Origin of the sequence: Kitasatospora sp. NPDC059973 (assembly GCF_042737525.1) — a bacterium.
Taxonomy (GTDB): Bacteria; Actinomycetota; Actinomycetes; order Streptomycetales; family Streptomycetaceae; genus Kitasatospora.
Genome location: NZ_JBHWUI010000065.1, coordinates 1 through 43,250, shown reverse-complemented (window position 1 = coordinate 43,250; position 43,250 = coordinate 1). Strand labels below are relative to the sequence as shown.

The window sequence follows — 43,250 nt, the reverse complement described above, 5'->3', positions numbered from 1 at the left end:
GTCCGGAAGATCCCGGACGGCGGCGGGCCGCCGGAGCCGACCAACTGTGTTTGCCTACATCCTCCGCAGGACGCTCGCGGCCGTGGTGCTGCTGCTGGTGGTCAGCGCGGTCACCTTCGCGATCTTCTTCCTGCTGCCGCGCCTGGCCGGTGAGACGACCGACCAGCTGGCCACGCAGTACATCGGGAAGAACCCGTCCCCCGAGGCGGTCGCGGCGGTCAAGAAGAACCTCGGCTTCGACCAGCCGATCTACGTCCAGTACGGGCGCTTCCTGAAGGCGCTCGTCACCGGGGCCGAGTACAAGTTCGGCCCGGACGCCGCCACCTGCCACGTGCCCTGCTTCGGCTACTCCTTCAAGAACCACCTGGAGGTCTGGCCCGAGCTGACCAAGCGCATCCCGATCACGCTGTCGCTGGCCATCGGCGCCGCCGTGCTCTGGCTGGTCTCCGGCGTCACCACCGGTGTCATCTCCGCGCTCAAGCCGAAGTCGATCTTCGACCGGCTCTCCATGGGCGTCGCGCTGGCCGGTGTCTCGCTGCCGGTCTTCTTCACCGGTGCGCTGCTGCTCACGCTCTTCAGCTACGAGTGGCCGATCCTCGACAACCTCCAGTACGTCAACTTCACCGACGACCCGCTGATGTGGGCCCGCAACCTGATCCTCCCGTGGATCTCGCTGGCCTTCCTCTACTCCGCGCTCTACGCCCGGCTCACCCGCGCCGGCATGCTGGAGACGATGAGCGAGGACTACATCCGCACCGCCCGGGCCAAGGGCCTGGCCGAGCGCAAGGTGGTCGTGAAGCACGGGCTGCGCTCCGCGCTCACCCCGGTCGTCACCATCTTCGGCATGGACCTCGGTCTGCTGCTCGGCGGTGCGCTGATCACCGAACAGGTCTTCTCGCTCCAGGGCGTCGGCGCCTTCGCCGTCTCGGCGATCTCCGACAACGACCTGCCGAAGATCCTCGGCGTCACGCTGCTCGCCGCGTTCTTCATCGTCCTCTGCAACCTCGTGGTTGACCTCCTGTACGCCGCTGTCGACCCCCGGGTGAGGCTGTCGTGACCGAGCTCCAGAAGACCCCGGCGCCGGTGGCCGCCGCGACCGGGGACCCGTTCCTGTCGGTCCGGGACCTGCGGATCCACTTCGACACCGACGACGGCCTGGTCCGCTCGGTGGACGGGGTCAGCTTCGACCTGCACAAGGGGAAGACCCTCGGGATCGTCGGCGAGTCCGGCTCCGGCAAGTCGGTCACCTCGCTCGGCATCATGGGCCTGCACCGCTCCAAGCGGGCCCGGATCAGCGGCGAGATCCACCTGGACGGCGAGGAGCTGGTCGCGGCCGGCCCCGAGCGGGTCCGCCAGCTGCGCGGCCGCGAGATGGCGATGATCTTCCAGGACCCGCTGACCGCGATGCACCCCTACTACACCGTCGGGGCGCAGATCATCGAGGCCTACCGGGTGCACCACCCGCAGGCGACCAAGAAGCAGGCCCGGGCCCGCGCGGTCGAGATGCTCGACCGGGTCGGCATCCCGCAGCCCGACCGCCGGGTGGACGACTACCCGCACCAGTTCTCCGGCGGCATGCGCCAGCGCGCCATGATCGCGATGGCCCTGGTCAACGACCCCTCGCTGCTGATCGCCGACGAGCCCACCACCGCGCTGGACGTCACCGTCCAGGCGCAGATCCTGGACCTCATCCGGGACCTCCAGGAGGAGTTCGGCTCCGCCGTCATCGTCATCACCCACGACCTCGGGGTGGTCGCCGAACTCGCCGACGACATCCTGGTCATGTACGGCGGCAAGTGCGTCGAGCGCGGCCCCGCCGAGACCCTCTTCGACGCGCCCCAGCACCCCTACACCTGGGGCCTGCTGGGCTCGATGCCGCGTCTCGACCGTGAGCTCCAGGAGCGGCTCGTCCCGGTGAAGGGCACCCCGCCCAGCCTGATCAACGTGCCGTCCGGCTGCGCCTTCCACCCGCGCTGCCCGTACGCCGGGCTGACCGGCGGGCGCTCGGCCGACGAGGTCCCCGTCCTGACCGAGGCAGCGCCCGGGCACCACGCGGCCTGCCACCTCGCCGCCGCCGACCGGCGCCGCATCTTCACCGAAGAGATCGCGCCCCGGCTGTGAGCCCGGTTTCGTACCACCATTCTGGAGAGAACCGATGACGGACACTCAGGCGGCGGCCCCCGAGCCCATGAAGAAGGTGCCCGCGCCCGCGCCCGCCCCCGACCGCGAGCCGCTGCTCCGGGTGACCGGCCTGACCCGGCACTTCCCGATCAAGGGCGGCCTGCTGCGCCGCAACGCCGGGGCGGTCCGGGCCGTCGACGGCATCGACTTCACCGTCAACGCGGGGGAGACCCTGGGCGTCGTCGGCGAGTCCGGCTGCGGCAAGTCGACGATGGGCCGGCTGGTCACCCGTCTCGACGAGCCCACCGGCGGGAAGATCGAGTTCGAGGGCACCGACATCACCCACCTGGGCACGGGTGCGATGCGGCCGCTCCGGCGCGACATCCAGATGATCTTCCAGGACCCGTACTCCTCGCTGAACCCCCGGCACACCGTCGGCACCATCGTCGGCGCGCCGTTCCGGCTGCAGAAGGTGCAGACCGAGGGCGGCGTCAAGAAGGCCGTCCAGGAGCTGCTGGAGCTGTGCGGGCTCAGCCCCGAGCACTACAACCGCTACCCGCACGAGTTCTCCGGCGGCCAGCGCCAGCGCATCGGCATCGCCCGGGCGCTCGCCCTGCGGCCCAAGATGGTCATCGCGGACGAGCCCGTCTCCGCCCTCGACGTCTCCATCCAGGCGCAGGTGGTCAACCTGCTGGACGACCTCCAGCGCGAGCTGGGCCTGACCTACCTGATCATCGCGCACGACCTCTCGGTGGTCCGGCACGTCTCCGACCGGGTCGCGGTGATGTACCTCGGCAAGATCGTCGAGATCGCCGACCGGGACTCGCTCTACGCGTCCCCGATGCACCCGTACACCACCGCACTGATGTCCGCGGTGCCGGTGCCGGACCCGCGCCGCCGGCAGCGCCGGGAGCGGATCCTGCTCAAGGGCGACGTGCCCTCGCCGATCAACCCGCCGTCCGGCTGCCGGTTCCGCACCCGCTGCTGGAAGGCGCAGGAGGTCTGCGCGACCCAGGAGCCGCCGCTGGCCGCGCTGAAGACCGGGCACCAGGTGGCGTGTCACTTCCCCGAGCGGAGCGAGGGGAACGACTAGCGGGGTCCCGAGCGGAGCGAGGGGAACGACTAGCGGGGTCCCGAGAACAGTCCTGCCGGTGGCGAGAAGGTGCTCGCCACCGCGTGACGGTCCGGGGCGCGGTCGCCGGTTCGGACAGCGGCCGCGCCCCTCTGCGCACCATCGGCCGTCACGTGCTGTGACGGCCGGTGGCGCGACCGTGACGGTCGGCCGGGCGCGGTGCCCGGGGGGTCCATAGTTGTCCGGTGACATCGCAGATCTTCCCCTCCGACGTGCAGCAGAGCCTGGACCTGGTCGGCATCTTCGTCTTCGCCCTCTCCGGAGGGCTGCTGGCCGTGCGCAAGAACATGGACATCTTCGGGATCTGTGTGCTGGCGGAGGTGACCGCGCTGGGTGGCGGGGTCATGCGCGACCTCGTCATCGGGGCCACCCCGGTGGCGGCCTTCTCCAACCTCGGCTACTTCAGCACGCCGCTGGCGGCCGGCCTGGTGGTCTTCTTCCTGCACCCGGAGGTCGAGCGGATCAACCGCGCGGTGCAGACCCTGGACGCGCTCGGCCTCGGGCTGTTCTGCGTCACCGGTACGGCCAAGGCGCACGACTACGGCCTCGGCGCGGTGGCCGCGATGGCGCTCGGCATGGTGACGGCGGCCGGCGGCGGCGTGATGCGCGACATGCTCGCCGGGGAGATCCCCTCGCTGCTGCGCTGGGACCGCGAGATCTACGCCGTCCCGGCCCTGGTCGGCTCGGCCCTCGTGGTGATCCTGATCGGCCTCGACCGGCTCACCGCGCTCACCGGGACGGCGGCCGCGCTGACCGCCTTCGGTCTGCGGATGCTCGCCCTCAAGTACGGCTGGCGCGCACCGCGGGCCTGGCACCGCAACGGTTCTCGCACCAGCGAGGAGTAGGCGAGCCCCCGTACGCCAGCGAGATCGCCTCGGCGGTGCAGAGCAGCTCGGGCAGCAGCCGGACCAGTTCGGCCGGCGGGACCCGGTCGGTCGGGGCGCTGACCGCGCAGGCGGCGACCGGCCGCCCGGCGCTGCCGGCCACCGGGGCCGCCACGCAGGCCACCGCCTCCCGGTGCTCGGCCGACTCGGCCGCCCAGCCCTGGCGGCGGACGGCGGCCAGCTCGGGAGGCAGCTCGTCCTCGCCGGCCCCGTCGTCGGGCAGACCGGCCAGCAGGACCCGGCCGATCGCGGTGCCGGCCGCCGGGGCGCGCCGCCCGATCCGGGTCGGCCGGGCGGTGTCGCTCCCCGGCCAGCGGCCGGCCAGCTCGTCCAGGTAGAGGACCTCGCCGTCCTGGAGCACGGCCAGCTGGACGGTCAGTCCGCAGCGCCGGTGGAGGGCGGCCAGGTAGGGCGCGGCGATCTGGCGGACGTCGATCTCCTCCAGCGCCCGGTGGGCGAGCGAGAGGACGCGGCCGCCGAGCCGATAGCGCCGGTCGGACTGGCGGTGGACGAAGCCGTGCTCCTCCAGCGTGCGCAGCAGCCGCAGGGCCGTGGACTTGTGCACCCCGATGCTGGTGGCGGCCTGGTCGAGGGTGACCGGCCCGTCGCCGAGGGACCCGAGGAGGGTGAGGGCGCGGTCGACCGACTGCGACATGGCGCCCCCCAGTCCTGATCCGGTCCGGCCGATTTGCGGTGCCCGACAGGCTAACCGTTCGGTCCGGCGGGAGACCAACGAGCCCCCGGCCGTCCCGGCTTGGCCGTCGGGGGCCGGGCCGGTGCCCGGCACCGCGGGTGGCGGGGGAGCGGCGGCCGGATGGCGGGCGGGTGGCGGGCGGTTGGCGGGCGGTTGGCCGGATCGGGGCGTTTGCGCGCGCTGCGCGGCGGCCGGATCCGCCGGGTGGCCCGAGTGTCGCGCGGTGGCCCTCTACAATCGGATGGTTATGCCATACCTGGACCATGCGGCGACCACGCCGATGCTGCCCGAGGCGATCGCCGCGATGACCGCGCACCTGGGGGTCGTCGGCAACGCCTCCTCCCTGCACGCGTCCGGCCGCCGGGCCCGCCGCGTGGTCGAGGAGTCCCGCGAGTCGCTGGCGGAGTCGCTCGGCGCCCGCCCCAGCGAGATCGTCCTGACCGCCGGTGGCACCGAGTCCGACAACCTGGCCGTCAAGGGCCTGTACTGGGCCCGGCGGGGGGCCGACCCGGCCCGGACCCGGGTGCTGTGCAGCCCGGTCGAGCACCATGCGGTGCTCGACGCGGTGCACTGGCTCTCCGAGCACGAGGGCGCCCGGGTCGACTACCTCCCGGTGGACGGCTACGGCCGGGTCCACCCGGCGGCGTTGCGCGAGGCGATCGAGCGGGATCCGGCCTCCGTCGCGCTGGTCACCGTGATGTGGGCCAACAACGAGGTCGGCACCATCCAACCGGTCACCGAACTCGCCGCGGTGGCGGCCGAGTTCGGCATTCCGATGCACGCCGACGCGGTCCAGGCGCTCGGTCAGGTGCCGGTCTCCTTCGCGGAGTCCGGGCTGACCGCACTCACCGTCACCGGCCACAAGGTCGGCGGTCCGTACGGCGTCGGCGCCCTGCTGCTGTCGCGCGGGGCCACGCCCGTCCCGCTGCTGCACGGCGGCGGCCAGGAGCGGGACGTCCGCTCCGGCACGCTGGACGCGCCGGCCACCGCGGGCTTCGCGGCCGCCGCCGCGCTCGCCGTCGAGCGGCGGGACGAGCACGCGGCGGTGCTCGGCGCGCTGCGCGACGAACTGGTCGCCTCGGTGCTGGCCGGCGTCCCGGACGCGGTCCTCAACGGCGACCCGACGACGCAGGGGCGGCTGCCCGCCAACGCGCACTTCTCCTTCCCCGGCTGCGAGGGCGACGCGCTGCTGATGCTGCTCGACGCCCAGGGCATCGAGTGCTCGACCGGCTCGGCCTGCTCGGCGGGGGTGCCGCAGCCCAGCCACGTCCTGCTGGCGATGGGCGTGGACCCGCTGCTGGCCCGCGCCTCACTGCGGTTCTCGCTCGGCCACACCTCTACCCGGGAGGACGTCACCGCGCTCGCCGGAGCCATCGCCCCGGTCGTCCAGCGGGCCCGCAGCGCGGGGCTGGCGGCGGCCGCGCGCGCCCGGTAAACCCGGCCGGGCCTCCGCCGCGACCACGTACTCTTGTGGGCATCATGACTGACTTCCCCGGTGCCCCGACCGCCCCGTCCACTGGCCGCCTGCGTGTGCTCGCGGCGATGTCCGGCGGGGTGGACTCCGCCGTCGCCGCCGCCCGCGCGGCCGAAGCGGGGCACGAGGTGACCGGCGTGCACCTGGCGCTCTCCGCCAACCCGCAGTCCTTCCGCACCGGCGCCCGCGGCTGCTGCACCATCGAGGACTCCCGCGACGCCCGCCGGGCGGCCGACGTGATCGGCATCCCGTTCTACGTCTGGGACCTCGCCGAGCGGTTCCGCGAGGACGTCATCGACGACTTCGTCGCCGAGTACGCGGCCGGCCGCACCCCCAACCCCTGCCTGCGCTGCAATGAGAAGATCAAGTTCGCCGCGCTGCTGGACAAGGCGATCGCGCTCGGCTTCGACGCCGTCTGCACCGGCCACTACGCCCGGATCGTCGACCTCCCGGACGGCCGCCGGGAGCTGCACCGCGCCGTCGACGCCGCCAAGGACCAGTCCTACGTGCTGGGCGTGCTCGACGCCGACCAGCTCGCCCACTCGCTCTTCCCGCTGGGCGACACCACCAAGGACGTCATCCGCGAGGAGGCCGAGCGCCGCGGCCTGGCCGTCGCGAAGAAGCCGGACAGCCACGACATCTGCTTCATCGCGGACGGCGACACCCAGGGCTTCCTGGCCAAGCACCTCGGCCGGGCCCCCGGCGACATCGTCGACGCGGACGGCACCAAGCTCGGCGAGCACGACGGCGCCTACGGCTTCACCATCGGCCAGCGCAAGGGCCTGCGGATCGGCCGCCCGGCCGCCGACGGCAAGCCCCGCTACGTGCTCGACATCTCCCCGGTGAACAACACCGTCACCGTCGGCCCCGTCGAGGGCCTGGACGTGACGGCCCTGACCGCGATCCGCCCGCGCTGGTGCGGGGCCGAGGCCGCGGCCGACGGCCGCTACACCGCCCAGCTCCGCGCCCACGGCGAGGAGGTCCCGGTCACGACCGCCATGGTCGACGGCGAACTCCACGTCACCCTGGACACCCCCGCCCGCGGCATCGCCCCCGGCCAGGCCGTCGTCCTCTACGACACCACCCGCGTCGTCGGCTCCGCCACCATCGCCACCACCCACCGCCGCCCGGTCACGGCCTGAAACAGGTCCTCCCGGTCGGAGCGTGCCGGGTGTGCCGCTGTATCAGCGGCACACCCGGAAGACCCGTACGAGCGCGGCTGTGACGAGGTGCACCAGGGCACTCGCGGACACGGCGTAGGCGGTCCAGCGACGCAGTGACTCCGGCGCGGTGGCCCGGAGGCCGTCGCGGGGCCACGCCTCGGGAGGTGGGCCCACTGCGAGACGTCGGCGTGGACGACCTTGCCCGGGCGCGAGTGCACGACGGTCGGCGGCTGCTCGGCGGGTGAGGCGCTGACCGGAACCGGATACGACCAGCCCGGCGCCTTCCCGTTCCCGGTGGGAGCGTCGGCCGCGGGTCCCCGGGGTGCGTCATAGTGGACGGAGCCGCACGGGCGGTGCGGCCCGTCGGTGATTCGACGACCCGGGCTCCGGGGAGCGGCCGGCGATGCCCGTGGCGCCTTGCGGAGAGGACGGCATGACCTTCTACGAGCAGCACCGCGACTTCGTCGAGGAGCTGGAGCGGATCGCTCCCGAGGGCGTCCGGATCGAATGGTCCGGGGACACGCTGATCATGCAGGCGTCACCCTCGAACATCCACCAGCTCAACGTCGCGCAGGTGCGCAGGCAGTTCGAGCGGCACGCCCCCGACGGCTACCTCCCCAGTGAGCGGAGCGAGATCGTCAGCCCGGACGTCTCCAAGGGGCGCCAGCCGGACCTGACCTACCTGCCCGAGGAGGTTCTCTCCCAGCCGGGCAACAAGGCCCCCGCCGGGGAGGCCCTGATCGCCGTGGAGATCGTCGGGCCCACCAACCGGGGCAACGACTGGATGGACAAGCTGCACGACTACGCCGTGATGCGCATCCCGCTGTACCTGATCGTGGACCCGCGGCAGCAGACGGTGACGCTGTTCTCCGAGCCGGACCACGACCGGTACCACACGCGCAGTGACCGGAAGTTCGGTGACGAGATCGGCATCCCGGAGCCCTTCGGTTTCACGCTGGGCCTGTCCAAGCTCGTCCCGTACAAGGACTGACCGTGCGCGTCGGCGGGGCGTGATAGACCAGTCAGCATTATGAACATCACTGTCTTCTGCTCCGCGTACTCGCTCGACGAGCGGTACTCCGCGCCTGCCGCCGAATTCGCCCGTCTGCTCGGGGAGGGCGGGCACACCCTGGTGTGGGGCGGCTCCAACGCCGGGCTGATGGGGCTGCTGGCCGACGGGGTGAAGGCGGCCGGCGGCAAGCTGGTCGGGGTGCTGGTCGAGCTGCTCCGGCACAAGGGCTACGAGGGCGCCGACGAGCTGGTGATGACGCTGGACCTCGCCGAGCGCAAGGCGCAGCTGCTGATGCGCGCGGACGCCGTCGTCGTGCTGGTCGGCGGCCTCGGCACGCTGGACGAGGTGACCGAGGTGCTGGAGCTCAAGAAGCACGCGCTGCACGACAAGCCGGTGATCGTGCTGGACACCGAGGGCTTCTTCGCGGGACTGCGCACCCAGCTGGAGCGGATGGACACCGAGGGCTTCCTGCCGCGGCCGCTCGGCGAGCTGATCACCTTCGCCGACACCCCCGCCCAGGTCTTCGAGCAGCTCAAGGCCTGAGAGGATCGGGACCATGGCTGCACATCTGATCACGGGCGCGGGCTCCGGCATCGGCGCCGTCCTCGCCGAGCGCCTCGCCGAACGCGGGGACGACCTCTGGCTGCTGGCCCGCGACGCCCGCCGGGCCGCGGAGCTGCGCGAGCGCTTCCCCGGGGCGCAGACCCTGGTCGGCGACCTCGGTACGCCGGCCAAGCTCTCCTGGGCTTTCGGCCACCAGGCGCTGCCGGCGGAGCTCGACTCGCTGCTGCACGTGGCGGGCGTCGTCGAGCTGGGCCAGGTCGGTGAACTGCCGGTCAAGGCCTGGCAGGACACCCTGAACGTGAACCTGGTCGCGCCCGCCGAGCTGACCCGCCTGATGCTGCCCTCGCTGCGGCTGGTCAAGGGCCACGTGGTGTTCGTGAACTCCGGCGCGGGGCTCACCGCGCACGCCGACTGGTCGGCGTACGCGGCGAGCAAGCACGGCCTGAAGGCGCTCGCGGACTCGCTGCGCCACGAGGAGCACGCCGCCGGGGTCCGGGTCACCTCGGTCTACCCGGGCCGCACCGCGACCGCGATGCAGGTCAAGGTGCACCAGCAGGAGGGCCGGGAGTACGACGCCGACCGCTTCATCGCGCCCGAGTCGGTGGCGAAGGCGGTCCTGGCCGCGCTCGACGCCTCCCGCGACGCGGAGATCACCGAGATCACCGTCCGCCCCGGGAAGTGAGCCCCGGGAAGTGAGCCCCGGGAAGTGAGGCCGGGAAGTGAGCCCCGGGGACGTGGGTTCGCCGGCCCCAGCCCGGCCGTGGGAGGTCGGCCGGTCCGACTTCCCACGCCGGGCGCACTAGGCTCGAGCGGGTGAGCAACGGACACTCTTTCCCCGACCTGCACGGCGCCGCCACCGGCGTCGGATCGCTGCCCGGCACCGACGCGCGGGAGGCCGCCAGGACGGCCACCGGGGCGCTGGAGCAGCTGCCGTTCCTGCCCGAGCTGCCCGCCCGCGGGCCGGGCGCCGACATGATCGGGCGCAGCGCCGGCCTGCTGGTCGAGCTGTTCGCGCAGACCGAGCCCAGCGGCTGGCGCTTCACCGACCGCCCCGGCCGCGACACCCGGCGGGCCCGTGCCTGGCTGGGCGAGGACCTGGACGCCCTGGAGGAGTTCACCCAGGGCTACCAGGGTGCGCTCAAGGTGCAGGCCGTCGGCCCGTGGACGCTGGCCGCCTCGATCGAGCTGAAGCACGGCGAGAAGGCGCTCGCCGACCCCGGTGCCCGCCGGGACATCGCCGGTTCGCTCACCGAGGGGCTGCGCCGCCACCTCGACGAGGTCCGCCGCCGGATCCCCGGCGCGGCGGTGGTGCTCCAGCTCGACGAGCCCTCGCTGCCCGCGGTGCTGACCGGCGGGGTGAGGACCGCCAGCGGCTTCCAGCGGCTGCGCTCGGTGGACCGCCAGGTCGCCGAGGAGGCGCTGCGCGAGGTGATCCGCAGCGTCGACGTACCGGTGGTGGTGCACTGCTGCGCCCCGGACGTCCCGATCCCGCTGCTGCGCCGGGCCGGTGTGGCCGGAGTCTCCCTGGACTTCTCGCTGTTGACGGAACGTGAGGACGAGCAGCTCGGCGAGGCGATCGAGGCGGGCACCGTGATCCTCGCCGGCGTGGTGCCCCCCACCGACGGAGCCCCCGCTCAATCAACGGCACTGTCCGACCCGGCCGGTAGTGTCCAGGGTGTCAGGACGTTGTGGCGCAGGCTCGGGTTCGCCCCGGAGCTGCTGGGCCGCCGTGTGCTGGTGACGCCCACCTGCGGGCTGGCCGGGGCCTCTCCGGCCCACGCGCGCAAGGCGCTGTCACTCAGTGTGAGGGCGGCCCAGAGCCTGGTGGACAACCCGGAATGAGAACGTAGGAGGGCTTGCGGTGGTGGCTGTCGAGGGCTGGGAGGAGATCCCGGCGGAGGTCCGCGGGCGGCACGCCGAGCTGGCGGCCGAGATCGAGGACCACCGCGCCCGCTACTACGAGCAGGACGCGCCGGTCGTCACCGATGCCGAGTTCGACGCGCTGATGCGCGAGCTGGAGGCGCTGGAGGCCGGGCACCCGGCCCTGCGCACCCCCGACTCGCCGACCCAGAAGGTCGGCGGCGCCGTCACCGAGCAGTTCGCGGCCGTCGAGCACCGCGAGCGGCTGCTCAGCCTGGACAACGCGATGGACGACGACGAGCTGGCCGCCTGGGCCGAGCGGGTCGCCACCGAGCTGGCCGGCATCGAGTACCACTACCTCTGCGAGCTCAAGGTGGACGGCCTGGCCGTCAACCTCACCTACGAGAACGGCCAGTTGGTGCAGGCCGCGACCCGCGGCGACGGCCGGGTCGGCGAGGACATCACCGCCAACGTCCGCACCATCAAGGAGATCCCGCACCGGCTCAAGGGCGACGACGTCCCCGCGCTGGTGGAGATCCGCGGCGAGGTCTACTTCCCCACCGACGCCTTCGAGGCGCTCAACGCCTCCTTCGCCGAGGAGAACGAGCGCCGCCGGCAGGAGAACGAGGAGCGCGCCAAGGAGGGCAAGCGGCCCCGGGCGATGATCCGGCTGTTCATGAACCCGCGCAACGCGGCCGCCGGTTCGCTGCGCCAGAAGGACCCGCACATCACCGCGTCCCGCCCGCTGCACATGGTGGTGCACGGCATCGGCGCCCGGGTCGGCTTCGACATCGACAACCAGTCGCACGCCTACCGGCTGCTGCACGACTGGGGCCTGCCCACGGCCCGGCACAACAAGGTGGTCGGCACGCTGGCCGAGGTCCGCGCCGTCATCGAGCACTTCGGCGCGCAGCGGCACTCGGTCGAGCACGAGATCGACGGCGTCGTGGTCAAGGTGGACGAGATCGCCCTCCAGGGCCGGCTCGGCGCGACCTCGAAGTCCCCGCGCTGGGCGATCGCCTGGAAGTACCCGCCGGAGGAGGTCACCGGCAAGCTCGCCGCGATCAAGGTCGGCATCGGCCGCACCGGCCGGGCCACCCCGTACGCGGTGCTGGCGGAGCCGGTGAAGGTGGCCGGCTCGATGGTGCAGTACGCGACGCTGCACAACCAGCAGATCGTCAAGGCCAAGGACGTCATGCTGGGCGACACCGTGGTGCTCCGCAAGGCCGGTGACGTCATCCCCGAGATCCTCGGCCCGGTGTACGACCTGCGGGACGGCACCGAGCAGGAGTTCGTGATGCCCTCGCACTGCCACGAGTGCGGCGCCGAGCTGCGCCCGATGGCGGAGGGCGACATCGACCTGCGGTGCCCCAACGCGCAGTTCTGCCCGGCCCAGATCCGCGAGCGGATCGCCTTCCTGGGCGGCCGGTCCGCGCTGGACATCGAGGGGCTGGGCTACGTCGCGGCGACGGCGCTGACCCAGCCGCTGGAGCCGGCCGAGGCGCCGGTCCGGGACGAGGGCGACATCTTCCGCCTCACCGCCGAGCAGCTGCTGCCGATCAAGGTGCTGGTCCGCGACCCGAAGACCGGCCTGCCGAAGCTCGACGACGAGACCGGCGAGGAGAAGGAGGTGTTCTTCTTCGCGACCACCACGGGCGCGGCCAAGAAGAACACCGGCCTGATGCTCGACAACATCGACCTGGCCAGGGAGCGCCCCCTCTGGCGCTTCCTCAACGGCCTGTCGATCCGGCACGTCGGCCCGGTCGCCGCGCAGGCGCTGGCCAGGGAGTTCCGCGACCTCGACCGGATCTTCGCGGCCAGCCAGGAGGAGCTGGCCGCCACCGAGGGGGTCGGTCCCGGTACGGCGCGCTCGATCGCCGAGTGGTACCAGGAGGAGTGGCACCGGGAGATCCTGGAGAAGTGGCGCGGTGCCGGCGTGCGCTTCACCGAGGAGGCCGGCGAGGAGCAGGGCGAGCGTCCGCTGGAGGGGCTGACGGTGGTGGTCACCGGCACGCTGGCGGGGCACACCCGGGACGGCGCCAAGGAGGCGCTGACCTCGCGCGGAGCGAAGGTGACCGGATCGGTGTCGAAGAAGACCGATTTCGTGGTCGCCGGTGACAATCCCGGTTCCAAGTTCGACAAGGCCGTTCAGCTCGGGCTGCCGGTCCTGGACGACGAGGGCTTCACGGTGCTGCTGGAGCAGGGGCCGGACGCGGCTCGCAGGCACCTGGGCCTGCCCGAACCGGAGGCCGTCGCCGGGGCCGCCGAGGAGCCCCCCGCCGAGGGGTGACCCGAACTCGGAGCCACCGAGTCCGTCTTGTTATCGTCCTGATGCGCCGTCACCGGGTGCCGCGCGGTGAAAGCGGGCATTGTGTCACTGTGCGGCACCGGAACGCGGTGGCGCGCTCCCGGTTGTCCGAAAGTCTGCCCGCCGGGTGGACCCCGGAATACCCTGGAGCGCAACAGAGTGTCAGCAGGGGTGGGGGCACCGGCTGAGCCGGTCTCCGCGGGGTCGCTCATGCCCGGCAGCTGCCGGCACCGGTACGGTGCCTCACCGTAAGGCGGCCTGACGGGGCGGGCCCGACGGAGGACAGGGCTTATGGATCGTACGACCGGCGGTGCGCCCACACGCCCGCCGCAGGGGGTGGCGGGTGCGGTCCTGCTGCTCGGAGTCCTGCTGGCCGGCGCCGCACCGCTCATCCCGCTGGCCGTCCTGGTCTACCGCTACGAGCCCGAGCTGCTGCCGCTGTTCGCGGTGCCGCTGGCCGTGCTGGTCGCGGCCTGGCGGATCGCCCGGGACCGCGCCCGTGACCAGCTCACCGACCCGCTGACGGACCTGCCCAACCGCCAGGCCCTCTTACTGGCCGCCCAGGAGGCCATCGCCGAGCACGAACAGGGCTACAGCGTCGGGCTGATCCTGCTCGACCTCGACCGGTTCAGGTCGCTCAACGACACGCTCGGCCACACCGCCGGCGACCGGCTGCTGGTGCACATCGCCCGCCGGCTGCACCGCGCCCTGCGCTCCGGCGCGTCCGGCGGAGCGGGACGGGAGACGATCGACGACGTCTTCGCCGGGATGCCCCGGGACTACCGGCGCGGCCGCCCGATGGTGGCCCGGATGGGCGGCGACGAGTTCGCCGTGCTGCTGCCCGGCGTCGGCTGCCCCAACACCCTGGAGCGGGTCGCCACGGCGCTGATCGCCGAGCTGGCCGCACCGATCCGGCTGGACGGGCTGCTGCTCGTCCTGGAGGCCAGCGCCGGCGTCTGCGTCTACCCGCAGCACGCCCAGGACGCCGAGTCGCTGCTGCGCCGCGCCGACGTGGCGATGGGCCACGCCCAGCGCGGCTGCACCTCCGTCGAACAGTACGACGAGGCCCAGGACGCCGACACGCCGTACCGGATCGGGCTGCTCGGCGATCTGCGGCGGGCGCTGGAGACCGGCGAGGTGCAGCTGCACTACCAGCCCAAGGTGGCCTTCGACGGCCGGGTGGTCGGGCTGGAGGCGCTGCTGCGCTGGGACCGGCCCGGCCAGGGCAAGGTCTCGCCGGACGAGTTCGTCGGGCTCGCGGAGTCCAGCGGCCTGATGCCCCGGCTGACCGACTACGTCCTGGAGGCGGCCGTCGGCCAGCTCGCCTCCTGGCGCGAGCAGGGCCTCCAGGTGCAGGTCGCGGTGAACGTCTCGCCGCGCGACGTGCTGAACCCGGGCTTCGCCCAGCGGGTCGCCGGGCACCTCGTCCGCCACCAGGTGCCGGCCCACGCGCTCCAGCTGGAGATCACCGAGCGGCTGCTGCTGGACGACTCCCGGCGGGCCGCCGACACCCTGGCCGAGCTGCGCGGCTACGGCGTCGGGATGTCCCTGGACGACTTCGGGACGGGCCACTCCTCGCTGGTGCGGCTGCGCAGCCTGCCGGTCGGCGAGTTGAAGATCGACCGCTCCTTCGTCTCCCGGATGGTCGCCGACGACCACGACGCGGCCGTGGTCCGCTGCTCGGTGGAGCTGGCCCACTCGCTGGGCCTGACCGTGGTGGCCGAGGGCGTGGAGGACGACGAGACCTGGGAGCGGCTGCACCGGATGGGCGTGGACGCCGTCCAGGGCTGGCTGGTCTCGGCGGCGCTGCCGGCCGAGCAGGCCACCGCCTGGCTCCGGGTGCACCGCACCGGCGCCCCGCCGGTCGAGCGGTTCGGCCCGGCGGGTCAACTGCCGCGGGTGATCCAGCCGGTGGTCAAGCCGGGGATCCAGCCGGTGCTGCCGCCGGTCATCCCGCCGGTGCTGCCGCCGGTGGTCCAGGCGGTGTCGGCGGCCCAGTTGGAGGTCCAGGCGCAGGGCACGCCGAGGTGGGTCCCGACGAGCCCGCAGTAGGGCGGCCGCGGCGGTCGCCGGCCCGGTCCCGGAGCGGGGCCGGGGCAGGGTGACCGCCCCGCGGGGTTACTCGTTGGCCGGTGGCCGGGCCGGGCCCCATAGGATGGGGTCCACAGACCAAGAGGACGGGAGCGCCGAGCCGGCTGCTCCTGCCCGGGCCCGGCACCGCCTGAGCGCGGCGCCGGGTCTCACCAGAACTCACACCCCTGAGGATCGCCGCATGCCTGGCATCACGCGCGAGGAGGTCGCCCACCTCGCTCGGCTGTCGCGTCTTGAGTTGCAGGCCGAAGAGCTGGACCACTTCGCCGAGCAGCTCGACGTGATCATCGGCGCGGTCGCGCGCGTTTCCGAGGTCGCCGGACAGGACGTCCCGCCGACCTCCCACCCCCTCCCGCTGACCAACGTCATGCGGGCGGACGTGGTGCGACCGTCGCTCACCCCGGAGCAGGCGCTGTCCGGCGCCCCCGCCGCCGAGGAGCAGCGTTTCCGTGTGCCGCAGATCCTCGGGGAGGACTGACCGATGACCGACCTGATCCGTTACACCGCGGCCGAGACCGCGAGCGCCATCGCCAAGGGCGAGGTCTCCGCCGTCGAGGTCGCCCAGGCGCACCTGGACCGCATCGGCGCCGTCGACAAGAAGGTCAACGCCTTCCTGCACGTCGACACCGAGGGCGCACTGGACGCCGCCAGGGCCGTCGACGAGAAGCGCGCCAAGGGTGAGGAGCTGGGCCCGCTGGCCGGCGTCCCGCTCGCGCTGAAGGACGTCTTCACCACCAAGGGCGTGCCGACCACCTGCGGGTCCAAGATCCTCGAAGGCTGGATCCCGCCGTACGACGCCACCCTGACCTCGCGTCTCAAGGACGCGGGCGTGGTGATCCTCGGCAAGACCAACATGGACGAGTTCGCGATGGGCTCCTCCACCGAGAACTCGGCCTACGGCCCCACCGGCAACCCGTGGGACCTCGGCCGGATCCCCGGCGGCTCCGGCGGTGGCTCGGCCGCCGCGCTGGCCGCCTTCGAGGCCCCGCTGGCGATCGGCACCGACACCGGCGGCTCGATCCGCCAGCCCGGCGCCGTCACCGGCACCGTCGGCGTGAAGCCCACCTACGGGTCGGTCTCCCGCTACGGCCTGGTCGCGTTCTCCTCCTCGCTGGACCAGGGCGGTCCGTGCGCCCGCACCGTGCTCGACGCGGCGCTGCTGCACGAGGCGATCGCCGGCCACGACCCGCTGGACTCCACCTCGATCGACGCGCCCGTCCCGGCCGTGGTCGAGGCCGCCAAGCTGCGCGACGTGCGCGGCATGCGGATCGGCGTGGTCAAGGAGTTCGCCGGCGAGGGCTACCAGGCCGGCGTCATGCAGCGGTTCAACGAGTCCGTCGAGCTGCTGCGCGAGCTGGGCGCGGAGGTCGTCGAGGTCTCCTGCCCGTCGTTCACCCTGGCGCTGCCCGCGTACTACCTGATCGCGCCCAGCGAGGCCTCGTCCAACCTGGCCCGCTTCGACGCGATGCGCTACGGCCTGCGGGTCGGCGACGACGGCACCCGCTCGGCCGAGGACGTCACCGCCCTCACCCGCGAGGCCGGCTTCGGCCCCGAGGTGAAGCGCCGGATCATCCTCGGCACCTACGCCCTCTCCTCGGGCTACTACGACGCCTACTACGGCTCGGCCCAGAAGGTGCGCACGCTCATCTCGCGCGACTTCGACACCGCCTTCGCCGGCGTGGACGTGCTGGTCTCGCCGACCACGCCGACCACCGCCTTCCCGATCGGCGAGCGCGCCGACGACCCGATGGCGATGTACCTGGCCGACCTCTGCACGATTCCGTCGAACCTCGCGGGCAACGCGGCCATGTCGCTGCCCTGCGGGCTGGCACCGGAGGACAATCTCCCGGTCGGCCTGCAGATCATCGCACCCGCGATGGCGGACGACCGCCTGTACCGCGTGGGCGGCGCCGTCGAGGCCGCACTCAACGACAAGTGGGGGCACACCCTGCTGGAGGAGGCACCGGCACTGTGAGCAAGCTCGAAAAGGCGAAGGGCTTCAAGCACTCCAAGCCCGGCCTGTGGCTGTCCATCGGCACCAGCACGTTCGGGGCGGTCTCGATCGTCAAGGACATCCGGAAGGCGCGCGGCGAGAGCGACACGCTCAAGCTGATCAACGCCCTGGTCGGTGCGGCGGCGCTGGTCACCGGCACCGCCCTGCTGGTGCGCGAGTTGCGCCGGCTCGGCGACGACGACGTGCTGCTGGGCTGAGAACGCCCTCGGCCCGGCCGCGCACCCGACCGTGCGCGGCCGGGCCCGTACCTCCACAGACTTTTAGCGAAGGGGACGCTGTGAGCGTCATGAACCTGGTCTCCTACGAGGACGCTCTCGCGTCGTACGACCCGGTGATGGGCCTTGAGGTCCACGTCGAGCTGGGTACCAAGACCAAGATGTTCTGCGGGTGCTCGACCGAACTGGGTGCCGAGCCGAACAGCCAGGTCTGCCCGACCTGTCTGGGCCTGCCCGGCTCGCTGCCGGTGGTCAACGCCATCGGCGTCGAGTCGGCGATCAAGATCGGCCTGGCGCTGAACTGCGAGATCGCCGAGTGGTGCCGGTTCGCCCGGAAGAACTACTTCTACCCGGACATGCCGAAGAACTTCCAGACCTCGCAGTACGACGAGCCGATCGCCTTCAACGGCTACCTCGACGTGCAGCTGGAGGACGGCTCGACCTTCCGGGTGGAGATCGAGCGCGCCCACATGGAGGAGGACACCGGCAAGTCCAGCCACGTCGGCGGCGCGACCGGCCGGATCCACGGCGCCACGCACTCGCTGCTCGACTACAACCGGGCCGGCATCCCGCTGATCGAGATCGTCACCAAGCCGATCGAGGGCGCCGGCGAGCGGGCCCCCGAGGTCGCCAAGGCGTACGTCGCCGAGCTGCGTGAGCTGATCAAGGCGCTGGGCGTCTCCGAGGCCCGGATGGACAAGGGCCAGATGCGCTGCGACGTCAACCTGTCGCTGCGCCCCAACGGCACCGAGAAGTTCGGCACCCGCTCCGAGACCAAGAACGTCAACTCGCTGCGCAGCGTCGAGCGGGCCGCCCGGTTCGAGATCCAGCGGCACGCCACGGTGCTGGGCGACGGCGGCACGATCGTCCAGGAGACCCGGCACTTCCACGAGGAGGACGGCAGCACCACCGCCGGCCGGATCAAGGACAACGCCGAGGACTACCGCTACTTCCCCGAGCCGGACCTGGTGCCGATCGCGCCGTCCCGCGCCTGGGTGGAGGAACTGCGCGCCGGTCTGCCCGAGCTGCCGCGGGTGCGCCGGGCCCGGCTGCAGGCCGAGTGGGGCCTGACCGACAAGGACATGCAGTCGGTGCTGAACGCCGGCGCGGTCGAGCCGATCCTGGAGACCATCGCCGCCGGCGCCCCGGCCGACCAGGCCCGCAAGTGGTGGATGGGCGAGCTGGCCCGCCGGGCCAACGAGACCGGCACCGAGCTGAGCGAGCAGCCGATCACCCCGGCGCAGGTCGCCCGGGTGACCGCGCTGGTCGCCGAGGGCAAGCTGAACGACAAGCTGGCCCGCCAGGTCATCGAGGCCGTGCTGGCCGGTGAGGGCGAGCCGGACGAGGTCGTCGAGAAGCGCGGCCTGGCCGTCGTGTCGGACGACTCCGCGCTCGGCGCGGCCGTCGACGAGGCCATCGCCGGCAACGAGGCGATCGCCGCCAAGATCCGCGACGGCAAGGTCGCCGCGGTGGGCGCGCTCGTCGGCGCGGTCATGAAGGCCACCCGCGGGCAGGCCGACGCGGCCCGGGTGAAGGACCTCATCCTGGCGAAGCTCGGCGTGGAAGGGCAGTAGGCACGACCTGAAGAAGCTCGGTGCCGACCGGATCCGACCACGGTTTCTAAGGCATCTAAGGCTTTCTAAGGTGCCTTAGTGCGCTCAGGGCCCGGATCCACCCCCTAAGTGGGGTGGATCCGGGCCTTTGCCGTTCCCGGCCGCCCGACCTAAGGCGCAGGCCGCCCGGAACATCGGGCAAGGTGCCGATGTGGCGCACCCCCCTGGGGGAGGAGGCTTTACCTCAGAACGAGAGAGACCACCACGAGGGGAAACACCGTGTTCGAGTACGAGCTCATCCAGCACCAGGTGCGGGAACTCCACGCCCAGGCCGACCACCAGCGCCTGGTCCGCGAGGCCAAGGGCGACCGCCGCGGCCTGCGCCGGCTGCCCGCCGTCCGCTCCGAGCGGCGCGCCGCGCGTCTGCGCGAGTGCTGACGGGTCGACACCCGGCCGGGGCCGGGACGGAGATGGAAGGGGAGGTGCGATCCAGCGCCTCCCCTTCCGGGCGTCCGAGGGCCGGGATAACCGATCGGCCCGGCCCGGACGGTTATGGCATGCTCGCCTCCATGCAGCAGATATCGGTGAGTCCCGTCTTCGTCGGCCGCGGCACCGAGATCACCGGACTGGGCGAGGCGCTGCGGCGGGCCGGGGAGGGGAAGCCGCAGACCGTCCTGATCGGCGGCGAGGCGGGCGTCGGCAAGACCAGGCTGCTGGAGGAGTTCCTCGACCGGTGCTGCGCGGACGAGGGCGTGGTCACCACCGTCGGCGGCTGTCTGGAGGTCGGCGCCGAGGGGCTGCCGTACGCGCCGCTGGCCACCGCGCTGCGCCGGCTGCACCGGGGGCTGGGCGCCGAGCTGGAGGCCGCCGCGGCCGGCAGCGAGGGCCACCTCGCCCGGCTGCTGCCCGACTTCGGCGAGGCCGACGGCGAACCCAACGACGAGTACGGCCGGGCCCGGCTGTTCGAGCACACCGCGAGGCTGTTCGAGCGGCTCGGCACGGACCGTACCCTCGTGCTCGCGGTCGAGGACCTGCACTGGTCCGACCGTTCGACCCGGGAGCTCTTCACCTACCTGGTCCGCACCCTGCACCGCGCCCGCGTGCTGCTGGTGGCCACCTACCGCACCGACGACCTGCACCGCCGCCACCCGCTGCGGCCCTTCCTCGCCGAGCTGGAGCGGCTGCGCACCGTCCAGCGGATGGAGCTGGAGCGGTTCGGCCCGGGCGAGGTGGCCGAGCAGCTGGCCGGCATCCTCGGCACCGCCGACCCCGACCGGCAGCTGGTCGACCGGATCCACCGCCGCTCCGAGGGCAACCCGTTCTTCGTCGAGGAGCTCGCCACCTCCTTCCAGTCCGGCTGCTCGGCCGGGCTCACCGACTCGCTGCGGGACATCCTGCTGGTCCGGGTCGAGGCGCTGGACGAGGAGACCCAGCGGGTGCTGCGGATCGCCGCCGAGGGCGGCTCCTACGTCGAGCACGCGCTGCTGGCCGCGGTGCTGGACGACGAGGAGGAGCTGATCGAGTCGCTGCGCGCGGCTGTCGGCGCCAACATCCTGCGCCCGGACACCGACGGGGACGGCTACCGGTTCCGGCACGCCCTCGTCCGGGAGGCGGTCTCGGACGACCTGCTGCCCGGCGAGCGGCACCGGATCAACCGCCGCTTCGCCACCGCCCTGGAGCAGCAGCCGCACCTGGTCGGCTGCGACGTCCGGCCGGCCCGGCTCGCCAACTACTGGTACCACGCGCACGATCCGGTCCGGGCCCTGCCGAGCGCCCTGGACGCCGCCCGGGCCGCCCGCCGGCGCAACGCCTTCGCCGAGCAGCTGCGGATGCTGGAGCGCGCCCTGGAGCTGTGGGACGAGGTCTCCGAGGACGTCCTGGCGCACACCCTGCGCCCCTACGACTGGGCCGAGACCTACCCGCCCTGCTCCTGCGACGTGGACACCCACGACGGCGACTGCGAGCGGCTGCAACTGGTCGACGTCCTCGCCGAGGCGGTGGTCGCGGCCCGGCGCAGCGGGGACCGCGAGCGCGGGCTGAGCCTCTCCCGGCGGGCGCTGAAGCTGGTCGACGAGAACCGCGACCCGGCCCGGGCCGCCTGGTTCCGGATGAACCGGGCCCGGATGTTCGGCCACCTCAACCGCTCCAAGGACCAGGACGAGGCGGCCTACGCCCGGCGGCTGGTCGAGCACCTGCCGCCGTCCGCGGTGCAGGCCGAGGTGTTCGCGCTGAGCGCCGGCATCGCCATGCTCAACAACCCGACCGGCGAGAGCGTCGAACTCGCCGAGCGGGCCGCGGCGATCGCCCGCCAGGTCGGCGCGCACGCCGTCGAGCAGCACGCCCGGATGACGCTCGGCACGCTCCGCCACGACCTGGGCAACGACCCCGAGGCCGCCGTCACCGAGCTGACCGAGGCGCTCGCCGCCACCCGTGGGCTCGGCGTCCCCGACCTGATGCTCCGCGGCCTCAACAACCTGGCCAGCCTGCTGCAGTCGCTCGGCCGCGCGGAGGAGGCGGTGGCGCTCGCCCGCGAGGGGCTGGAGACGGCGGACGGCACCGGCCTGCTGCGCAACATCGGCACCCTGCTGCTCGGCAACCTCGCCGAGGCGCTGCTCGACCTGGGCCGGACCGGGGAGGCGGCCGAGCTGCTGGCCGGCGCCGAGCGGACCCAGTACCCGGGCAGCCACGCCGAGTTCCTCGACCGGCTGCGGGGCGAGCTGGCCCTGCTGCGCGGGGACCTCCCGGCGGCGGCCGGCATGCTGGCCCAGGCCCGGGCCTCGGACCGGGTCTGCCAGGTCCAGCACTCGGTGCCGATCTCCCGGCTCGCGGTGCTGATCGCCGCCCGCGGCGGGCGGCCGCTGGAGGCGCGGGCCGAACTGCTCGCGGTGATCGGGGGCCCCGTTCCGGCCGGGAACGAGGCCGCGCTCTACCCGCTGCTGATCGACGGGGCCGCGGCCGAGGCCGACGGCCGGGGCCTGCCGGAGGCCGATCCGGGCCGGCCCGCGGTGCTGGCCAGGATCGCCGAGGTGGCCGCCGGGCTGACTCCCAAGGCGCCGCTGCACCACGGCTGGGCGCGCCTGCTGGAGGCCGAACTGGCCCGGGCCGAGGGCCTGGACACCCCGGTGCAGTGGGCCGTCGCCGTCGAGGCGCTGCGGCCGGCCGGGCTGCCCGGCCCGCTGGCGGCGGCCCTGCTGCGGGCCGGCGAGGCTGGGGTGCTGGCCGGCGACCGGGAGGCCGGGGCGGCCCTGCTCCGCGAGGCCCGGACGCTGGCCCGGGCCCGGTCGGACAGCGCGCTGCTGGCCGAGATCAACGGCCTGGCCGAGCGGGCCGGTCTGGCGCTGACCGCCCGTGCGGCGAGGGCCACCGCGGTGCCCGCGGTCGGCGACTCCTTCGGGCTCACCCCCCGTGAGCGGGACGTGCTCCGGTTGCTCGCGCGGGGCCGTACCAACCGGCAGATCGCGGAGGAGCTGTACATCTCGCCGAAGACCGCGAGCGTGCACGTCTCCAACATCCTCGGCAAGCTCGCGGTGGCCGGCCGGGGCGAGGCCGCCGCACTGGCGCACCGCCTGCGGCTCTTCCCGGACGAGCCGGCGCTGGCCGGCCGCTGACCCGCACGCTCGCCGGTGACCACCGGCCGGACCTGCCCGGACCGGCCGGTGGTCACCGGACCCCGCCGCGTGCTCCCGTGCGCGCCGCGTGAGCCCCCGCCCGCACGCCCCCGCCAACCGGCCCGATCCGGCGGAATCGGGTGCATTTCACCACCCCTTCACCATTACTCTAAGTTGAGTGTGCGTGTCATTGAGTGACCGAAGTGGTGTAGGGTCCCGAGTGGGAACATCGGTGCGGTGCGTCGGCCGGCAGGCCGCCCACCCCCTGGGCCATCGCCCTGACGGGGCGCCTGGTCACCGCGTACGGCCATCAGGTGCGCGGCCGGTGGCCCGTGGCCGGGGCGCCAGGCTCCGGGCCGGAGGGGGAGAGGCCGAGTGAGCTCCACCGATGCGGTGCTGCCCGGAGCCGGACGGTCGGGCGTACCGGACGCCGACCTGTCCGCAGCCGTCCGGCGCGGCCCGGTCCGCCGACTGCTGTACAGCCGATCCCTGCCCGGCACCGTGCTCGGCGCCCTCTGCCTGGCGTACGCCCTGGGCGCGTCCCTCGGCTGGGGGTCACGCCAACTCTCCGTCTTCATGGGGGACTTCGGCCTGGCGGCGGCCGCGCTCGCGGCCGCGCTGTCCTGTCTGACGTACGCCTGTACGGTCGGCGGCCCGGCCCGCTCGGCCTGGCTGCTGTTCGGCCTCTCCTCGCTCATGGTCGCGTTCGGCAACGCCACCTGGGGCTGGTACGAGCTGGTCGAACCCGGCAAGCAGCCGCAGGACTCGCTCGCCGAGCTCGCCTTCCTGCTGTTCGCCCCGCTCGCCATCACCGGCGTGCTGGTGCTCTCCCAGCGCCCGCGCAGCGCCGCCGGCTGGCTCTGCCTGCTGCTGGACGGCTGGCTGGTGGCCGGCTCGCTGTTCACCCTGAGCTGGAGCCTGGCGCTCGGCCGGATCGCCGCCGGCGCGGACGGCTCCGTGGTGGCGCTGGCGACCAACCTGGCCTACCCGGTGCTGGACATCCTGCTGGTCAGCCTGGTGGTCGGGCTGCGCTTCGGCGGCCGCGACGGCAACCGGGCCGCGGTGCACACCGCGATGATCGCGCTCGCCGTGACGGTGCTCTGCGACGCCCTCTTCACCTCGCCGGAGCTGAAGAGCAACTACCACTCGGGGGAGCTGCTGGACGCCGGCTGGTTCGCCGGCAGCCTGCTGCTGGCCTGGGCCCCGTGGTCGCCGCGCTGGCGCCGTCCGCTGCGCGAGCACCCCTCGGTCGGCGGCCTGCCGCGCCGCCGGGTGGCCACCACCTTCAGCGCGCTCACCCCGTACGCGGCGGCCGCCGTCTGCACCGCCGGGATCCTCTACAACGCCCTCGGCGGGCGGCCCCTGGACCGGGTGGTGGCCGCGGCCGCCTGCACCGTCGGCCTGGCGCTGATCCTGCGCCAGGGCGTGATGCTGCTGGACAACCTCTCGCTGGCGCAGGAGCTGGCCCACAAGGAGGCGCACTTCCGCTCCCTGGTGCAGGGCTCCAGCGACGTCATCATGATCGCCGGCGCCAACGGCGTGCTCTCCTACGTGTCCCCGGCCGCGCTCGGCGTCTACGGGCGGGATCCGGAGGAGCTGGTCGGCGGCAACCTGCTGGACCTCGTCCACCCCGAGGACGTGGACCGGGTGCTCGCGGAGGTCCGCCGCTTCCTGGCCCGGGGCCGGCTCGCCGCGCTCCGCTCGCCCGCCGCCGCCGAGCCGTCCGCGGCCCGGGTGGAGTGCCGGATCAGCTCCGGCGCCGGCGAGTGGCTGCACGTCGAGTCCACCGTCAACCGGTACCGCGACGGCCTGATCCTGAACAGCCGGGACGTCACCGAACGCGTCATACTGCAGGCCCAGTTGCAGCACAACGCCTTCCACGACCCGCTCACCGACCTGCCCAACCGGGCGCTGTTCGCCCAACGGCTGCGCGCCGCCCTCGCCACCCGCGGCCAGCAGGGCGGCGCGGGCGCCGGGATCGCCGTGCTCTTCCTCGACCTGGACGGCTTCAAGGCGGTCAACGACAGCGCCGGCCACCAGGTCGGCGACGAGCTGCTGGTGCAGGCCGCCCGCCGGCTGCAGGGCGCGGTGCGCAGCGGCGACACCGTCGCCCGGTTCGGCGGGGACGAGTTCGCGGCGCTGGTCTGTGGCCCGCTCGGCCGGCTGCAGGTCCAGGAGCTCGCCGAGCGGCTGCGGATCGCCCTCTCCGAGCCGTACTGGATCGGCGGCGCCGAACTCAGCGTCGCGGCCAGCATCGGCATCTCCTTCGGCACCCCCGAGCGCGGCCCGGCCGCCGATCCCCGGGCCGCCACCGACGAGCTGATGCGCAACGCCGACCTCGCGATGTACCGGGCCAAGTCCGAGGGCAAGGGCCGGGTGGTGCTCTACACCCCGGCGATGCGGGCCGACCTGGAGCGCCGCACCGAGCTGGAGGAGCGGCTGCGGGTGGCCGTCCGCGAGGGCGGCTTCACACTGCTCCACCAGCCGGTGGTGGACCTCGGGACCGGCGCCGTCACCGGTGTCGAGGCCCAGGCCCGCTGGCGCTCCGCGCAGGGCCTGCTGCTCACCCCCGCCGAGTTCCTGCGCTCCGCCGAGCACGGCGACGCGGCCACCCGGTTCTCCCGCTGGCTGATCCACGAGGCGGTGACGGCCGCCGCGCTGCGCCGCGGGCTGCCGGCGAGAACCCGCTCGGCCGCGGCCCCGGTGCCGGTGTCGGTCCGGCTCTCGGCGCAGCGCCTCTGCTCGCCCGGCATGTACGAGGCGGTGGTCGCGGCGCTGCGCGACACCGGGCTGCCGGCCGGCCACCTGGTCGTCGAGGTGGCCCGGATGGGCCCGGACGCGCTGGCCGACGAACTCGGCCGCCGGCTGGCCGCGCTGCGCCGGCTCGGCGTCTCGACCGCGCTGGCCGGCTTCGGGGCGGGCAACGGCTCGCTGGGGGCGCTCGCCCGGCTGCCCTTCGACAGCCTCAAACTGGACCGCACGCTGGTCCAGGACCTCGGTGACTCGCCGCTCGGCCGGACGCTGGCCGGGCACGCGCTGCGGCTCGGCCGGGACCTCGGCCTGGTCACCGCGGCCGAGGGGGTGGACCTGCCGCGCCAGGTGGCCGTCCTCCAGGAGCTGGGCTGCCGGCAGGGCCAGGGGTCGGCCTTCGCCCCGCCACTGGACGAGACCCGCCTGCGGCGGGCGCTGGTGCGCCGTTCCTACCCGCTGCCGCGCCCGCTCGGCTCGCTCTCGGCGCGGCGCGCGTACCTGGCCGCGGACACCCGGACGGGTGGCCGCGGCGAGCCCGGCGCGGGGCGGTCCGGGCCCCCTCACAGCCCCTCCGACCTGCCCGAACACCGGGCCGCCGCGGGCCCGGGGCACGGTCCGCATGGCGAGACTGTCGTCCCACCTGCTTGACAGTCGACCCCGCACGGGAGGAAGGTCGTTGCCATGCGCACCCGAATTCTCGTACTTGGCGGGCGCGTCGGCTGAGCGGGCGATGCCCCGCTCGTGACAGACCGACGCGCCACCCCTCGCATGCCCTTGGCACGAGGGGTTTTTTGTTGCACTGACGCTGTTCCACTCCGCAAGACCACTGGCCCCGGCCGCCCGATTCCCCCCGATTCCGGAGGGCGAGGAGGGACGATTGGGGCAGAGCCGGCGATCGGCCCGACACGCGGGACCCCACCCTCAGCCACTTGGGGCCCGCAACCACCCGGGCCGGCGAAACCCGAGAAGAGACAGGCAGATGACTGAGCACGCCGCATCCCCCCGCCGCGGGGACACCCCGGCCGCCCACGCTCCCGCTCCCCAGCACGTCGTCGAGACCATGACCGGAGCCCAGTCGCTCATCCGCTCGCTGGAGGCCGTGGGCGCGGACACCGTCTTCGGCATCCCGGGCGGGGCCATCCTTCCCGCGTACGACCCGCTGATGGACTCGACCAAGGTGCGCCACATCCTGGTCCGCCACGAGCAGGGCGCCGGCCACGCCGCCACCGGTTACGCCCAGGCCACCGGCAAGGTCGGGGTCTGCATGGCCACCTCGGGGCCGGGCGCGACCAACCTGGTGACCCCGATCGCCGACGCGTACATGGACTCCGTCCCGATGGTGGCGATCACCGGGCAGGTCGCCTCCAAGGCGATCGGCACCGACGCCTTCCAGGAGGCGGACATCTGCGGCATCACGATGCCGATCACCAAGCACAACTTCCTGGTGACCGACCCCGCCGAGATCCCTCGGGTGATCTCCGAGGCGTTCCACATCGCCGCCACCGGCCGACCCGGCCCGGTGCTGGTCGACATCGCCAAGGACGCGCTGCAGGCCACCACCACCTTCCGCTGGCCGGCCGAGACCTCGCTGCCCGGCTACCGCCCGGTCACCAAGCCGCACGCCAAGCAGATCCGCGAGGCCGCGAAGATGCTGGTGAGCGCCCGGCGCCCGGTGCTGTACGTCGGCGGCGGGGTGCTCAAGGCGCACGCCACGGCCGAACTGCGGATCCTCGCCGAGCTGACCGGCGCCCCCGTGGTCACCACGCTGATGGCGCTCGGCGCCTTCCCCGACAGCCACCCGCAGCACCTGGGCATGCCCGGCATGCACGGCACCGTCCCGGCCGTCACCGCGCTGCAGAAGTCGGACCTGCTCTTCACCCTGGGCGCCCGCTTCGACGACCGCGTCACCGGCAAGCTGGACAGCTTCGCGCCCTACGCCAAGGTCGTCCACGCCGACATCGACCCGGCCGAGATCGGCAAGAACCGCCCGGCCGACGTGCCGATCGTCGGCGACGCCCGCGAGGTGCTGGCCGACCTGATCGTCGCCGTCCAGGCCGAGTTCGACGCCGGCCACCGCAGCGACTACGCGGACTGGTGGGTCAAGCTCAACGAGTGGAAGAAGACCTACCCGCTGGGCTACGAGCCGGCCCCGGCCGGTCAGCTCTCCCCGCAGCAGGTCATCGAGCGGATCGGCCGGCTGGTCGGCCCGGAGGCGATCTACGCCGCGGGCGTCGGCCAGCACCAGATGTGGAGCTCGCAGTTCATCCAGTTCGAGAAGCCGGCCACCTGGCTGAACTCGGGCGGCGCGGGCACCATGGGCTACGCGGTGCCGGCCGCGATGGGGGCCAAGGCGGGCCGCCCCGAGACGGCGGTCTGGGCGATCGACGGCGACGGCTGCTTCCAGATGACCAATCAGGAACTCGTCACCTGCGCCCTGAACGACATCCCGATCAAGGTCGCGGTCATCAACAACGGTTCGCTGGGCATGGTCCGCCAGTGGCAGACCCTCTTCTACAACCAGCGCTACTCCAACACCGTGCTGCACGCCGGCCCGGACCACGACGGCATCGAGCCGCCGGCCCAGGGCACCCGGATCCCCGACTTCGTGCTGCTCTCCGAGGCGATGGGCTGCGTCGGCCTGCGCTGCGAGCGCCCGGAGGACCTGGACGCGGTGATCAAGCAGGCGATGGAGATCAACGACCGCCCGGTCGTCATCGACTTCATCGTCCACCAGGACGCCATGGTCTGGCCGATGGTCGCGGCCGGCACCAGCAACGACGAGATCCAGTTCGCCAAGGGCGTCCGGCCCGACTTCGGCGACGACCTCGACTGACGCCCGCTCCGGAACGCCAAGGGAACAGAGACCCCATGTCCAAGCACACCCTCTCCGTCCTGGTCGAGAACAAGCCCGGCGTGCTCGCCCGCATCGCCTCGCTGTTCTCCCGTCGGGGCTTCAACATCGACTCCCTCGCCGTCGGCCCGACGGAGCACCCGGACATCTCCCGGATGACGATCGTGGTCAACGTCGAGGACCTCCCGCTGGAACAGGTCACCAAGCAGCTCAACAAGCTCGTGAACGTGATAAAGATCGTCGAACTCGACCAGTCCGCTGCGATCCAGCGGGAACTGGTCCTGGTGAAGGTCCGCGCCGACAACGAGACGCGGTCGCAGATCGTCGAGATCGTCCAGCTCTTCCGCGCCAAGACGGTCGACGTGTCCCCCGACGCGGTGACCATCGAGGCCACCGGTAGTTCGGACAAGCTGGAGGCCATGCTCCGGATGCTGGAGCCGTACGGCGTCAAGGAGCTCGTCCAGTCCGGCCTGGTGGCCATCGGCCGCGGCGCCCGGTCGATCACCGACCGCTCGCTGCGCGCCCTCGACCGCAGCGCGTAGCGCGGTCGTCTCACCCCCTGAAGCACCGTCCCGCACCCTGCCGGGTCCACGTACCGTGGGAACGTACCCGGCAAGACCATCACGCAAGGAGATGTGCCCCCGTGGCCGAGCTGTTCTACGAAGACGACGCCGACCTGTCCATCATCCAGGGCCGCAAGGTCGCGGTCATCGGCTACGGCAGCCAGGGCCACGCCCACGCGCTGTCCCTGCGCGACTCGGGTGCCGACGTCCGGGTCGGTCTGAAGGCCGACTCGAAGTCCCGCGCCAAGGCGGAGGAGGCCGGCCTGCGCGTCGTCACCCCGGCCGAGGCCGCCGCCGAGGCCGACGTCATCATGATCCTGGTGCCGGACCCGATCCAGTCCGACGTCTACGAGGAGTCCATCGCGCCGCACCTGAAGGCGGGCGACGCCCTGTTCTTCGGCCACGGCCTGAACATCCGCTTCGGCTTCATCAAGCCGCCGGCCGACGTCGACGTCTGCATGGTCGCCCCGAAGGGTCCGGGCCACCTGGTCCGCCGCCAGTACGAGGAGGGTCGCGGCGTCCCCGCGATCGTCGCCGTCGAGCAGGACGCCTCCGGCAAGGCCCTGGAGCTGGCGCTGTCCTACGCCAAGGGCATCGGCGCCACCAAGGCCGGCGTCATCAAGACGACCTTCACCGAGGAGACCGAGACCGACCTGTTCGGTGAGCAGGCCGTCCTCTGCGGTGGCACCGCCGCCCTGGTGAAGGCCGGGTTCGAGACCCTGGTCGAGGCCGGCTACCAGCCGGAGATCGCCTACTTCGAGTGCCTGCACGAGCTGAAGCTCATCGTCGACCTGATGTACGAGGGCGGCCTGGAGAAGATGCGCTGGTCGGTCTCCGAGACCGCCGAGTGGGGCGACTACGTCACCGGCCCCCGCATCATCACCGACGCCACCAAGGCCGAGATGAAGAAGGTCCTCGCCGAGATCCAGGACGGCACCTTCGCCAACACCTGGATCGCCGAGTACAAGGCCGGTCTGCCCAAGTACAACGAGTACAAGAAGGCCGACGAGGACCACCTGCTGGAGACCACCGGCAAGAAGCTCCGCAAGCTGATGAGCTGGGTCAAGGAAGAGGCCTGAGCCTTAAGGCTCCGCCCCCTTCGGGACCTGTCCGATTCCGTAGGGTCCTTGTACAACTAGGCTGCTCCCGTCCGGGTGATTTCGCCGGACGGGAGCAGCCTGGTACCCAGCCCGTCGATACACTTCCGAGTGCGCGTCAGGCCCACAGCGTCGTGCGTCTACCTACGCGGCATGCCACCTTCCCCCCGCCTTCCACGCCACCTACGTGCCGGGGGGAACCGGACAGTTAAGGACCACTGTCGTGAGCACTGTGACCAAGACCGCCGTTGTACTGATCGCCGAAGAGCTGTCCCCCGCCACCGTCGACGCCCTCGGGCCGGACTTCGAGATCCGCCACTGCAACGGTGCGGACCGCACCGAGCTGCTGACCGCGATCGCGGACGTGGACGCCATCCTGATCCGCTCCGCCACCAAGGTGGACGCCGAGGCGCTGGCCGCCGCCCGCAAGCTCAAGGTGGTCGCCCGCGCCGGCGTCGGCCTCGACAACGTGGACGTCGCCGCGGCCACCAAGGCCGGCGTGATGGTCGTCAACGCGCCGACCTCCAACATCGTCACCGCCGCCGAACTCGCCTGCGGCCTGCTGATCTCGGTCGCCCGCAACATCGCGCCGGCCAACGCCGCCCTGAAGCAGGGCGAGTGGAAGCGCAACAAGTACACCGGCGTCGAGCTGAGCGAGAAGGTCCTCGGCGTCGTCGGCCTCGGCCGGATCGGCGTGCTGGTCGCGCAGCGGATGTCCGCGTTCGGCATGCAGATCGTCGCGTACGACCCCTACATCCAGGCCGCCCGCGCCGCGCAGATGGGCGTCAAGCTGGTCTCGCTGGAAGAGCTGCTGGAGATCTCGGACTTCATCACCGTCCACCTCCCGAAGACGCCGGAGACCATCGGTCTGATCGGCGACGAGGCGCTGCACAAGGTCAAGCCCAGCGTGCGCATCGTCAACGCCGCCCGCGGCGGCATCGTGGACGAGGCCGCGCTGGCGAGCGCCCTGCGCGACGGCCGGGTGGCCGGCGCCGGTCTGGACGTCTACGCCAAGGAGCCGTGCACCGACTCCCCGCTGTTCGGCTTCGACAACGTGGTGGCCACCCCGCACCTGGGCGCCTCCACCGACGAGGCCCAGGAGAAGGCCGGCATCGCGGTCGCCAAGTCCGTCCGCCTGGCGCTGGCCGGCGAGCTCGTCCCGGACGCCGTCAACGTCCAGGGCGGCGTGATCGCCGAGGACGTCCGCCCGGGCCTGCCGCTGGCCGAGCGGCTCGGCCGGATCTTCACCGCGCTGGCCGGCGAGGTGGCCGTCCGCCTGGACGTCGAGGTCCGCGGCGAGATCACCCAGCACGATGTGAAGGTGCTCGAACTGTCCGCCCTCAAGGGTGTGTTCGAGGACGTCGTGGCGGAGACGGTGTCCTACGTCAACGCCCCGCTGTTCGCCCAGGAGCGCGGTGTCGAGGTGCGCCTGACCACCTCCAGCGAGAGCCCCGAGCACCGCAACGTGATCACCGTCCGCGGCACCCTGGCGGACGGCGGCGAGATCGCCATCTCCGGCACCCTGGCCGGTCCGAAGCAGACCCAGAAGATCGTCGGCGTGGACGCCTTCGACGTGGACGTGGCGCTCACCGACCACATGGCGTTCTTCAAGTACGAGGACCGCCCGGGCGTGGTCGGCGTGCTCGGCCGCCACCTCGGCGACGCCGGCATCAACATCGCCGGCATGCAGGTGGCCCGCGACGGCAGCGGCGCGCTCGCCTCGATCACCGTGGACTCCCAGATCCCGCAGGAGGTGCTGTCGGCGATCGCGGCCGAGATCGGCGCCCGCTTCGCCCGCTCGGTCGACCTGGGCGCCTGAGCCCCGGCAGAGCCGTTCGACAGGGCCCGGACCACCGCCGCGCGGTGGTCCGGGCCCTGTCGCGTCCGGGGCCGGACCGGCGTTCCGGGTGAGTCCCGTCTCAGATACTAGGAAATCCAAGTATTCGTGCAGACAGGCCAGGGCCCGGGTCGTACCGTGGAAGAGCCATACGGTGCGCCGCCCCTGCAGCCAGGGTGTGCGGCCCGTGTGCGCCCGTACGCCGTGGGCAGGCGATCCCCGCCCGGCGTGCTCCCGCTCCGCCGTGAGCCCCCCTGGCGACGCGCTTCGCCGGCACCCCCCTCTCCCCACCCTCTGCGCCACTGCCCGGCGCATTCGATCCAAGGAGCCCGGTATGCCTCCCACCGCAGACCGCCACGCCACCCCCGCCCCCGCCACCACCGCCCGTGCGCCGCGCCGCCGCCGCGCGACCGAGCGGCCCCCGTTCGCCGCCGCCGCGCTGCAGCGCGCGCTGGACCGCCGTGACAACGGTGGCGTGACCGGCCACCTCTGAGCGGGCCGCCTCCCGGCGTCCTGGGCCCAGGGCCGCTCGCCGCTGGGCCGGGCGGGCCTCGCCCTCCGGAACCGGCGTTCATCTGCCGAATAGCCCGCACGGCCTGACGGTGAGTCACTCCCGAGAGTGCACGTGGCACCCGTTGGAGGGATGTTGCTCGCGCTGTCCGGCGCGATCATCCTAATTTGGGGCCCCGGAAGGGTGATCGGCGTCCGCGCGGGCGGGCGTCAGCGGCACGGCGTGCGGATCAGTTCCCCTTGCCGGGGGAGAGGGCCCAGTGCGTCAGCCACCCGTCCGTCGTCCGATCGCCCGGATCGGCCTCACCCTGGCCCTGCTGGCGGGGCCGTTCCTGCTCACCGCCGCCCCGGCGGCCGGCAGTCCACCGACGGCCGAGCCCCCCGGCGCCGGCCGCCCGGCCTCCGTCCTGCTGGAGCTCGGCACCGAGGCCGCAGGTCCGGCCTGGCGGCAGGCGGCCGCCGAGGCCCGGCGGGCCCGGCGCTCCCCGGAGGCCGTCCGCCAGGAGGCCGCGCGGGCCGGAGCCGAGCAGGTGACCCGGGCGTCCGAAGCGCTCGACCGGCTGGCCCGGGCCGTCCGCGGCACGGCTCCCACCGTCCGCGAGCTGTACCGCACCCGAACCCTGCTCACCGGACTCGCCGTCACCGTGCCGGCCTCGCGGCTGCCCGCCCTGCGCGCGCTGCCGGGCGTCCGGGCCGTCCACCCCATCGTGCGCAAGCAGCGGGACAACGCGCACTCCGTGCCGCTGACCGGTGCGCCGTGGGTCTGGGACGCCGGATCCGGTGACGCCGGGGCCGGCAACACCGGTCAGGGGGTGCGGATCGGCATCATCGACAGCGGCATCGACTACACCCACGCGGACTTCGGCGGCCCCGGCACCGAGGACGCGTTCAAGGCCGTGGACGGCGCCAAGCCCGCACCCGCCGGCCTCTTCCCGAACGCCAAGGTGGTCGGCGGCCGCGACCTGGTCGGCGACGACTACAACCCGGACCCGGCCTCCCCGCACCACCAGCCCGACCCGCACCCGGACGACAACCCGATCGACTGCGCGCTCAACGGCCACGGCACGCACGTCGCCGGTACCGCCGCCGGCCTCGGCGTCACCACCGACGGCCGCCCCTACCCCGGCCCCTACCGGCCCGGCCTCGACCCGGCCGGCTTCGCGGTCGGCCCGGGCGCCGCGCCCGGCGCGCAGCTGTACGCGATCCGGGTGTTCGGCTGCGACGGCGCCACCGACCAGCTCGCCCAGGCCCTCGACGTGGCCGCCGACCCGAACGGCGACGGCGACCTCGGCGACCGGCTCGACGTCGTCAACCTCTCCCTCGGCAGCCGCTTCGGCGCCACCGACGACGCCGACGCGATCGCCGTCGACCACCTCTCCGAACTCGGCACCGTGGTGGTCGCGGCGGCCGGGAACGAGGGCGACGTCTACGGCATCGGCGGCAGCCCCGGCACCGCCGCCCGGGCCGTCGCCGTCGCCGCCTCGGTCGACCCGCACAGCGACGCCGACGGCCTGACGGTACTGGCCCCCGAGCCGCTCGCCGGGGTCGTCCCGAGCCACTGGAGCGCCCGCTACCAGGGCTGGTCGAGCGCCGACGTCAGCGGTGAACTCGCCCTGCCCGTCGACCAGTCCGACGGCTGCACGGCGTTCGGCGAGGCCGACCGGCAGCGGCTCGCCGGGCGGATCGCCGTCCTCGCCTGGAGCACCCGGGCGTCCGAGCGGGCCTGCGGCTCCGGGCCGCGCGCGGACCACGCCGCCGACGCGGGCGCGATCGGCGCGCTGCTCGCCGCCGACGACGACCACCTCGCCGAGGTCTCCGGCAACGACCGGATCCCGCTCGCGCTGCTCGCCCGGGCCGACGGCGAACGGCTGCGCCAGGGTGCCGCGAGCGGCCCGGTCACCGTCCGGCTGGCCGCCCCCGGCAATCCGCTGCACGGTGTCGTCTCCCAGGACCAGCCGCAACGCGCCGACACCCTCACCGACTTCACCTCGCGCGGGATCGGCGTCCCCGGCGTGGTCAAGCCCGACCTCGCCGCCCCCGGCGAGACCATCTGGTCCGCCAAGGCCGGCAGCGGCGTCGGCGGCCAGCGCGAGGACGGCACCTCGATGGCCACCCCGCACGTCGCCGGGCTGGCCGCGCTGGTCCGCGCGGCCCACCCGGAGTGGACGGTCGAGCAGCTCAAGGCCGCGCTGATGAACACCGCCGGGGACACCTGGCCCGGCGACGGGCACACCGGCCCGGTCTACGGCCCCGAGCGCACCGGCGCCGGCCGGGCCCAGGTGGACCGCGCCGTCCGGACCCCGGTGGTCGCCTACGCGGCGGGCGAGGGCGCGGCGCCGGGCAGCGTCGGCGTCTCCTTCGGCCCGGTGGCCGTCGGCGGCCCGCTCGGGCTCGTCCGCGAGGTCGAGGTCCGCAACCTGTCCGGCACCTCGGCGCTGTACCGCACCGGCTACGCGGCCGCCACCGAACTGCCCGGCGCCCGCTTCGAGATCGCGCCCGACCGGGTCGAGGTGCCGGCCGGCGGCACCGCCCGGGTCAGGGTCACGCTGACCGTCCCGGGACAGCTGGGCCGCGCGCCCGACCCGACCATCGACACCAGCCAGGGCGGCCGGGCCCGCAGCTACCGGGGCGAGCTCTCCGGGCGGCTGCTGCTCACGCCCGTCTCGGACGACGCGCTGCCCGAGCTGCGGGTCCCGCTGCTCGCCGCTCCCCGCCCGGCCTCGGACCTGAGCGCGGCGGCGCCGGCGCGCGGCACCGGGACCGGCGCCCTGGTCGTGCTCGGCGGCACCCGGGCGCCGGCCGAGCAGCCCGGACTGCTCAGCGCCTTCGCGCTGGGCGGCGAGGGCGCCCGCTGGCCCGACTGCCCGCCCGACAGCGGCGCCGCGGTCGGACCGGGGGCCGGCATCGTCCCGGAGGAGAGCACCGAACCGCAGGCCCCGCAGGACGTCTGCGTCGAGCGCCCCGGCGACCGGGCGGCCAACCTGCGCGCGGTCGGCGCGGCCTCCGACGCGCCCGCCGTCGGCGACGGGCAGGGCATGCTCTACCTCGCCGCGCAGTTCTGGGCGCCCGCCGCCACCCCGGTCGGCGTCTTCGCCGTCCGGGCCTCGCTGGACACCGACGGGGACGGCGCCACCGACGTCTTCGTCAAGGCGGACCGGCAGCCCGGCAGCGACGTCCTGGTCGCCCGGTCGGTGGACGCCCGCAGCGGTGCCGAGCTGGACGTCCAGCCGCTGAACGCCCGCTGGGGGGACACCGACACCGCGCTGCTGGACAGCGACGTCCTGGTGCTGCCGGTGCGCCTCGCCGCCCTGCCGGGGGTGCGCGCCGGGCACAGCACCGTCCGCTACGGGCTCTGGACCGGTGTCGCCACCTCGGGGAAGCCCGACCCGGCCGAGGCGTTCTCCGCCGTCGGCCTGCGCGGCACCAGGCCCACCCTCGCGGTCGACGTGCTGCACCCCGCCGTGGACGTCCGGACCGGCCCCGGCGGCCCCGCCGCGGTGGCCGCCGCCCTCCCGCCGGGCACCGTCCTCGATGTCCGGCGCGCCGGCGGTGACACCTCCCGGCTGCTCCTGCTCCACCACTTCAACCGGGACGGCCACCGGGGACAGGTCCTCGCCCTCCCCTGACCGATCCGTCCCGTCCCGCCCCGCCGGAGGCCGTCACCGCACGCGGTGACGGCCTCCGGCATCGCTACCCGTCGGCGCGCCCCCGGTGGGCGGCCCGGCGGATCCGGCGCGGTGTGCGGGTGGGCCGGTGGCGGAGCCGGCCGAAGACCCCGGTCAGGGTGGTGACGGCGGCCGCGGCCAGCGCGAGGAGCAGTCCCTCGGTCAGACCGGGCGGGCGGAACGAGCAGCTGATCCGGTCCGCGCCGGCGCCGAGCGGGACACCGATCATGCCGAGGACGGAGGTGGGCGCGGTGGGCCGGCCGCCGCCGGTCGCGCAGGTCCAGCCCGCGGTGGCGGGGACGGAGAGCAGCGCCGTCCCGGTGCTGCCGGGCGGGAGGGCGGCGGCCAGGGTGTGCCCGCCGGCCGTGACCGAGCGGGCGCCGGTCGCGGTGAGCCGCGCGACGGCCGCGTCCAGCGCGCCGGGCCGCAGACAGCCGACCGGCCGGGCCGGGACCTGGGTGACGGTGTCCGCGCGCAGCACCACCCGCACCACGCCGTCGGCGGGCACCGTCCCCAGCTCGTGGATCGGCACCGCGGTGGTCGGCTGCTCGCCGTCGCTGCGGTAGCTCGCGGCGAGGCCGCTCACCGTGCCGTCGAACCAGACCCCGTGGAAGTACGCGGTGGCGCCCGGGGTGCAGGCCGCGGTGAACGCGGTGCCGTCCGAACCGGCGGGGGTGGCGGGGACGGACCAGCCGCTGCTGCCGTGCTGCGCCGGCTCCGGACCGCCGGCCGGGACCAGCCCGGGGACGTCGTAGACCGGGCCGCCGAGCAGCGACTCCTGGCGCGACCAGACCGAGGAGGTGTCCGGGGCGGAGCCCGCCGGGAGGACGGTGACCAGCGGGGGAGCGGCGGACCGGGCGACCGTGAAGCCGTTCGGCGGCGGCCCGTCGGCGAGCTGGGTCCGGACGGCGAACAGCGCCCGTCCGACCGGGTCCGTGACGCTCCGGGTGAGCCGCCCGCCGGCCGACCAGCCGGCGCCCAGGTCGTGCAGCAGCAGCGCGGTGACGGTGGGCAGGGACCCGCTGGAGTAGCCGCCGCCCTGGCCGTCGAGCAGCAGCGGGTCGTTCGGGGTGAAGGCGTGCGGTCCCGGGTCGCTCCGGGCCCGCGGCCAGTCGGCGGCCTGCCGCAGCGCCGCGTGCGCGGCCCGGACGGCGGCGCCCGAGGGCGTCCCGCCGGCCGGCGTGCCCAGCGCGGCGTAGGCCGACCAGACCGCTCCGCCGAGCACCGCGGCGCCCAGGACGGCGGTCGCGGCGGCGCCCGCCCGGCGGTCGGTGTGCCGGTGCTCCAGGGTCCACAGCGCGGCGAGCAGCACCGCGCCGCCCAGCGCGAGCAGGGCCCAGGTCGACCCGTGCACCGGGCGGTGCGCCGCCGCGATCCCGGCCACCAGGGCGACCACGGCGGCGCCGCCGAGCAGCGTCGGGGTGTCGGGCCGGTGCACCAGCGAGACCCAGCCGGCCAGCACCAGCAGCCCGCTGAGCACGAAGGCCGCCCGGTAGGGGCCGCCGGCCGGGATGGCCAGGCCGTGCCAGACCAGCACGGTCGGCGTCCAGACGAAGCTCAGCACCACCAGGGCCAGCAGGGCGCACCAGACGATCCGCTCCCGGGGCCGCACCCGCCGGTTGAACGGCAGCCCGGCCACCAGCAGCAGGCCGAGCAGGCCGATCGAGACGTCCGGCAGTGGCCGCCCGCTCTGGGTGCCGGGCAGCAACTGGGCGAGGTGCCCGCCGAGCCCGGAGGGGCCGAGCGGCTGGACGGGGGACTCGGGCTGCGCCTCCTGGGCGGCCCGGACGCCGACGAACAGCACCGGTGCGGCGAGCAGCACCCCGAGGCCGGCCGTGGTGACCGCCCGACCGGTCACCCGGACCACGGCCTTGAACGGCCGCCGGACGGCCGCCAGCCGCACCGCGAGCACCAGGCCGGCCGTGATGGTGGCCATCGCGGCGGTGTAGAGGTTGCCCGCCCAGGCGAGGGCGACGCAGAGGGTGCCGGCCACCCAGCGGCGCTCGTGCAGGCACCAGTCGCCGGCCAGGACGAGCAGCGGCAGCGAGACCAGGCCCCAGAGCCACATCGGGGCCGCCCCGCCCACGGTCGGCACCCAGGCGCAGAGCCCGTAGCCGAGGGCGGCGACCGCCCGCAGCCAGTGCGGGCCGGCGTGCAGGCGGCCCAGCGCGTGGGTCATCAGGCCGGTGCCCAGGCCGATGCTGCCCAGCGCCACCAGGAAGACCGCGAGCTGGGCCTGGTCGCGCGGCAGCAGCGCGGCCGGCCAGGAGAACGGGTTCATCAGGTAGGCGAAGAAGTCGGCCAGGAACGGCGCGCCGTACCCGCTGTTCCAGGTGAACAGCAGGTCCCCGGTGGTCTCGCCGTGGACGAGGTCCCACAGCTGGGCGTGGAACGGCACCGCCGTCTCCGCGGCCCCGGGCGGCCAGGCCCCGCGCAGGGCGGCGGCGAGCGCGTACCCGGCCATGCCCAGGCCCGCCGCGACCCCGCAGGCCAACGCCTCCCGCCGTCGCTCGGCCATGGTGATTCGCCCCGTTCCACGAGGAATGCCGGACCAGTTCGTCGCGAGCATAGACGCGCCCCGGGCGCGGGTTCCGCCTCCCGCGCTCCCTCGTGGGAGTGACGTCCGGCGGGATCCCGCCGAGTGGCCCGAGAGCGTCCGTCAGGATTACCGGTGGGAGGAATCACCACACGTACGTGCTGGATCCGGCGACGCCGTCCTACCGGCTGACCGGGATCCACCACCAGCAGCTGAAGCTCGACCGGCCGTTCGCGGTCGATGTCGACCTCATCTGATCGGGCGTCCGGATAGTGGACGCGAAGTGTCAGCCCCTGGGACGGCGGAGTAGGGTCCGAGCATGTCTCGCACCATTCGTCTCGCAGTAGTTCCCGGTGACGGCATCGGCCAGGAAGTGGTGGCCGAAGGCCTCAAGGTCCTTGGCGCGGCGCTGCCCGCCGACGTGAAGCTGGAGACCACCGAGTACGACCTCGGCGCCCGGCGCTACCACCGCACCGGCGAGACGCTGCCGGACAGCGTGCTGGCGGAGCTGAAGACCCACGACGCGATCCTGCTCGGCGCCATCGGCGACCCGAGCGTCCCGTCCGGGGTGCTGGAGCGCGGGCTGCTGCTGAAGCTGCGGTTCGCCTTCGACCACCACATCAACCTGCGGCCGGGCCGGCTCTTCCCGGGCGTCGCGTCGCCGCTGGCCGGTGACCCCGCGATCGACTTCGTGGTCGTCCGCGAGGGCACCGAGGGCCCGTACGTCGGCAACGGCGGCTCGCTGCGCACCGGCACCGAGCACGAGGTGGCCACCGAGGTCAGCCTGAACACCGCCTACGGCATCGAGCGGGTCGTCCGCGACGCCTACCGCCGGGCCCAGGCGCGGCCGCGCAAGAAGCTGACCCTCGTCCACAAGAACAACGTGCTGGTGCACGCCGGTCACCTGTGGACGCGGATCTTCGAGCAGGTCGGCCGGGAGTTCCCCGAGGTCACCACCGACTACCTGCACGTCGACGCGGCGACCATCTTCTTCGTCACCCAGCCCGAGCGGTTCGACGTGATCGTCACCGACAACCTGTTCGGCGACATCCTGACCGACCTGGCCGCCGCCGTCACCGGCGGGATCGGCCTGGCCGCCAGCGGCAACATCAACCCGAGCGGCGACTTCCCGTCGATGTTCGAGCCCGTGCACGGCTCCGCCCCGGACATCGCGGGCCAGGGCAAGGCCGACCCGACCGCCACCGTGCTCTCGGTCGCCATGCTGCTGGAGCACCTCGGCTTCGCCGCCGAGGCCGCCGCGGTCGAGGCCGCGGTCGCCGCGGACCTGACCGAGCGCACCGGCGCCCGCAGCACCTCCCAGGTCGGCGACGCGCTCGCCGCCCGAGTATCCGGCTGACAGGCCGGATCCGACACGCGGGATCAGGCCGGGAGGCCGGATCCGACAAGCGGTGTTCCGGCCGAAGGGGCCGGGGCGCACAAGCGCACAACCGCGGCCGCCGACTCCTCCTGGGGTCGACAGCTGTTCGGCACGGCCCTCTGGATGCGAGTATCGACAGTGGGCCGTGCCGTCGTGCGTTCGTTCGCCGAAACGTTCACCCGACGGAGGCGGCCCGGACCAACCCCACGGTGAAGGACACACAGCCATGAGCACGCCCACCCAGGCGCCCATCACGTTCGACCTCAAGCCCTCCGCGCACCCGCTGTCCGACGCGGAGCGCGAGGCCCGGCTGGCCAACCCCGGCTTCGGGAGGATCTTCACCGACCACATGGTCACCATCCGGTGGACCGAGGGCCTGGGCTGGCACGACGCCCAGCTGGCGCCGTACGCGCCGCTGGAGATCGACCCGGCGAACATGACGCTGCACTACGGTCAGTCGATCTTCGAGGGCCTGAAGGCCTACCGCCAGGCCGACGGCTCGATCGCGACCTTCCGCCCGGAGGCCAACGCCGCCCGCTTCCAGGCCTCCGCCCGCCGGCTGGCCATGCCGGAGCTGCCGATCGAGACCTTCGTCGAGGCCGTCGAGCACCTGGTCCAGCAGGAGCAGAACTGGGTGCCGAACGAGCAGGAGCAGAGCCTCTACCTGCGGCCCTTCATGTTCGCCACCGAGGTCGGCCTGGGCGTGCGCCCGGCCAACTCCTACCTCTTCATGATCATCGCCTCGCCGGCCGGCGCCTACTTCTCCGGTGGCGTCAAGCCGGTCTCGGTCTGGCTCTCCGAGGACTACGTCCGCGCCGCGCCGGGCGGCACCGGTGCCGCCAAGTGCGCCGGCAACTACGCCGCCTCGCTGGTCGCCCAGGCCGAGGCCGCCGCCAAGGGCTGCGACCAGGTGGTCTGGCTCGACGCCGCCGAGCACCGGTGGATCGAGGAGATGGGCGGGATGAACCTGTACTTCGTCTTCGGCGAGGGCAAGGACGCGAAGATCGTCACCCCCGAGCTCTCCGGCGCGCTGCTCCCCGGCATCACCCGCGACTCGCTGCTCCAGCTCGCCGCCGACCTCGGCTACGCCGTCGAGGAGCGGAAGATCTCCACGGACGAGTGGAAGCGGGGCAACGCCGACGGCACCCTCACCGAGGTCTTCGCGTGCGGCACCGCCGCCGTCATCACGCCGGTCGGCTCGGTCAAGTCCCGCGGCGGGGACTGGACCGTCGGCGCCGGCGAGCCCGGCCCGACCACCATGGAGCTGCGCCGGGCGCTGCTGGCCATCCAGGGCGGCCAGCGCCCCGACACCCACGGCTGGCTGCACAAGATCGTCTGATCCGGAGCCGCCCCGGCCCGTGCCGTTTCGGATCGCGAGACGGCCGGGCCGGACTCCGGAGGGTGTGCCACACTGCGAGCGTGTCCTCGCTTTCGCTGATCATTAGCAGCAGGCGCGCCGGTCCGCAGTGACCGCTCCGCAGTACCCGATGCGGAGCGACCACCAGCGTCCAGACCCGCGCGCAGACCTCTCGCACCCGCGAGGGGTCTTTTGCTTTTCGGGCCCGGCCCGAACGGCACACCCCCGGACCGGCCGGAGCCCCCACAAGGGGCCGAGCGACACCGGGCGCGCGCGGGATGCTGGACAGTGGAGCCGGATCAGAACCGGCAGAGCAGTACCAACCTCCCGGAACGGAGACCCAGGGCCATGACCCAGGCCAGCAATCGCACCGACGACAGCTTCCACGTCTTCGACACCACCCTGCGCGACGGCGCGCAGCGCGAGGGCATCAACCTCACGGTGGCCGACAAGCTGACCATTGCCCGGTATCTGGACGAGTTCGGGGTCGGGTTCATCGAGGGCGGCTGGCCCGGCGCCAATCCGCGGGACACCGAGTTCTTCGCCCGGGCCGCCGCCGAACTGGACCTCCGGCACGCCCAGCTGGTCGCCTTCGGCGCCACCCGGCGGGCCGGCGGCAAGGCGGCCGAGGACCCGCAGCTGGCCGCCCTGGTGACCTCCGGCGCCCCGGTGATCACCCTGGTCGCCAAGGCCCACGACCGGCACGTCGAACTGGCGCTGCGCACCACGCTGGACGAGAACCTGGAGATGATCCGGGACAGCGTGGCCTACCTGCGCTCCCAGGACCGCCGGGTGTTCATCGACTGCGAGCACTTCTTCGACGGCTACAAGGCCAACCGCGCCTACGCCCTGGCGGTGGTCCGCGCCGCGCACGAGGCCGGTGCCGACGTGGTGGTGCTCTGCGACACCAACGGCGGGATGCTGCCGGCCGGCGTCCGCGACATCGTCGCCGACGTCCTCGCCGACTCCGCGACCTACAAGCCCGGTGCCCGGATCGGCATCCACGCCCAGGACGACACCGGCTGCGCCGTCGCCAACACGCTGGCCGCGGTCGACTCGGGCGCCACCCACGTCCAGTGCACCGCCAACGGCTACGGCGAGCGGGTCGGCAACGCCAACCTGTTCCCGGTGGTCGGCGCGCTGGAGATCAAGTACGACCGCCGGGTGCTGCCGCCCGGCAGCCTGGCCGAGATGACCCGGATCTCGCACGCGGTCGCCGAGGTGGTCAACCTGACGCCCTCCACCCACCAGCCGTACGTCGGCCACTCCGCCTTCGCGCACAAGGCGGGTCTGCACGCCTCCGCGATCAAGGTCGACCCGGACCTCTACCAGCACATCGACCCGGAGACGGTCGGCAACACCATGCGGATGCTGGTCTCCGACATGGCCGGCCGCGCCTCGGTCGAGCTCAAGGGCAAGGAGCTCGGCTACGACCTGTCCAGCGACCGGGACCTGGCCGGCCGGGTGGTCGTCAGGGTCAAGGAGCAGGAGAACCTCGGCTACACCTACGAGTCCGCCGACGCCTCCTTCGAGCTGCTGCTCCGTGACGAGGTGCGCGGCAGCCGCGAGCGCTTCTACACCCTGGAGTCCTGGCGGACCATCAGCGAGCAGGGGCCGCAGGGCTTCGCGGGCAACGAGGCGACGGTCAAGGTCTGGGCCAAGGGCGAGCGCCGGATCGCCACCGGCGAGGGCAACGGCCCGGTCGACGCGCTGGACAAGGCGCTGCGCACCGCGCTGGAGCGGATCTACCCGCAGCTGGCCAAGCTGGAGCTGGTCGACTACAAGGTCCGCATCCTGGAGGGCCAGCACGGCACCGGTTCCAAGACCCGGGTACTGATCGAGTCCACCGACGGCACCACCAGCTGGTCCACCGTCGGGGTGGCCGACAACGTGATCGCCGCGTCCTGGCTGGCCCTGGACGACGCCTACACCTACGGCCTGCTGCGGGCCGGCCTGGAGCCGTCCGCCGGGTGAGCCCCCGGGCGGTGCGGCCCACGGACCCCCTGGTCCGT

Annotated in this window: 29 protein-coding genes and 1 pseudogene; 28 read left to right on the top strand and 2 right to left on the bottom strand. The window is 73.5% G+C overall.

The window, feature by feature from the left end:
- Nucleotides 1-46 precede the first annotated feature (46 nt).
- From ACFWA9_RS19330 to ACFWA9_RS19315, 4 genes are all read left to right on the top strand, one after another.
- Nucleotides 47-1,057, top strand: a complete 1,011-nt coding sequence (locus ACFWA9_RS19330) for an ABC transporter permease (RefSeq protein WP_329489696.1) — start codon at nucleotides 47-49, stop codon at nucleotides 1,055-1,057.
- The gene (locus ACFWA9_RS19325) at nucleotides 1,054-2,121 is read left to right on the top strand and encodes an ABC transporter ATP-binding protein (RefSeq protein WP_352295271.1); all 1,068 of its coding nucleotides are present in this window, start codon (nucleotides 1,054-1,056) and stop codon (nucleotides 2,119-2,121) included. Before ACFWA9_RS19330 ends, ACFWA9_RS19325 begins: the two co-directional genes overlap by 4 nt.
- Nucleotides 2,122-2,188: 67 nt before the next feature.
- A complete protein-coding gene (locus ACFWA9_RS19320; protein WP_352295299.1) occupies nucleotides 2,189-3,214 on the top strand; it encodes a dipeptide ABC transporter ATP-binding protein in 1,026 nt (341 codons plus the stop codon).
- 224 nt (nucleotides 3,215-3,438) lie between these two features.
- A complete protein-coding gene (locus tag ACFWA9_RS19315) occupies nucleotides 3,439-4,098 on the top strand; it encodes a trimeric intracellular cation channel family protein (RefSeq protein WP_329489698.1) in 660 nt (219 codons plus the stop codon).
- On the opposite strand, the gene ACFWA9_RS19310 is transcribed toward ACFWA9_RS19315, so the two are convergent.
- Complete coding sequence (locus ACFWA9_RS19310; protein ID WP_329489699.1) at nucleotides 4,034-4,792, bottom strand: IclR family transcriptional regulator; 759 nt, start codon at nucleotides 4,790-4,792, stop codon at nucleotides 4,034-4,036. The genes ACFWA9_RS19315 and ACFWA9_RS19310 overlap by 65 nt on opposite strands.
- Nucleotides 4,793-5,078: 286 nt before the next feature.
- Here ACFWA9_RS19310 and ACFWA9_RS19305 point away from each other — a divergent pair, with 286 nt between their 5' ends.
- The 21 genes and pseudogenes from ACFWA9_RS19305 to ACFWA9_RS19205 all read left to right on the top strand — a co-directional run bounded on the left by ACFWA9_RS19305 (nucleotide 5,079) and on the right by ACFWA9_RS19205 (nucleotide 35,928).
- Nucleotides 5,079-6,266, top strand: coding sequence for a cysteine desulfurase family protein (locus ACFWA9_RS19305; protein ID WP_380388430.1), 1,188 nt, complete (start codon nucleotides 5,079-5,081; stop codon nucleotides 6,264-6,266).
- A gap of 44 nt (nucleotides 6,267-6,310) precedes the next feature.
- Nucleotides 6,311-7,447 (top strand): tRNA 2-thiouridine(34) synthase MnmA, encoded by a 1,137-nt coding sequence (mnmA, locus tag ACFWA9_RS19300; protein WP_380388428.1) that lies wholly within the window; start codon nucleotides 6,311-6,313, stop codon nucleotides 7,445-7,447.
- Nucleotides 7,448-7,901: 454 nt separating this feature from the next.
- Nucleotides 7,902-8,459, top strand: a complete 558-nt coding sequence (locus ACFWA9_RS19295) for a Uma2 family endonuclease (RefSeq protein ID WP_380388426.1) — start codon at nucleotides 7,902-7,904, stop codon at nucleotides 8,457-8,459.
- A 39-nt stretch (nucleotides 8,460-8,498) separates the two neighbouring features.
- Entirely contained in the window at nucleotides 8,499-9,023 is a 525-nt protein-coding gene (locus tag ACFWA9_RS19290) for a TIGR00730 family Rossman fold protein (RefSeq protein WP_380388424.1), read from the top strand.
- 13 nt (nucleotides 9,024-9,036) lie between these two features.
- Nucleotides 9,037-9,726, top strand: coding sequence for an SDR family oxidoreductase (locus ACFWA9_RS19285; RefSeq protein WP_329489704.1), 690 nt, complete (start codon nucleotides 9,037-9,039; stop codon nucleotides 9,724-9,726).
- 131 nt (nucleotides 9,727-9,857) lie between these two features.
- Nucleotides 9,858-10,886, top strand: coding sequence for a methionine synthase (locus ACFWA9_RS19280; protein WP_380388422.1), 1,029 nt, complete (start codon nucleotides 9,858-9,860; stop codon nucleotides 10,884-10,886).
- A 22-nt stretch (nucleotides 10,887-10,908) separates the two neighbouring features.
- Nucleotides 10,909-13,194, top strand: a complete 2,286-nt coding sequence (gene ligA / locus ACFWA9_RS19275) for an NAD-dependent DNA ligase LigA (protein ID WP_380388434.1) — start codon at nucleotides 10,909-10,911, stop codon at nucleotides 13,192-13,194.
- Nucleotides 13,195-13,566: 372 nt separating this feature from the next.
- Nucleotides 13,567-15,120: pseudogene (locus tag ACFWA9_RS19270) on the top strand (putative bifunctional diguanylate cyclase/phosphodiesterase); the annotation flags it as partial.
- 364 nt (nucleotides 15,121-15,484) lie between these two features.
- Nucleotides 15,485-15,781, top strand: a complete 297-nt coding sequence (gatC, locus tag ACFWA9_RS19265; protein ID WP_280719380.1) for an Asp-tRNA(Asn)/Glu-tRNA(Gln) amidotransferase subunit GatC — start codon at nucleotides 15,485-15,487, stop codon at nucleotides 15,779-15,781.
- 3 nt (nucleotides 15,782-15,784) lie between these two features.
- Nucleotides 15,785-17,278, top strand: a complete 1,494-nt coding sequence (gatA, locus tag ACFWA9_RS19260) for an Asp-tRNA(Asn)/Glu-tRNA(Gln) amidotransferase subunit GatA (protein WP_380388420.1) — start codon at nucleotides 15,785-15,787, stop codon at nucleotides 17,276-17,278.
- Nucleotides 17,275-17,514: a hypothetical protein gene (locus tag ACFWA9_RS19255; protein WP_329489709.1), complete on the top strand. Its 240-nt coding sequence runs from the start codon at nucleotides 17,275-17,277 to the stop codon at nucleotides 17,512-17,514. Before gatA ends, ACFWA9_RS19255 begins: the two co-directional genes overlap by 4 nt.
- Nucleotides 17,515-17,594: 80 nt before the next feature.
- Nucleotides 17,595-19,106 carry an Asp-tRNA(Asn)/Glu-tRNA(Gln) amidotransferase subunit GatB gene (gene gatB / locus ACFWA9_RS19250; protein ID WP_329489710.1) on the top strand — a complete coding sequence of 504 codons (1,512 nt, stop codon included), beginning with the start codon at nucleotides 17,595-17,597 and terminating at the stop codon, nucleotides 19,104-19,106.
- Nucleotides 19,107-19,364: 258 nt separating this feature from the next.
- Entirely contained in the window at nucleotides 19,365-19,523 is a 159-nt protein-coding gene (locus ACFWA9_RS19245; RefSeq protein WP_329489711.1) for a hypothetical protein, read from the top strand.
- Nucleotides 19,524-19,642: 119 nt separating this feature from the next.
- On the top strand, nucleotides 19,643-22,693 hold the full coding sequence (locus tag ACFWA9_RS19240; protein WP_380388417.1) for an AAA family ATPase: 3,051 nt from the start codon (nucleotides 19,643-19,645) through the stop codon (nucleotides 22,691-22,693).
- 471 nt (nucleotides 22,694-23,164) lie between these two features.
- Complete coding sequence (locus ACFWA9_RS19235) at nucleotides 23,165-26,092, top strand: putative bifunctional diguanylate cyclase/phosphodiesterase (RefSeq protein ID WP_380388433.1); 2,928 nt, start codon at nucleotides 23,165-23,167, stop codon at nucleotides 26,090-26,092.
- 331 nt (nucleotides 26,093-26,423) lie between these two features.
- Complete coding sequence (locus ACFWA9_RS19230; RefSeq protein ID WP_329489713.1) at nucleotides 26,424-28,277, top strand: acetolactate synthase large subunit; 1,854 nt, start codon at nucleotides 26,424-26,426, stop codon at nucleotides 28,275-28,277.
- Nucleotides 28,278-28,312: 35 nt separating this feature from the next.
- Nucleotides 28,313-28,837: an acetolactate synthase small subunit gene (gene ilvN / locus ACFWA9_RS19225; protein ID WP_329489714.1), complete on the top strand. Its 525-nt coding sequence runs from the start codon at nucleotides 28,313-28,315 to the stop codon at nucleotides 28,835-28,837.
- 101 nt (nucleotides 28,838-28,938) lie between these two features.
- On the top strand, nucleotides 28,939-29,937 hold the full coding sequence (gene ilvC, locus ACFWA9_RS19220) for a ketol-acid reductoisomerase (RefSeq protein ID WP_329489715.1): 999 nt from the start codon (nucleotides 28,939-28,941) through the stop codon (nucleotides 29,935-29,937).
- Nucleotides 29,938-30,187: 250 nt separating this feature from the next.
- Nucleotides 30,188-31,774: a phosphoglycerate dehydrogenase gene (serA, locus tag ACFWA9_RS19215; RefSeq protein ID WP_329492255.1), complete on the top strand. Its 1,587-nt coding sequence runs from the start codon at nucleotides 30,188-30,190 to the stop codon at nucleotides 31,772-31,774.
- Nucleotides 31,775-32,126: 352 nt separating this feature from the next.
- Nucleotides 32,127-32,285, top strand: coding sequence for a hypothetical protein (locus tag ACFWA9_RS19210; protein WP_329489716.1), 159 nt, complete (start codon nucleotides 32,127-32,129; stop codon nucleotides 32,283-32,285).
- A gap of 277 nt (nucleotides 32,286-32,562) precedes the next feature.
- The gene (locus tag ACFWA9_RS19205) at nucleotides 32,563-35,928 is read left to right on the top strand and encodes a S8 family serine peptidase (RefSeq protein ID WP_380388414.1); all 3,366 of its coding nucleotides are present in this window, start codon (nucleotides 32,563-32,565) and stop codon (nucleotides 35,926-35,928) included.
- Nucleotides 35,929-35,992: 64 nt separating this feature from the next.
- On the opposite strand, the gene ACFWA9_RS19200 is transcribed toward ACFWA9_RS19205, so the two are convergent.
- Nucleotides 35,993-38,485: a YfhO family protein gene (locus ACFWA9_RS19200; RefSeq protein ID WP_380388412.1), complete on the bottom strand. Its 2,493-nt coding sequence runs from the start codon at nucleotides 38,483-38,485 to the stop codon at nucleotides 35,993-35,995.
- Nucleotides 38,486-38,822: 337 nt separating this feature from the next.
- Here ACFWA9_RS19200 and ACFWA9_RS19195 point away from each other — a divergent pair, with 337 nt between their 5' ends.
- The 3 genes from ACFWA9_RS19195 to cimA all read left to right on the top strand — a co-directional run bounded on the left by ACFWA9_RS19195 (nucleotide 38,823) and on the right by cimA (nucleotide 43,212).
- Nucleotides 38,823-39,860, top strand: a complete 1,038-nt coding sequence (locus ACFWA9_RS19195; protein ID WP_380388410.1) for a 3-isopropylmalate dehydrogenase — start codon at nucleotides 38,823-38,825, stop codon at nucleotides 39,858-39,860.
- 247 nt (nucleotides 39,861-40,107) lie between these two features.
- A complete protein-coding gene (locus tag ACFWA9_RS19190) occupies nucleotides 40,108-41,220 on the top strand; it encodes a branched-chain amino acid aminotransferase (RefSeq protein ID WP_352295295.1) in 1,113 nt (370 codons plus the stop codon).
- Nucleotides 41,221-41,586: 366 nt separating this feature from the next.
- Nucleotides 41,587-43,212, top strand: coding sequence for a citramalate synthase (cimA, locus tag ACFWA9_RS19185; protein WP_352295297.1), 1,626 nt, complete (start codon nucleotides 41,587-41,589; stop codon nucleotides 43,210-43,212).
- Nucleotides 43,213-43,250 lie beyond the last annotated feature (38 nt).

Bases quoted from the DNA above. Each gene is read 5' to 3' on its own strand.
- ACFWA9_RS19190 (WP_352295295.1), top strand. From the start codon at position 40,108: ATGAGCACGCCCACCCAGGCGCCCATCACGTTCGACCTCAAGCCCTCC.
- ACFWA9_RS19320 (WP_352295299.1), top strand. From the start codon at position 2,189: ATGAAGAAGGTGCCCGCGCCCGCGCCCGCCCCCGACCGCGAGCCGCTG.
- cimA (WP_352295297.1), top strand. From the start codon at position 41,587: ATGACCCAGGCCAGCAATCGCACCGACGACAGCTTCCACGTCTTCGAC.
- ACFWA9_RS19310 (WP_329489699.1), bottom strand. From the start codon at position 4,792: ATGTCGCAGTCGGTCGACCGCGCCCTCACCCTCCTCGGGTCCCTCGGC.
- ACFWA9_RS19195 (WP_380388410.1), top strand. From the start codon at position 38,823: ATGTCTCGCACCATTCGTCTCGCAGTAGTTCCCGGTGACGGCATCGGC.
- ACFWA9_RS19240 (WP_380388417.1), top strand. From the start codon at position 19,643: ATGCTCGCCTCCATGCAGCAGATATCGGTGAGTCCCGTCTTCGTCGGC.
- ilvN (WP_329489714.1), top strand. From the start codon at position 28,313: ATGTCCAAGCACACCCTCTCCGTCCTGGTCGAGAACAAGCCCGGCGTG.
- ACFWA9_RS19230 (WP_329489713.1), top strand. From the start codon at position 26,424: ATGACTGAGCACGCCGCATCCCCCCGCCGCGGGGACACCCCGGCCGCC.
- ACFWA9_RS19200 (WP_380388412.1), bottom strand. From the start codon at position 38,485: ATGGCCGAGCGACGGCGGGAGGCGTTGGCCTGCGGGGTCGCGGCGGGC.
- ACFWA9_RS19295 (WP_380388426.1), top strand. From the start codon at position 7,902: ATGACCTTCTACGAGCAGCACCGCGACTTCGTCGAGGAGCTGGAGCGG.
- gatC (WP_280719380.1), top strand. From the start codon at position 15,485: ATGCCTGGCATCACGCGCGAGGAGGTCGCCCACCTCGCTCGGCTGTCG.
- ACFWA9_RS19210 (WP_329489716.1), top strand. From the start codon at position 32,127: ATGCCTCCCACCGCAGACCGCCACGCCACCCCCGCCCCCGCCACCACC.
- ACFWA9_RS19290 (WP_380388424.1), top strand. From the start codon at position 8,499: ATGAACATCACTGTCTTCTGCTCCGCGTACTCGCTCGACGAGCGGTAC.
- mnmA (WP_380388428.1), top strand. From the start codon at position 6,311: ATGACTGACTTCCCCGGTGCCCCGACCGCCCCGTCCACTGGCCGCCTG.
- ACFWA9_RS19305 (WP_380388430.1), top strand. From the start codon at position 5,079: ATGCCATACCTGGACCATGCGGCGACCACGCCGATGCTGCCCGAGGCG.
- ACFWA9_RS19285 (WP_329489704.1), top strand. From the start codon at position 9,037: ATGGCTGCACATCTGATCACGGGCGCGGGCTCCGGCATCGGCGCCGTC.
- gatA (WP_380388420.1), top strand. From the start codon at position 15,785: ATGACCGACCTGATCCGTTACACCGCGGCCGAGACCGCGAGCGCCATC.